Origin of the sequence: Nonomuraea sp. NPDC050478 (assembly GCF_044458265.1) — a bacterium.
GTDB lineage: Bacteria > Actinomycetota > Actinomycetes > Streptosporangiales > Streptosporangiaceae > Nonomuraea > Nonomuraea ferruginea.
The window spans coordinates 1-56,058 of the sequence record NZ_JBITHT010000002.1; the positions used below are offsets into that span (position 1 = coordinate 1).

Annotated in this window: 52 protein-coding genes (1 of these 52 only partly in view); 15 read left to right on the forward strand and 37 right to left on the reverse strand. The window is 73.5% G+C overall.

The window, feature by feature from the left end; all coding sequences use genetic code 11:
* Positions 1-318: 318 nt before the first annotated feature.
* Entirely contained in the window at positions 319-1,311 is a 993-nt protein-coding gene (locus ACIBF7_RS08030) for an Acg family FMN-binding oxidoreductase (RefSeq protein WP_397196714.1), read from the reverse strand.
* Positions 1,312-1,473: 162 nt separating this feature from the next.
* Between ACIBF7_RS08030 and ACIBF7_RS08035 the strand changes: the two genes are divergently transcribed.
* Entirely contained in the window at positions 1,474-1,914 is a 441-nt protein-coding gene (locus ACIBF7_RS08035; RefSeq protein WP_148031781.1) for a helix-turn-helix transcriptional regulator, read from the forward strand.
* A 10-nt stretch (positions 1,915-1,924) separates the two neighbouring features.
* Entirely contained in the window at positions 1,925-2,335 is a 411-nt protein-coding gene (locus ACIBF7_RS08040; protein WP_148031782.1) for a VOC family protein, read from the forward strand.
* 34 nt (positions 2,336-2,369) lie between these two features.
* Here ACIBF7_RS08040 and ACIBF7_RS08045 read toward each other — a convergent pair whose 3' ends face one another.
* Together ACIBF7_RS08045 and ACIBF7_RS08050 are read right to left on the reverse strand one after the other, a co-directional pair.
* On the reverse strand, positions 2,370-3,470 hold the full coding sequence (locus ACIBF7_RS08045; protein WP_219545900.1) for a WXG100 family type VII secretion target: 1,101 nt from the start codon (positions 3,468-3,470) through the stop codon (positions 2,370-2,372).
* A complete protein-coding gene (locus tag ACIBF7_RS08050) occupies positions 3,470-3,766 on the reverse strand; it encodes a hypothetical protein (RefSeq protein ID WP_148031783.1) in 297 nt (98 codons plus the stop codon). Before ACIBF7_RS08050 ends, ACIBF7_RS08045 begins: the two co-directional genes overlap by 1 nt.
* 242 nt (positions 3,767-4,008) lie before the next feature.
* On the opposite strand from ACIBF7_RS08050, the gene ACIBF7_RS08055 reads away from it, so the two are divergent.
* Together ACIBF7_RS08055 and ACIBF7_RS08060 are read left to right on the forward strand one after the other, a co-directional pair.
* Complete coding sequence (locus ACIBF7_RS08055) at positions 4,009-4,572, forward strand: helix-turn-helix domain-containing protein (protein WP_364236354.1); 564 nt, start codon at positions 4,009-4,011, stop codon at positions 4,570-4,572.
* Positions 4,573-4,581: 9 nt separating this feature from the next.
* A complete protein-coding gene (locus tag ACIBF7_RS08060) occupies positions 4,582-5,550 on the forward strand; it encodes a phosphotransferase family protein (RefSeq protein ID WP_397196715.1) in 969 nt (322 codons plus the stop codon).
* 377 nt (positions 5,551-5,927) lie between these two features.
* Here ACIBF7_RS08060 and ACIBF7_RS08065 read toward each other — a convergent pair whose 3' ends face one another.
* The 12 genes from ACIBF7_RS08065 to ACIBF7_RS08120 form a co-directional block, all read right to left on the reverse strand.
* Positions 5,928-7,232, reverse strand: coding sequence for a TIGR04053 family radical SAM/SPASM domain-containing protein (locus tag ACIBF7_RS08065; RefSeq protein ID WP_397196716.1), 1,305 nt, complete (start codon positions 7,230-7,232; stop codon positions 5,928-5,930).
* Positions 7,233-7,249: 17 nt separating this feature from the next.
* Positions 7,250-7,723: a hypothetical protein gene (locus ACIBF7_RS08070; protein ID WP_397196717.1), complete on the reverse strand. Its 474-nt coding sequence runs from the start codon at positions 7,721-7,723 to the stop codon at positions 7,250-7,252.
* A 146-nt stretch (positions 7,724-7,869) separates the two neighbouring features.
* Positions 7,870-9,327 carry a glycoside hydrolase family 43 protein gene (locus ACIBF7_RS08075; protein ID WP_397196718.1) on the reverse strand — a complete coding sequence of 486 codons (1,458 nt, stop codon included), beginning with the start codon at positions 9,325-9,327 and terminating at the stop codon, positions 7,870-7,872.
* 333 nt (positions 9,328-9,660) lie between these two features.
* Positions 9,661-12,264 (reverse strand): CBM35 domain-containing protein, encoded by a 2,604-nt coding sequence (locus tag ACIBF7_RS08080; RefSeq protein WP_397196719.1) that lies wholly within the window; start codon positions 12,262-12,264, stop codon positions 9,661-9,663.
* A 31-nt stretch (positions 12,265-12,295) separates the two neighbouring features.
* A complete protein-coding gene (locus ACIBF7_RS08085; RefSeq protein WP_219545895.1) occupies positions 12,296-13,168 on the reverse strand; it encodes a carbohydrate ABC transporter permease in 873 nt (290 codons plus the stop codon).
* Complete coding sequence (locus ACIBF7_RS08090) at positions 13,165-14,112, reverse strand: carbohydrate ABC transporter permease (protein ID WP_219545894.1); 948 nt, start codon at positions 14,110-14,112, stop codon at positions 13,165-13,167. The genes ACIBF7_RS08085 and ACIBF7_RS08090 overlap by 4 nt, the downstream gene beginning before the upstream one ends.
* Before the next feature lie 63 nt (positions 14,113-14,175).
* Positions 14,176-15,495: an ABC transporter substrate-binding protein gene (locus ACIBF7_RS08095; RefSeq protein ID WP_397196720.1), complete on the reverse strand. Its 1,320-nt coding sequence runs from the start codon at positions 15,493-15,495 to the stop codon at positions 14,176-14,178.
* Positions 15,496-15,554: 59 nt separating this feature from the next.
* On the reverse strand, positions 15,555-17,648 hold the full coding sequence (locus ACIBF7_RS08100; RefSeq protein ID WP_397196721.1) for an alpha-galactosidase: 2,094 nt from the start codon (positions 17,646-17,648) through the stop codon (positions 15,555-15,557).
* 93 nt (positions 17,649-17,741) lie between these two features.
* Positions 17,742-18,797: a LacI family DNA-binding transcriptional regulator gene (locus ACIBF7_RS08105; RefSeq protein WP_397196722.1), complete on the reverse strand. Its 1,056-nt coding sequence runs from the start codon at positions 18,795-18,797 to the stop codon at positions 17,742-17,744.
* 31 nt (positions 18,798-18,828) lie between these two features.
* Positions 18,829-19,620, reverse strand: coding sequence for a VOC family protein (locus tag ACIBF7_RS08110; protein ID WP_397196723.1), 792 nt, complete (start codon positions 19,618-19,620; stop codon positions 18,829-18,831).
* Between the two features lie 60 nt (positions 19,621-19,680).
* Positions 19,681-20,289 (reverse strand): TetR/AcrR family transcriptional regulator, encoded by a 609-nt coding sequence (locus ACIBF7_RS08115; RefSeq protein ID WP_187281177.1) that lies wholly within the window; start codon positions 20,287-20,289, stop codon positions 19,681-19,683.
* A gap of 32 nt (positions 20,290-20,321) precedes the next feature.
* Positions 20,322-20,984, reverse strand: a complete 663-nt coding sequence (locus ACIBF7_RS08120; protein WP_397196724.1) for a TetR family transcriptional regulator — start codon at positions 20,982-20,984, stop codon at positions 20,322-20,324.
* Between the two features lie 74 nt (positions 20,985-21,058).
* Here ACIBF7_RS08120 and ACIBF7_RS08125 point away from each other — a divergent pair, with 74 nt between their 5' ends.
* A complete protein-coding gene (locus ACIBF7_RS08125) occupies positions 21,059-21,535 on the forward strand; it encodes a nitroreductase family deazaflavin-dependent oxidoreductase (protein WP_397196726.1) in 477 nt (158 codons plus the stop codon).
* A 42-nt stretch (positions 21,536-21,577) separates the two neighbouring features.
* On the opposite strand, the gene ACIBF7_RS08130 is transcribed toward ACIBF7_RS08125, so the two are convergent.
* From ACIBF7_RS08130 to ACIBF7_RS08160, 7 genes are all read right to left on the reverse strand, one after another.
* Positions 21,578-22,966, reverse strand: coding sequence for an MFS transporter (locus ACIBF7_RS08130; protein ID WP_271279183.1), 1,389 nt, complete (start codon positions 22,964-22,966; stop codon positions 21,578-21,580).
* Between the two features lie 388 nt (positions 22,967-23,354).
* Complete coding sequence (locus ACIBF7_RS08135) at positions 23,355-23,621, reverse strand: hypothetical protein (protein ID WP_271279182.1); 267 nt, start codon at positions 23,619-23,621, stop codon at positions 23,355-23,357.
* Positions 23,622-23,678: 57 nt separating this feature from the next.
* A complete protein-coding gene (locus ACIBF7_RS08140; protein ID WP_397196727.1) occupies positions 23,679-23,843 on the reverse strand; it encodes a hypothetical protein in 165 nt (54 codons plus the stop codon).
* Between the two features lie 24 nt (positions 23,844-23,867).
* On the reverse strand, positions 23,868-24,890 hold the full coding sequence (locus tag ACIBF7_RS08145) for a FecCD family ABC transporter permease (protein ID WP_397196728.1): 1,023 nt from the start codon (positions 24,888-24,890) through the stop codon (positions 23,868-23,870).
* Positions 24,887-25,873: a FecCD family ABC transporter permease gene (locus ACIBF7_RS08150; protein WP_397196729.1), complete on the reverse strand. Its 987-nt coding sequence runs from the start codon at positions 25,871-25,873 to the stop codon at positions 24,887-24,889. The genes ACIBF7_RS08145 and ACIBF7_RS08150 overlap by 4 nt, the downstream gene beginning before the upstream one ends.
* Entirely contained in the window at positions 25,863-26,672 is an 810-nt protein-coding gene (locus ACIBF7_RS08155; RefSeq protein WP_271279178.1) for a siderophore-interacting protein, read from the reverse strand. Before ACIBF7_RS08155 ends, ACIBF7_RS08150 begins: the two co-directional genes overlap by 11 nt.
* 2 nt (positions 26,673-26,674) lie before the next feature.
* Positions 26,675-27,673 carry an ABC transporter substrate-binding protein gene (locus ACIBF7_RS08160; RefSeq protein WP_397196730.1) on the reverse strand — a complete coding sequence of 333 codons (999 nt, stop codon included), beginning with the start codon at positions 27,671-27,673 and terminating at the stop codon, positions 26,675-26,677.
* 107 nt (positions 27,674-27,780) lie between these two features.
* Between ACIBF7_RS08160 and ACIBF7_RS08165 the strand changes: the two genes are divergently transcribed.
* Entirely contained in the window at positions 27,781-28,593 is an 813-nt protein-coding gene (locus tag ACIBF7_RS08165; protein ID WP_148031798.1) for a helix-turn-helix transcriptional regulator, read from the forward strand.
* Here the strand turns inward: ACIBF7_RS08165 and ACIBF7_RS08170 are convergent, their stop codons facing one another.
* Positions 28,594-29,319 (reverse strand): phytanoyl-CoA dioxygenase family protein, encoded by a 726-nt coding sequence (locus ACIBF7_RS08170; protein WP_397196731.1) that lies wholly within the window; start codon positions 29,317-29,319, stop codon positions 28,594-28,596.
* A gap of 33 nt (positions 29,320-29,352) precedes the next feature.
* Positions 29,353-30,312, reverse strand: coding sequence for a helix-turn-helix domain-containing protein (locus ACIBF7_RS08175; RefSeq protein ID WP_397196732.1), 960 nt, complete (start codon positions 30,310-30,312; stop codon positions 29,353-29,355).
* 72 nt (positions 30,313-30,384) lie between these two features.
* Here ACIBF7_RS08175 and ACIBF7_RS08180 point away from each other — a divergent pair, with 72 nt between their 5' ends.
* Positions 30,385-30,708, forward strand: a complete 324-nt coding sequence (locus ACIBF7_RS08180; protein ID WP_148031801.1) for a cupin domain-containing protein — start codon at positions 30,385-30,387, stop codon at positions 30,706-30,708.
* On the opposite strand, the gene ACIBF7_RS08185 is transcribed toward ACIBF7_RS08180, so the two are convergent.
* The 6 genes from ACIBF7_RS08185 to ACIBF7_RS08210 all read right to left on the reverse strand — a co-directional run bounded on the left by ACIBF7_RS08185 (position 30,695) and on the right by ACIBF7_RS08210 (position 35,711).
* Positions 30,695-31,417 carry a universal stress protein gene (locus ACIBF7_RS08185; protein WP_271279174.1) on the reverse strand — a complete coding sequence of 241 codons (723 nt, stop codon included), beginning with the start codon at positions 31,415-31,417 and terminating at the stop codon, positions 30,695-30,697. The two genes, ACIBF7_RS08180 and ACIBF7_RS08185, sit on opposite strands and share 14 nt — an antisense overlap.
* Before the next feature lie 125 nt (positions 31,418-31,542).
* Complete coding sequence (locus ACIBF7_RS08190; protein WP_397196734.1) at positions 31,543-32,067, reverse strand: hypothetical protein; 525 nt, start codon at positions 32,065-32,067, stop codon at positions 31,543-31,545.
* Positions 32,068-32,266: 199 nt separating this feature from the next.
* Positions 32,267-32,680, reverse strand: coding sequence for an Hsp20/alpha crystallin family protein (locus ACIBF7_RS08195; protein ID WP_148031804.1), 414 nt, complete (start codon positions 32,678-32,680; stop codon positions 32,267-32,269).
* 141 nt (positions 32,681-32,821) lie between these two features.
* A complete protein-coding gene (locus ACIBF7_RS08200; protein ID WP_271279173.1) occupies positions 32,822-33,472 on the reverse strand; it encodes a response regulator transcription factor in 651 nt (216 codons plus the stop codon).
* Positions 33,469-34,734, reverse strand: coding sequence for a sensor histidine kinase (locus ACIBF7_RS08205; RefSeq protein WP_397196735.1), 1,266 nt, complete (start codon positions 34,732-34,734; stop codon positions 33,469-33,471). Before ACIBF7_RS08205 ends, ACIBF7_RS08200 begins: the two co-directional genes overlap by 4 nt.
* An 8-nt stretch (positions 34,735-34,742) precedes the next feature.
* Entirely contained in the window at positions 34,743-35,711 is a 969-nt protein-coding gene (locus ACIBF7_RS08210) for a hypothetical protein (protein WP_397196736.1), read from the reverse strand.
* Between the two features lie 209 nt (positions 35,712-35,920).
* On the opposite strand from ACIBF7_RS08210, the gene ACIBF7_RS08215 reads away from it, so the two are divergent.
* Positions 35,921-39,112 (forward strand): BTAD domain-containing putative transcriptional regulator, encoded by a 3,192-nt coding sequence (locus tag ACIBF7_RS08215; protein WP_397196737.1) that lies wholly within the window; start codon positions 35,921-35,923, stop codon positions 39,110-39,112.
* Position 39,113: 1 nt separating this feature from the next.
* Here ACIBF7_RS08215 and ACIBF7_RS08220 read toward each other — a convergent pair whose 3' ends face one another.
* Complete coding sequence (locus tag ACIBF7_RS08220; RefSeq protein ID WP_148031807.1) at positions 39,114-39,680, reverse strand: dihydrofolate reductase family protein; 567 nt, start codon at positions 39,678-39,680, stop codon at positions 39,114-39,116.
* Positions 39,681-39,821: 141 nt separating this feature from the next.
* On the opposite strand from ACIBF7_RS08220, the gene ACIBF7_RS08225 reads away from it, so the two are divergent.
* The 3 genes from ACIBF7_RS08225 (at position 39,822) to ACIBF7_RS08235 (ending at position 42,381) form a co-directional block, all read left to right on the forward strand.
* Positions 39,822-40,055: a hypothetical protein gene (locus ACIBF7_RS08225; protein ID WP_397196738.1), complete on the forward strand. Its 234-nt coding sequence runs from the start codon at positions 39,822-39,824 to the stop codon at positions 40,053-40,055.
* Between the two features lie 225 nt (positions 40,056-40,280).
* On the forward strand, positions 40,281-41,324 hold the full coding sequence (locus ACIBF7_RS08230) for a zinc-dependent alcohol dehydrogenase family protein (protein ID WP_397196739.1): 1,044 nt from the start codon (positions 40,281-40,283) through the stop codon (positions 41,322-41,324).
* A 172-nt stretch (positions 41,325-41,496) separates the two neighbouring features.
* Complete coding sequence (locus tag ACIBF7_RS08235) at positions 41,497-42,381, forward strand: GerMN domain-containing protein (protein ID WP_148031809.1); 885 nt, start codon at positions 41,497-41,499, stop codon at positions 42,379-42,381.
* Between the two features lie 19 nt (positions 42,382-42,400).
* Here ACIBF7_RS08235 and ACIBF7_RS08240 read toward each other — a convergent pair whose 3' ends face one another.
* From ACIBF7_RS08240 to ACIBF7_RS08255, 4 genes are all read right to left on the reverse strand, one after another.
* A complete protein-coding gene (locus ACIBF7_RS08240; protein WP_397196740.1) occupies positions 42,401-43,978 on the reverse strand; it encodes an ABC transporter permease in 1,578 nt (525 codons plus the stop codon).
* On the reverse strand, positions 43,975-44,877 hold the full coding sequence (locus tag ACIBF7_RS08245; RefSeq protein WP_271279410.1) for an ABC transporter ATP-binding protein: 903 nt from the start codon (positions 44,875-44,877) through the stop codon (positions 43,975-43,977). The genes ACIBF7_RS08240 and ACIBF7_RS08245 overlap by 4 nt, the downstream gene beginning before the upstream one ends.
* Positions 44,865-45,104: a hypothetical protein gene (locus tag ACIBF7_RS08250; RefSeq protein ID WP_397196741.1), complete on the reverse strand. Its 240-nt coding sequence runs from the start codon at positions 45,102-45,104 to the stop codon at positions 44,865-44,867. Before ACIBF7_RS08250 ends, ACIBF7_RS08245 begins: the two co-directional genes overlap by 13 nt.
* 112 nt (positions 45,105-45,216) lie before the next feature.
* Entirely contained in the window at positions 45,217-46,707 is a 1,491-nt protein-coding gene (locus tag ACIBF7_RS08255) for an MFS transporter (protein ID WP_397196742.1), read from the reverse strand.
* A gap of 59 nt (positions 46,708-46,766) precedes the next feature.
* Between ACIBF7_RS08255 and ACIBF7_RS08260 the strand changes: the two genes are divergently transcribed.
* Both ACIBF7_RS08260 and ACIBF7_RS08265 read left to right on the forward strand, forming a co-directional pair.
* The gene (locus tag ACIBF7_RS08260; RefSeq protein ID WP_397196743.1) at positions 46,767-48,914 is read left to right on the forward strand and encodes a BTAD domain-containing putative transcriptional regulator; all 2,148 of its coding nucleotides are present in this window, start codon (positions 46,767-46,769) and stop codon (positions 48,912-48,914) included.
* A gap of 164 nt (positions 48,915-49,078) precedes the next feature.
* Positions 49,079-49,819 carry a DUF2249 domain-containing protein gene (locus tag ACIBF7_RS08265; protein ID WP_148031814.1) on the forward strand — a complete coding sequence of 247 codons (741 nt, stop codon included), beginning with the start codon at positions 49,079-49,081 and terminating at the stop codon, positions 49,817-49,819.
* 51 nt (positions 49,820-49,870) lie between these two features.
* Here ACIBF7_RS08265 and ACIBF7_RS08270 read toward each other — a convergent pair whose 3' ends face one another.
* Positions 49,871-50,044: a hypothetical protein gene (locus tag ACIBF7_RS08270; RefSeq protein WP_397196744.1), complete on the reverse strand. Its 174-nt coding sequence runs from the start codon at positions 50,042-50,044 to the stop codon at positions 49,871-49,873.
* Positions 50,045-50,268: 224 nt separating this feature from the next.
* Positions 50,269-54,330, reverse strand: a complete 4,062-nt coding sequence (locus tag ACIBF7_RS08275; protein WP_397196745.1) for a multicopper oxidase domain-containing protein — start codon at positions 54,328-54,330, stop codon at positions 50,269-50,271.
* Between the two features lie 234 nt (positions 54,331-54,564).
* Between ACIBF7_RS08275 and ACIBF7_RS08280 the strand changes: the two genes are divergently transcribed.
* Complete coding sequence (locus ACIBF7_RS08280; protein ID WP_397196746.1) at positions 54,565-55,359, forward strand: universal stress protein; 795 nt, start codon at positions 54,565-54,567, stop codon at positions 55,357-55,359.
* Positions 55,360-55,401: 42 nt separating this feature from the next.
* A protein-coding gene (locus ACIBF7_RS08285) for a hypothetical protein (RefSeq protein ID WP_148031817.1) crosses the window boundary here: on the forward strand, positions 55,402-56,058 show its 5' portion. Its footprint extends 84 nt past the window's final position; the window shows 657 of its 741 coding nt (coding positions 1-657); its start codon is at positions 55,402-55,404; its stop codon lies off the right edge, out of view.

Sequence of the window (56,058 nt, forward strand, 5' to 3'; positions counted from 1 at the left end):
TTCGAGCGGCTCCTGGATACGCGAGAAAGAGACGCGACGGGGACCAGCGGGTACGGCGGAGGCGTTGCGCGAGGCTGCCAACAGATGTCCTTCCGGAGAACACGGATGGAGTCGAGCTGCGCGCACACCGAAAGCCCCGGCGGAAATCCGGGGCGGCGTGGCAGCGCGAGGGAGCATCATAACGCACTCGGGAAACGAATGTCCACGCGTACTAAAAGCGTCAACCTCGGTGCCGCCCTCAGAATGTCACAGCACGAGGCGGCTCGTCAACTCCGGCGATCGCGCTCCGTCCCACCGGCTCGCGGGCGGCCTCCTGGCTCACCTGCGCGCGGCCTCCACCGGGTCGAGCACCTCGAACGCCGGGCGGCGCGGCACTCTCGGGACCGGCGGCCCGTACCCGAGCCTGATCAGCATCTGCACGTGGCCCAGCGGCCCGGCGCGGTCGCCGGAGTGCTGGGCGGGCCGCAGGTCGAGCGGCTGGCTGAACAGCGACGCCGCCACGCCGCGCGCGGTCGCGGTGAGCAGCACCCGCTGGAGCGCCTGCCCGGCGCGCAGCCAGTCGAGCGGCCCGTCACCCCTGGTGAACAGCGCCGCGAGCTGCGGATCGGCCTCGAAGGCGGCGCTCGGCGCGCCCTCCGCGTGCCGCCCCTCCCCCAGGCGGAAGTCACGCATGGGCAGCGCGCCGTCGCGCGGGCGGGGGCCGACTGCGTGCCGGGGCACGCCGTCGCGGCGGCCGGGAGCCGTCCAGCGGGCGAGCTCGGCGCGGTAGGACTCCTCGGCGGCGAGCGTGGCCTCGGCCGCGCCGATCATGCCGAGCACGCGCCGGGCCGTCCGGCCCTTCAGCAGGACCAGCGTGGCGCCCTCCGCGTGCGCGGCGTGGACCAGCTCCACGAGGACCGCGGTGGGCAGCCGGCGGCCGTCGAAGGGGAAGCGGTTGGTGCGCCGGTGCGGAATCATCTCGTACAGCAGGCGCTCGTCCTGGCCGGGCGGCCCCGCGGGGACTGCGCGCACGCGGGCCAGCAGGTCGGGGCGGTGGGCGGGGTCGGGCAGCGTCACGACCTGGGCGTCGTGCCCGGTCATCCGGACCGCCAGCCGGAGGTTGCACAGCGCGGCCCCGCAGCTGACGCCGAGCCCGCGGCCCAGCGGGTCGGTGACCCGGAGCAGCCTGCCGAGGTCGGCCCACAGCTCCATGGTCGCCTCGTCGGCGCAGCGGAAGCGCCATGGCTGGGTGTTGTGCACCGACGGCGCCGCGGCGGCGGCGTTCACCATCCGGCTCACTCCGCCGGGTGTCGCGAACGGGGGCGCGGTCATCGGGACGTCTCCGGTGCGGGGATGACAGGTGACATGGGCCTACGATCCCGCGCCCGGCCGTAGTCTCGTCAGGGACCAAAGGCCCGGGGATCGCCGCCGATGGCCCGTTCGCGGCCTGGCCCCACGGGCTCGCGGGCTACGGGGTCGTTATACGCTGGCGTCATGACCCCGCAGGATCTCGACAACCTCACCCACCTGCGGCGGGCGCGGGATCTGATCGACCGGGAGTACGCGCGTCCGCTCGACGTGCCGACGATGGCCCGTCACGCGCTCATGTCTCCGGCCCACTTCTCCCGGCAGTTCCGGGCCGCCTACGGCGAGACGCCTTACAGCTACCTCATGACCCGCCGCATCGAGCGGGCGATGGCGCTGCTGCGCGCGGGCGCCAGCGTGACCGACGCGTGCATGGCGGTCGGCTGTACCTCGCTCGGCTCGTTCAGCTCGCGGTTCACCGAGCTGCTGGGTGAGACGCCGAGCGCCTACCGCGCCAGGGAGCACCACGCCGTGTCGGCGATGCCGCCGTGCGTGGCGAAGATCCGCACCCGCCCGGCCAGAAACGCTTCGAGCACGATCCGAGAAGCGCGCCGCGAATCCGCCGCCTAGCGTTGCCGGCATGACCATCGCCTTGCAGTACTGCCACATCAGTGTCAACGACGTCGACGAGTCGCTCGCCTTCTACCGCGACGGGCTCGGCCTCGAGGTGCGCAACGACGTCCCGTCCGGCGAGTTCCGCTGGGTCACCCTCGGCAGCCCTGACCAGCCGGGCGTGGAGATCGTGATCTCCACGCCGCACGCCGGCCGGTCCCAGGAGGACGGCGACGCCCTCCAGGAGCTGCTCGTCAAGGGCGCCCTGCCAATGATCATCTTCCGCACCGACGATCTCGACGCGACCTTCGAAAGGGTCCGGGCGACCGGCGCGGAGGTGCTCCAGGAGCCCATCGACCAGCCCTGGGGCCCGCGCGACTGCGCGTTCCGCGACCCCTCGGGCAACATGCTGCGGATCTCGCAGGAGCCGAAGGCCTGACCGCGCCCGGAGCGGTGGCCGGCCCGAGAGAGGGTCAGGTGAAGCGGCGGTAGCTGACGGGCCGCCCGTCGGCGGCGACGCTCGCCACCATGACCTCGGACCCCGGCCGGGGCGCGTGGATCATCTGGCCGTTGCCGATGTAGACGCCCACGTGGCCGGCCGGGTGGCCGAAGAAGACCATGTCGCCGGGTTGCGGGGTGCTGACCGGCTTGCCGCTCGCCTGGTATCCGGCGGCGGTCGTGTCGCCGATTTTCACGCCCGCCTGGTTGAGTGTGTAGTAGACGAGCCCGCTGCAGTCGAAGGCGCTCGGCCCGTTGGCCCCCCACACGTACGGCTTGCCGAGGTGCATGCGGGCGGCCTCGACGATGCGGTCGCCGGTGGCGGTGCCCGGCGCGAACGACAGCGGTTGCGGCGGCGCGCCGGAGCCGCCCGCGTACGAGGTGGTCCCGGTGCCCGGACCGGTCGCGGAGTACGGAGTGGTCCCGCCGGGCGGTGTGCCGTCGCCCCCGCTCTGGTACGTCGTCCTCATGAAGTCGTCCGGCAGCGTCGACGGCTCCCACACGACGGTGTGGCCCGGCGCCGGCACGAACGTCTGGTCGCCGGGCGCCTTGATGGCGGCGAAGGTCGACTCGTGGTCGTCCAGGTAGCCCTGGATCTTGGTCATGGCGGTGGTGACGGCGGTGTTGGCCTCCGTCTTGTGCGGCGTGGCGGCGTCGATCGCGTTGCCGACCTCGGTGGCGACGGCGTCGCGGTCGTCGCTGTGGCTGTCGGCGTACTCGACCAGGCGGTTGCAGATCGAGGTGATCTCCGACTCGGCCGTCTCCAGCGCCCCGGCCGCCGTGTCGAGGGAGGCGGCGCTGTCCTCCAGCACGTCGTGGAGCGCGGTCCCCGCCTTGTCGTACTTGCCCATGTACCCGTCGAAGGCGTCGGCCGACGCGCCCTCCCAGGCGGTGTCGACGTCGTTGACCGCGGTGGTGACGCGCCCGGTCTGCTCGCTCACCGTGCCCGCGGCGGACCGCCACCTGGTGGCGATGGCGCGGATGTCCTCGGGGTTGCCGCTGACGCTGCGCAGGATCTCGGCGAGCTCCCCGCTGCGCGAGCCGGGCAGTTGCGAGATCTGGGTGGCCAGGTCCATCAGGCCGCCGCGCCGCTGGCGTTGTTGGCGGTGCGGACGTTCTGCTCCACCTTGTCCAGGGCGCGCTCCACGCCTCTGAGCTTCCTGCCGGCGTGGCCGAGCTCGGTGTCGACCGTGTTCTCGACGTCGTCGACGAGGGTCGCCAGGCCGGAGGAGTCGGTCAGCTTGCCGAAGATCGACGAACTCGTGCCCGTGACCGGATAGTCGTCGCCCAGTTCGGAGAGCCGGCTGGCCGCCTTACGCGCGGCCGACGCGCACTCTTCAAGCGCCTGGAAGTGGAGGCCGAGGTCCGCCACCGACTGCTCCCCCCGCACTTTTCGCCATGATGTCCTTGCCGCAGACCATATTGCCTCAACATCAACAACAAGCGCATCTGTCCTGGAAGATCCGCACGGCCGGAACCGCTCAGTCGCGGAACCCGCCTCCGCCGTTGACACTCCAGACCTTCGGCGGCGATGTCGGCGACGCCGCAACGTATCCGTACATCACTGTACGTTTCTGCTTATCGTAGGGTTCCGGGCTCAGGCGGCGCGACGCCGTGCGGAACCGCGGGCGGCTGCTCGCGGCCGCCCGGCGGGTCTTCGCGGAGCACGGGCACGAGGTGGCGCTGGCGGAGATCGCGCGGGCGGCCGACGTCAGCCGCACGACCCTCTACCGCACCTTCGGCTCCAGGGAGGAGCTCGCGGCGACGGTCTACGAGGACAACATCGTCCGGATCGAGGAACGCGCCGCGGAGCTGCGGGGCAGCGACACCGGGGCCTTGGAGGTGTTCGAGTTCGTGCTCGACATGCAGCTCGCCAGCCGCTCGATCGCGCCGATCCTGCCGCGCTCGGCCGGCCGGTTCGACGATCTCGCCGCCCGTACGGCGGACGCCTTCCGGCCGCTCGTCGAGGACGCCGCCCGTGCGGGCACGGTCCGCGAGGGCGTCGGCCTCACCGAGGTGCTGCTCGCGATCCGGATGGCCGAGGTCTTCGCCGCCGAGGAGGACGCCGGCGTCCGCGCCCGCCACCACGCCCGCGGCCGGGTGGTGCTGCGCCACGGCCTGTTCCCCGACGAGGTCGTCGCCCGGGTGCCCGAGCAGCCGGTCGCCCGCCGAGGTTAACCTGGGCCGATGGAAGATCTTCCGGACGGGTTCGGCGAGGCCGACCTGGTGGCGGCGCTGCGGGCGTTCGGCGTGGCGGCCGAACAGGTCGCGTACGCGCCGGTGGGGTTCGGCGACTACCACTGGACGGTGCTGGACACCGGCGGCCGGCGGTGGTTCGCCACGGTGTCGGACCCGGCGCGCAAGGAGCACGGGCTGCCGGGGCTGAGGCGGGCCATGGAGACCGCGGCGGTGCTGCGCGAGCGTGACGGGCTGGAGTTCGTGGTGGCTCCGGTACGGTCCCGCGGCGGCGATCCGGTGATGGCGGCGGGGTCGCGGTACGCGGTGACCGTCTTCCCTTGGGAAGCGGGCATGTCCGGTCATTTCGGGCAGGAGCAGACGCCCGAGGAGCGCGACCGGTTGCTGGCGCTGCTCGCTGACCTGCACGGCCGCGTCCCGCCGGAGACGACGCCCGTCGCCGTCCTGGACGTGCCGGGGCGCGACCGGCTGGTGGAGTCGCTGGCGGACCCGGGCGGTGACGGGCCGTTCTCGGCGGAGGCGGGCGTGCTGCTCAGGAAGCACGCCGGTGCCGTGCTGGAGCGGCTGGCCGAGTTCGACGAGCTGGCCGGACGGGTGCGCGGGCGGGGGGACGGGCTCGTGGTCACGCACGGTGAGCCGCATCCCGGCAACCTGATCAAGCGCGACGACGGCCGGCTGCTGCTGGTGGACTGGGACACCGTGGGGCTGGCGGTGCCCGAGCGCGACCTGGCCGTGGTCTCTCCCGACCCGGCCGCGCTGGACGCCTACGTGCGGGCCACCGGCAGGCAGGTGGACGTGGCGGCGATCGCGCTCTACCGGCTGCGGTGGGCGCTGGCCGACGTGGCGGACTTCGCCGTACTGCTGTGCGGGCCGCACACGCGCACGCCGGACACCGAGACCGCCAGACACGGGCTCGCCTGGACGGTCGAACGCCTCGCCGAGGGACCATGGTCGCCTTGAGCGGCCACGGCCGTCTCGGACCGTGGTCGCCCTGAGCGACCATGGCCGGGTCCGCGACGCGTGCCGCCCAGCTCGGACCGTGCTCGCCCTGAGCCACCACGGCCGGTCCACAACACGTGCCGCTCAGCTCGGACCCTGATCGCCTTAAGCCACCATGGCCGGTCCACGACGCGTACCGCTCGGCCCGGACCGTGGTCGCCCTGAGGCACCATGGCCGGTCCACAACACGTGCCGCCCGGCCCGGACCGTGATCGCCCTGAGCGGCCACGGCCGGTCCCCAGCGCGTGTCGCCCGGCTGCGGAGCGCCGGGGACGGGTGGGCGCTCGGCTCTGCCGAGGCCGCCTTCCGTGAGGGCCCTACCTCTCTCGGGCCTCTTCCTACGGGAGGTAGGGCGTGAGCTCCCGCTGGTAGGGGAAGCTGCCCGGCTGGTAGCCGCACCAGGGCTCCTCGGCGAACACGTCGCCCGTGCAGGCGTACGCGCGAGAGCGTGAACCGCCGCAGACGGCCCGGAACTCGCAGGCGCCGCAGCGTCCGGAGAGCCGCCCGGGATCGCGCAGCGCGCGGAACAGCGGAGCGTTCCGGTAGATCTCGGTCAGCGGCCGCTCGCGCACGTCGCCGCAGGCCACGGGGAGGAAACCGGACGGGTGCACGCTCCCGGTGTGGGAGACGAACACCAGGCCGCGACCGGCGTTGACGTCGATCGGCGGGCGGCGGGTCCGGCGCTCCCTGATCAGCCCGGCGCGCCGGGCGCGCCGCCGCAGATCCCGGTAGAGCGGGCCGAGCCCGAGCTCGGCGGCATGGTCGGCGCCGTGTTCCGCCAGGATGAGCCGCTGTACGGCGACGCGCCGGAAGTGGTGTGCCTCGGTGGTCTTGACCGGGACGACGGTGCCGAGGTCGTGGACGAAGTGCAGCACGTCCTCGGCCTCCTGCGGGCTCAGCGCCGCGAGAGCCCTGCCCCGGCCGGTGGGCACGAGGAAGAAGACGCTCCACAGCATGGCGCCGTGGTCGCGTACCAGCCGGGCGATGTCCGGCAGCTGGGACAGGTTGCGGCGGGTCACCGTGGTGTTGATCTGCACCTTGAGCCCAGCTTGGCGCGCCGCCCGCCAGGCGGCCAGGGTGCGGGAGAACACGCCGTCGTAGCCGCGGAACTCGTCGTGGCGGGCGGCCGTGGCCGCGTCCACGCTGAGCGAGATCGCGGCCGCGCCGGCTTCGTGCAGCCTGCTGAGGTTGGCGGGGGTGAGCGCGGGCGTGGCCGAGGGCGAGACGGAGGGGGCCAGGCCGAGCTCGCGGCCGTACCGTACGAGGTCGAACAGGTCGGGACGTTCGAAGGGGTCGCCTCCGGTGATCACGAACAGCGGTGCGGGACGGCCGAAGGCCGCGACCTGGCGCATCAGCTCCCGCGCCTCGTGCGTGCTCAGCTCGCCAGGATGGCGGTCGGGCCGGGCTTCGGCGCGGCAGTGCAGGCAGGCCAGCGGGCAGGCGCGGGTGGCCTCCCAGATGACGATGAACGGCGCGGCGCCGACATCACGACGCGCACGGCGCAACGGCCGCGCCATCAGGGCGGGGCCTCTGGCCGCGGCCGGGTCCGTGGTCACGGCGGGGTCCGCAGACACGGCGGGCTCTGTGGTCACGGCGGGCTCTGTGGCCGCGGTGAGGTCGGTGGAGGTGGGGTCGGTGGTCAAGGAGGTTGCTCCAGGGTTCAGGGGGCGAGGGCGATGCTCGCGGTGAGCAGGGCGGCGCCGGTGGCGGTCAGCAGCGCGCCCAGGCCGATGACCAGGGTGGTGACCTGCCATGCCTGGTAGGCGTTGAGCAGCGAGGCGCGCAGCATCTGCCCGGTGAAGGCCGTCTGGCGCAGCGCCGCGAGCTCGTCGTCACCACCGGGCGCGGCCATCAGCTCGGCGCTCACCTGTGCGTAGGTCCGGCCGCCGGTGGCCGCCAGCACGTTGTCGCCGATCACGTCGGCGAACGCGCGGGCCTGGGGGCCGGTGACGACCGCCCGGCCGGCGAGCACGGCGGGCGGTCCCGTGCGGGGGAAGCTGATGCCCTGGCCGCGCAGTTCCCGGCGGATCTCCGCGCGCCCCCTGACCCCCTGGACGGCCATGACGGGTCCCGACAGCACCATCGCCGCGCCCACCGCGCCCAGCAGGGTCACCGCTGCCTGCAGCATGCTCACGTATCGCTCCTGACGTCGTCACGCTGGTGGGTCCGGCGTCGGCCGGACACCGCCCAGGTTTCCGGCGCGGGCCCGTGCACGGCAGGGACGAAAGTCCCGCGGCGGCGTCCGATGGACCATCTTTCCGAACGCCTGCCCGATGGCCGTCAGCCGCCCACGACGCGGAAGGTGGCGTCGCCGCGACCCTGCGCGTCGGTGATCGGGTCGATCCTGAGCAGGTAGTTCGAATGCCGGAGGTACCGGTCGGGATAGTTGTACGACTGGAACGACGTCCACGACGAGGCGGCGAGCCCAGGGACCTGGCGGAAGGTGGCGTCCGCGGCGAAGACGGCGGTGCCGTCGTCGGGCGCCAGCACCAGGTCGTACCCGTAGTGCCGCAGGTAGTAGCCGGGGAAGTTCACCGACGCGAAGGACACGTACCCGGAGCCGTTCGCCAGGCCCGGCACCAGCCGGAACTGCGCGTCCTGGGCCGGGCTGACGTTAGCGTCGAGGCGCACGTCGAAGTCCGCGTGCCGGACGTACCGGTCCTGGAAGTTGTACGACTGGATGCGGTTGACCGGCAGGGTCGCGCCCCAGCGGCCGAGCACCCGGCTCTCCTCGGCGGCGGTCAGGCTGAGCACGGAGCCGTGCCGCTTGCGGCCGGCGCCCATGGCGTAGTCGGAGCGCGTGCGGAAGTTCCGCGTGCTGGCCAGGTTGGTCGAGGTGATGGGCATGTAGCCGCGGCCGGTGGCGAACTGGTCCAGCCAGAGCGCCCATTCGTCGCGGTCGTTGAACTTCATCCACATCGGGCCTTCCACGACATTGCCGCCGCCGGTGCCGTTGGAGATGCCGAGGTGTGACAAGTTCCCGAGGCTGGTCCAGGAGCCGAGGATCGAGTTGGCGGCCTCGATCGAGATGTGCCCGTCGGCCGACGCCCGGTAGTAGAGGTACCCGCCGACGGCGCCGGGCACCTCGACGATCTGCGTGTCGATGATCCCCTGGGCGCCGCCGCGCTCGATGAACGGCTGCGGCGCGGTGAAGCTGAGGAAGTCGCTCGTGCGTACGTACCAGATGCGGTGCTTGGTCACGCCGTCGCGCGGCGAGTTGGTCGCCCAGTAGATGACGTAGTCGCCGGTGGCCGGGTTGTAGATGGCCTCGGGCGCCCAGGCGTTGCCCGCGCCGGGGATGGCGCCGGCGACGTTGATCAGCCGTGGGGCCGACCAGTTCACCAGGTCGGCCGACTCCCACACGACGAGCGAGGTGCTCCCCCGGTTCGCGGCGTCGCTCCAGGACGTGCCGGCGGCGATGCGCAGGTCGGTGGCGACGATCCAGTAGCGGTCACCGGCGGGCGACCTGACCAGGGCGGGGTCGCGGACCCCGCGCGTGCCGACCGTGGAGCGCAGGACGAGCGCGCCGTTGTTCAGGTCGGTCCAGTGCAGCCCGTCGTCGCTGTGGGCGAGGTAGATCTGCTCCCCGTTGGCCGACTCCCCGGTGAAGTGCGCCATCAGATATCCGGTGAAAGGTTCCAGCGCGGCGGCCTCCTTCTGGTCGGCCACGGACAACGACGCGAACAGCAGGCAGGCGGCGGCGAGCACCGCGCCCAACCGGGAAAGGGCTCTCGACATGCGCGTCTCCTTCACCAGACGGGATGTTATCGCTAACATTTCGGAACGGAGCACTCCCCCGGCATTCCGCCAGTGTGATCGTCCGTACCGGGGCGGTCAATACCCGAGACGGGCCCCCCCCCCCGGGGGGGGGGGGGGCGGGGGCGGGGGGGGGGGGCGGGGGGGGGGGGGCCGGGCGCGGCCCCCCCCCCCCCCCCCCAACAACGAGGGGGGCGACACGGCACTTTGGGCCCGCCCCCCCCCCCCGGCTGCCCGCCTGGGTGTGCGCCCGCCCGGGGGGGGCCAACCCCCGCGCGGGCCCGCCGCCCGGGGGGGGGGGGGGGCCGGCGGCGGTCAGCGTGCCTGGTTGTCGACGTCGAGGACGAGGCGCGCGAGCTCCACCCGATCGACGTTGGGGCCGTACGCGTCCGCGTTGCCCAGGACGATCGCGCCCCGCTCGGTGGTGAGGGTGAGGGGCGTCGCCTGCGGCCAGAAGTTGTCCCAGGCGTAGTTGTGCCGGAACACGCCCCGGGTCGTCGTGCCGCCGGTCTCGGTGATGTCGAGGAACCGGTTGATGACGTCGGTGTTGTAGGGGTGGCCGGTGTTGGTGTCGGCGTTGGCGTAGTGGACCAGCAGAACGTACGCGCCGGGGCCGAAGCCGGCCGGGCGCTCCAGCGTGAGCGTGTTGCCCGCGCCGTTGCCGAGGTAGCCGACGTACGCGCCCTCGGAGGCGTTCGAGCCGCTCGACGCGGGGACGGTGGTCACGTTCGCCGTGCCCGCGAGCGCGGCCCGCTCGGCCTCGACGCGGTGGACGGCGGTGTCGGCCCCCGCGGCCCGGACGGTCGCGACCCCGCGCAGCTCCAGACCCGCCGGGCCGCCCACGTCGACCGTGGAGACGCCGGCCGGCAGGTACACCCGCGCCCGGGAGGCGGCCTCACCGGGGCGCGTCGCCCGCAGGCCGGAGATCTCGCGCCCGTCGAGCCTGACCCGGAGGTCGCCGGCGCCGCGCGCCCGGTAGGAGAGCGTCAGGTCGTAGTAGCCGTCGTGGCCGGCGGCGACGAAGAACCTGGCGCGCGCGTCGCCGCCGAGGGCGACGGCGGGACCCTGGCCCTCGCGGGTGATCCGGGCGCCGCCGGACAGCCGCGCCTCGTCGGCGGGGTACGCCGCCCGCTCTTCCCCGGTGATCTCGGTGAGGTCGAACCTGTCGAGAGTGATGTCGCTGCCGGGCAGTCTGGTCGTGCCGTCGGCGCTGGTGCGCAGGGACAGTTGGTGGGTGCCGGCGGTCAGCTGGATCTCCACGTCGGTGCGGCCCCGGTAGGTCCAGCCGAGGTTCGCGGAGTACTGCACGAGCTGGCGGAAGGCGCCGTCCACGAACAGGGCGTGCCTGCCCGGGGCCTTGTTCGCGCCCTGGTAGACACCGAGCCGGTAGCGGCCGTCGCGGGGGACGGTGACGGGGAACGTCACGGCGGAGCCGGTCTGGTTCATGGCGCCGACGTCCCGCTTGCCGGAGGTCGCGTACTTCTGCGGGTCCGCCGTGGTGTCCTGGTCGAAGGCCCGGGCCGCGGTGAGGGTGGCCGACTCCGCCTCGGCCGACGCCGTCCACGGCGCGTCCGGACTCGGGGCGGCGCCGCTGGAGGGGACGATCGTGACCCGGTAGGCGGCCATGACGTCGCCGCCGGGCAGGTCCACCTGGAGGCTGCCCGACGGCACGGCCGCGCGCCTGGCCGCGATCACGGGCGGCTTGAGAGCGTCGCCCTCGTACCCGGTCCAGGTCGTCCTGGACACGACGACGTCGACCTGGGTGCCGAAGACGTCCCGGCCGAGCCCGGAGACGTCGAGCCGGACCGGCTCGGAGCCGCCGCCGACGAGGATGGTGCCGCGCCGCGCCGAGGCGTCGACGGCGGCCACGGCCTGGACCGTGTCGGCCGCGTTCAGCCGCGGCGGGGTCGCCCTCACCGTCTCCCCGGTCAGGTCCGCGTACCACTTGAGCAGCCACCAGCCGCCGTTGGCCTGCCTGGTGCGGACGGCGTGGTCGTCGAGGTTGCCGGCGTAGGTCCAGTAGGCCATGTCGGCGTCGACCTTGGTGTCCTCGAACAGGGAGATCCACTGGATCATCTGGCCGGGGACGGACATGTCACGCCGGTTGCCGTACTCGTCGATGTTGACGGGCAGCGGGCCGAAGCCGAGCTCGCGTTCCAGCTGCCGGTAGTGCGCGTGGTGGGCGCGGTAGTCGGCGAGCCGGTCGCGCTGCAGTTCGTGCCAGGCCATGATGTCCGGCAGGCAGTTCCCCTCGGGGTCCCCCGCGCAGGTGGCGCCCTTGGCCCAGGTGAGGAAGTCGCGGAGGCGGCCGGGGTTGTAGCCCGCCTCGTTGGGGCCGACGATCCGGGCGGTGGGGTCGATCGACCGGATGCGCTCGAACACGGCCTTCCAGTCGCTGAAGAACTTCTGCTTCAGGGTGTTCCAGTTCTGGTACCAGATCAGGTCGGGCTCGTTGAACGGCACCCAGACGAACTTGTCCTTGTCGCGCGGCCGCTCCCGGACGACCTTGCGGACCATCGCGTCGACCTTGGCGAGGTAGTCGTCGATGCCGCGGTTCTCGTACGGCCACTGGCTGTAGACGTCCTGCATGTAGATGACGACCTCCTCACCGCCGGCGGCGAAGAAGGAGTCGGCCACGACGAGCGCGTCGCCGTTGGGGTGCTGGTCGCCGTCCGGCGCCTTCTGGGCGACGGTGCGCGGCCGGGCGCCCGCGAGCAGCGCATCCCCCGGCACGCCCGGGTCCGCCAGGCCGTAGAGCATGCCGGTCGCCCCGCCGTGGACAGGCCCGGTGCGCTGCGCGAAGTCCACCGTGACCACGTCGGGGGCGGCCGACGCGCCGGCCGGGGCGGCGGTCAGGGCGGCGAGCGTCACGATGGCCGCCGCCGTGCAGGCATGCCGGAGTAACGGATGGAGGTGCATGGCTGTCCTCTCCTGAAGGGGGGTGATGCGCTTACTTGACGGCTCCGCCGGTGATCCCGGAGATGATCCTGCGCTGCGCGACGGCGAAGACGGCCAGCAGCGGGAGGCTCATCAGGATGATGTAGGCGAAGATCAGGTGCCAGTTGTTGAGATACAGGCCGGCGTTGGCGACCTGGAACAGGTTGAGCGGCAGCGTGTCGAGGCGGCCGCCGACGACGAAGAAGGCGTAGAAGACGTCGTTCCACACGTACAGGCAGATGAGGATGGTCGCCGTGGCCAGGACCGGGCGCAGCAGGGGCAGGATGACCGAGACGAACACGCGTACGGGTCCCGCGCCGTCCATCCGGGCCGCCTCCTCCAGCGACAGCGGCACGGTCCTGATGAAGCCGGTCACGAAGAAGATGACGGTCGACAGGTAGATGCCGGCGTAGACGCCGATCATGCCGGCGGCGCTGCCGGCCAGGCCGAGCTGGCGCAGCAGGAGCACGATGGTGACGACGGCGGGCGGCAGCACGATGCCGCTGATGGCGAGCGCGTACAGCACCGCGTTGAGCCGGCCGGTGCGGCGGGCCAGGATCCACGACGCCATCGAGCCGAGCGTGAGCACCAGCGCGACGGACGGGACGACGACGAGCAGGCTGCCGAGGAAGGCCGCCGGCACCTCGCCCTGCTGCCAGACCTGGGCGAGGTTCTCCCCCAGCCGCCAGCGCGCGGGCGGGGAGAGGTCCGGCGACAGGGCCTCGCCCTGGGACTTGCCGGCGGTCACGACGATCAGCCACAGCGGCACGCCCATGACGGGCACGACGAGCGCGACGACGGCGATGGGGCGCAGCCGCGCGGCGAGCCCCCGGGAACGGGACGGCGGGACGCGGCGGCGGACGGCCCCGAAGGCCGGAACTGTCACGTGATGTCCTCCCTCTTGCGCAGGACGCGGATGACCGGGAAGGCCAGCAGGGCCACCATCAGGAAGAGCACCAGGCTCATGGCGGTGGCCTGGGCGAACAGGCCCTGGCCGAAGGTGCGGTAGATGAAGATGTTGAGGATCTCGGTGCTGCGCGCGGGCCCGCCGCCGGTGAGCGCCTGGACGATGTCGAAGCCGTTCATGGAGCCGAGCAGCGCGGTGGCGACGTTGAAGGTGACGGCCGGCGCCAGCAGCGGGAAGCGGACCGACCAGAAGGCCTGCCAGGGCGAGGCGCCGTCGATGCGGGCGGCCTCGGTGACGTCCTCCGGGATGGTCTTGAGCCCGGCCAGGTAGATGAGCATCGACAGGCCCATCCACTTCCAGGCGTGGATGGCGGCGGCCAGGACGAGCGTCCAGGTGGTGCTGCCCAGCCAGGCGACGGTCACGGGCTGCCCGGTCACGGCCGAGAGCAGGTCGTTGAGGCTGCCGTCCGGCTTGAGCAGGGCCTGGAAGACGTACCCGACGGCCAGCGCGGACATCAGCACGGGGATGAGGAAGATCAGCCGGGCGGTCCGGTTGAGCCAGGTGTCCTTCTCCAGCAGGACGGCCAGGCCGAAGCCGAACAGGTTCTGGAACAGCGCCACCAGCGCGGCGTAGACCACCGTGACGCGCAGCGAGGCGACCAGGGTGCCGTCCGACAGCAGGAAGCCGAAGTTGTCGAAGCCGGCGGGACGGATGTCGCTCTTGAAGCTGGACCAGTCGGTGAAGGCGTAGACGAAGTTGAACAGCGTGGGCAGGAAGAAGAACACGAACAGCAGGGCGAACGCCGGCGCGAGGAACCACATCGGGTGCGTGCGGCCGCGCCCGGCCCCGGCGGGCCCCTGCCGTCTGCCGGGCGCGCCGCGTGCTGCGGGCGGGCGGGTGAGCGTCTCCTGACCGGTCGGCACGAGCGGCTCCTTGATGAGGTGGAGCGGCGGGAGCCCGAGGCCTCCCGCCGGGACGGGCGTGGGTCAGAAGCCGGTGGCCCCGGCCGCCTTGGCGAGCTGGGCGAACTGCTTCTGGGTGGCGGCGGCCACCTCCTCGGGGGTCAGGCTGCCGACGACCATGTCCGCCAGATTGAGGTACAGGTCGGGGTTGGCCACCGCGAGTGCCTGCATGGAGCCGGCCGACCCGCCCAGCGAGGCGTGCACGTCCAGCAGCGCCTGCGGCACGCCGTCCGGGCTGGGCAGGTCCGTACGCAGCGAGACGGTCTTGCGGTCGGCCGCGAACCCGGCGTAGCCGGGCCCCATCCAGTACGCGAGCAGCTGCCGGGCGGCGGCCTCGCGGGCGGCGTCACCGGTGCGGAAGGCGACCAGGGCGTTGGACTGGTCGGGGATGAAGGTGCCGACGTTGCCCGACGGCGAGATCGGGAAGAAGCCGATCTTCTCGTCCAGCTCCGCGGTGCCGGCCTTGGCCTGCAGCTGGCCGAAGAACGAGTTCACCTGCATCACCATCGCGGCCTCGCCGGACAGCAGCGCCTCGCCCTGGTCCTCGAACGTCGCCGTCTTGATGTCGGCGTTGAAGAGCCCTTCGTCGATCAGGGCCCGGTACTTCTTGATCGCGTCCAGGATGGTCTTGTCCTCGAAGGTCTCCTTGCCGGTGTTGACCCGGTCCCAGAGGCCGTCCTTGGCGGCGTCGGCGAGCTGGACCTGCACCCACCACTGGGTGGCCCACTTGTCGCCGGCCATCTCGAAGAACGGAGTGACGCCCTTGCCCTTGAGCGTGCGGGCCACCTCGACCATCTCGTCGAAGTTCTTCGGCGTCCCGGTGATGCCGTTGGCGGCGAAGACCTCCTTGTTGTAGTAGACGCCCTCGACGGCGGGGCTGGTGATGAGCGCGGCGTACCGGGTCTCGTCCAGCAGACCCGTGATGTCGCGCAGCTCGGGCGAGAGCGTGGAGAGCCAGGGGGCGCCGTCGAGCGGCTGGAGGTTGGCGCGGGCGTTGAGCGCGGTGAGCATGGACGCGGTGGGCTGCCAGAAGGCCAGGTCCGGCTTGTCGCCGGTGGCCACCTTGGTCTGCACGCCCTGCTCGTAGGGGTCGGGGATGGTGACGACCTCGACCTTGGCGCCGGTGGCCTGGGTGAAGGCGTCGATGACGGCCTTGGGCGCGGTGTTGCTGTTCTGCGCGGCCCAGATGGTGAGCGTGGTCCCGTCCAGGCGTGCGGCGGGCGAGGGCCAGGCCGCCGGTGAAGCGCCTTCGGCGGGCGCGGCGGGGCCGGCGGCGGGATCGCTGCAGGCCGTGACGGCCAGGACGAGGGCCGCGGCGGTGGCGAGGCGCTGTACGAGCTTCACGGTTTGTCTTCCTTTATCCGCGTTCGGCAACGATAGTGCCGAACGTCCCGTTCGGGGGGTCAGCGGGGACGGAGGTGCAGGATGCGGGCGGAGGGAGCGGCGCCGGCGGTGACGGTCAGCTCGCCGGCGCGCGCGTTCCACGCGTGGGTCCAGCCGTCCGCCGCGGCGGGGTAGGCGATCTCCACGTGCAGAGCTCGCCCGGTCAGGTGAGGCAGCGGGAGCACCGTGGCGCCCGTGGCGCCGGGTCTGCGCCAGACGCCCAGGTGCGTGGCGTCGCCGGCGCGCAGGCCGAGGGCGAGCCAGGGGTCGTCCCAGCCCGGCAGGCCCAGCGGCCAGCACGGCATGGCGCGGGGCAGGTCGGCCCTGAGGCTCTGGTGGAGCCGGAGGCCCTCCCGGACGAGGGCGAGCTGGCCCGGGGTCATCCGGTGCAGGTTGCCCGACAGGTAGAGGCGGCCCAGGATGCCGGTGCACAGGGTGAAGACGATCTCCTCGTCCGCCATCCAGGGCTGGGGGTAGGCCCAGTTGGCGGCCTGCTCGGGCAGCACCGACAGCGGCGCGGCGACCGCGATCGGCGGGTAGCGCAGGAAGTCCCGCTGGTCACTGGTGGACTGCAGGTTGAGGCGGGCCAGCATCGCGTAGTCCATGCGCATCGCGCCCGAGCCGCAGTTCTCCAGCACGAGGCGCGGATGGCGGTCCAGCACGCTTTCCAGCCAGGCCAGGTGGGCCCGGTTGTGGGCGAGCAGCCCGGCGCCGGCGCTGGTGGCGCCGAGGTCGGTGCCCGCACCCGGGTTGATGTTGTAGTCCAGCTTGAAGTAGCCGACGCCCAGCTCCTCCACCAGCCGGTCCACCACCTGGTCCAGGTGCGCGACGGCGGCCGGGTGGCGCAGGTCCAGGTGGTAGCGGCCGTGCTCGGCGACGCGGGCGCCGCCGCGCTGCAGGAACGCCTCGGCGGGCAGCTTGCCGGCCATCGGGCTGCGCACGCCGATGACCTCCGGCTCCAGCCACAGCCCCGGGGTCATGCCGTGGCCGGTGATGCGGGCCAGCACCTCCTCCAGGCCCCGGGGGAACCGCGTCCGGGAGGGCTCCCACTCCCCCACGCTGTCCCACCAGTCGCCCCCGTCGTCGTACCAGCCGGCGTCCACGCAGAACACCTCGGCCCCGGCGGAGGCGGCGGCGTCGACGAGGGGCAGCAGCTTGTCCGTCGTCGGGTCGCCCATCACCGTGTTCATGTAGTCGTTGAACACCACGGGCAGCGCGATCCGGTCGGGATGGGGGCGCACCAGGGCGCGGCGGTGCGCGGTCATGGCCGCCACCGCGCCCTCCACGCCGCCGGCCGAGACGGCGACCGAGACCGGCACGGTGGTGAACGACTCGCCGGGCGCGAGCAGCTCGCTCCACTGGTGGTCGGCGTCGGCCGGCCCGGACAGCGCCACGTACGCGCCGTCCAGCCGGTCGCCGATCTCCCAGCGCCAGGGGCCGTTGTGCTCGATCTGCCACAGCCAGGTCTGTCCGCTCCCCCGGTCGGTCAGCCCGCCCATGGGCACGTGCCGGCCGCTGGACCAGGTGCCGGTGCTGGTCAGCGCGAACGCGCCCCGGCCGTGCTGGCCGTGCCCCGCCAGGCCGAGATCGGCGATGCGCGCGCCGAGCGGTTCCCTGGTCCACCGGCTCTCCCCCAGCCATTCGCTGCTCGCGTACAGCACGTCGAGGTCGGCCACCGGCCGGCCCAGGAAACCCGCGGCGAAGGACGTGACGGCCAGCAGCAGCACCGGCTCCCGGCCCAGGTTGGTCACCCGTACCGACGCCTGCACGGCCGGCACCCCCTCCCGGGAGCGGAGCGTCACCTCGGCGGCGAGCCCGGACGCCTCGTCGCGCATCCGCAGCCGCAGCTCGTGCCGGCCGCCCTCCGCCGACTGCGCCGCGCCCGCGTAGCGCAGCCGGCAGCCCACCGCCGTCTCCGACAGCCGCTGCGAGGCCCTGGCCCGGCCCTCGCCCGGGACCAGCACCTCGACCAGAGGTTGCGACACCCGCGCGGCCAGGGCGGGCGGCCCCGCCGACAGCTCACGCAGCACCACCGGGCGATCCGGATGGATCTCCACCACGGCGGCGAGGCCGGCATGGCCCCAGCGCAGGTGTTCGGCAACGTCGGCAGTCATCAGGACCTCGCTCTTCACTGGATGATGTGACCGGTCACATTGGCGAGTGTGATCGGTCACACGCCGCGAAGGGAAGACCTGTTTACGGGATCGTTACGTGGCGGTCCGGCGACTGGGCGGCGGCGCGGTGGACTCGCGCACCACCAGGCTCGGCGGCACGAGGGCCGGCCGGGGCTGCTCCTGACGGCCCAGCTCCGCGACGGCCGCGCGGAAGCAGGCCCGTCCCAGTCCTACGAAGTCCATGCGGACCGTGGTCAGCGCGGGGGTCGAGTAGGCGGAGCCGGGGATGTCGTCGAAGCCGACGATGCTCACGTCGCCGGGCACGTCCTTGCCCGCGTCGTACAGCGCCCGGCGCACGCCCTGGGCGATGTCGTCGTTGCCGCACAGGATGGCCGTCACGTCCGGGTCCGCCGCCAGCCGCCGCCCGGCGGCGTAGGCGGAGGCGATGTCCCATCCGCAGCCGAGCACCTCGGGGATGTCGGCCCCGGCCTGACCCAGCGCGTCGCGCCAGCCCGCCAGCCGGCCGCCCGAGCCGCCCTCCGACGGGATGGCGACGTGGTGGACGGTGCGGTGGCCCAGCGCCAGGAGGTGCCGGGTGGCATCGGCCGCGGCGCGGCGCTCGTCCAGCGCGATCGCGACCCGTCCCCGCTCGGGCGCGGCGGGCTCGGCGGCGGCGACGGCGGGGACGTGGTCCGGCAGCGCCTCCAGCACCGCGACGCCGATCGGGTCGAACGCGATCACCACCACGCCGCCCGCGCTGGGGTCGGCGACGTAGTCGGCCGCCTGCTTCACCTCGGCGGGCTCGGCCGACTCCACCACCCTGACGCCCACGGCCATGCCCTCCGCCCGGGCGGCCTCCTCGATGCCCTGCAGCGTGGCGGCGTAGCCGTACAGGACGGTGTTGGACGTCACCACGGTGATGCCGGGGGCGCGGCCCAGGCTGAGCGCGCGGGCGGCCCGGCTGGGCCGGAACCCGAGCTGCTCGATGGCCGTCAGCACGGCGGCGCGGGTCTCGGGCCGCACCCGCGGCGACTCGTTCAGCACCCGGGAGACGGTCTGGTAGGACACTCCGGCGGCGGCGGCGACGTCGCGGATGCTGGGCACGGCGACCTCTCGGGAGCGGGACGCGCGTCGGGGTGTCGGAGTCACGGTCACATCGTAATTCCGGGCCCGATCGCGCTCAGCCGGCCACCCGCTGCGAGGCCAGGTCGGCGACCCTGATGCCGAGCTCCGGCACGATCGGCTCCCGCTCGGCGGCGCGCAGGACGTCGGCGAGCTCCCAGGAGACCGCGCCGTCGCCGCGGAAGGCGAGGGCCCGCAGGCCGGGCTCCTCCCCGGTGGCGAGCACCAGGTCGGCCCCGCTCGGCCAGGTGAAGCGGGAGATCCCGGGCTCCAGCGGGGTCTCGGCGCCGCCGAGGACGTCGCGGAGCACCCGGCGCACCGGGTCCCACCGCGACACCTGCCCGGCGACCGCGGGCAGGGCCGCCCAGGCGACCTCGGGTTCGGGCCACGGGGGCGTCAGGCTCAGGCCGGGCATGTCGCCGGCCAGCTCCTCCGGCATCTCCTCGGCCTGGGCCATCTGGACGAGGAAGCCGAGACCGGTGTCCTTGGGGTGCAGGAACGCCTCCTGCCATCCCTCGAAGTCCAGGTTGACGAGGATCGGCTCGAACCCGGCCGCGCCCGCCGCGCCGAGGCTGGCCCGGATGTCGCGCACCTTGAAGGTGATGTGGTGCGGGCGGGCCCGCGCGCCGGTGCCGTCGAGGAAGCGGCGGACGAACGACGCCGGGTCGGAGCCGGGCTGCAGCAGCTCCACCCGCATGCCGTTGGCGTACTCGATCTGCGCGGGGTTGAAGGCCCCGGCCTGCTCGAAACCGTGGCGCCAGCGGCCGCCGAAACGGCCGGCCAGGACCGGGCCGCCCTGGGTCCACCTCCGCACGGCCAGAGCGACATGATCCAGCGAGTAAGCCGTCATGAGACCCCTAATTTCGGACGAAAACCGTCTATTAGACGCTAAAGCGGGCGCCGGGCGGTGTCAAGATCCCGGAGCGCGGTAGTGGACGGCGGAGAGCACGAAGTCCACGGTCTCCTCGGCGTACGCGTCCTTGCGCGCGGCCAGGGAGGCCGTCTGGCTGATCGGCGTCGAGAGGAAACGGTTGGTCAGGACGCCGGCGACCGCGTCCAGCACGAGCGCGGGAGACGTGCCCGGCGGCAGTTCGCCGCGCTCGATGGCGCCGATCACGATGGCGCGGCCGATCCTGATGCGCTCGCGCTGGAACGTCTCCAGCGCCTGCCCGAACAGCTCGGGATAGACCCTGGCCTCGATCTGGGCCCTCAGGTAGACCAGCCCCTGGGGTTCGAGGTAGCTGTCGAGGATCTCGCCGGCCATCCGGATCAGGTCGTTCCGCAGCGAACCGGAGACCTTCTCCTCCGGATGGCGCGGAAGCCCCGTGGCCAGGGCGTCGACGATCAGCTTCTCCTTGCTCCCCCACCTGCCGTAGAGCGTCGCCTTGCCCACATGGGCCCGGCGGGCCAGCACGTCGAAGCTGAACCCCGCCCAGCCGACCTCCCCGTAGAGTTCGAGGGCCGCGGCGTGGACGCGGGTCTCGAGGTCGGGGTCCGGTGGACGGCCTCGTGCGCTCACGCTCCCAGTGTGCCAGATTCAGTGATCATCGCTCAGCGATCGGCGGCCTGCGCCATGGCCTCCACGGCGGACAGCAGCAGGTCGACGCCGAAGGAGTAGTAGGCGTCGAGGTCGGGAGGCCCGGTGAGGGTCGCCGCGAAGGCGGCCAGGTGAGGGTAGCGGCGGGGAGGCAGGCGTTCGAGGTCGAGGCGCTGCCGCCGGCTGAGCTCCGCGGCCTCCTCCTCGTCGCCGCCGGCGCCGCCGGGCTGGCAGGACACCATGGCCGTGGCGCCCATGAGCAGGTAGGTGGCCACCTGGTCGGCCTGCGGGAGGGTGAACCCGGCTTCGGTGAGCAACCCGATCACGGTGTCGGTGGCGCGGTGGTAGGCCTCGGCCGTGCCCTTGTCGATCACCGGCAGCAGGGCGGCGAGATAGGGGTGCGCGCGGGTCTGCTCGACCAGCGCGGTGACCACCGCGCGCAGCCGCTGCTGCCAGGGCCGGCCCGGGTCCACGTCGGCGACGAGCGCCGCGAGCAGGTGGTCGGCGAGCGCGGAGAGCAGCTCGTCCTTGTTCTTGACATGCCAGTAGAGAGCCGTCGGGGTGACGCCGAGGTCGGCGGCGAGGCGGCGGATGGTGACCGCCTGGAGCCCGTCGGTGGCGGCGATCTTCATCGCCCGCTCGACGACGGCCTGGCGGGTCAGCTTCTCCAGAGTCACCCGGCAACTCTACCTGTGCAATGTTCATGTACGGTGTTCATGAACGCTGTGCATGAACACTGGACAGGAGAGTCATGAAGGCCACACGACTGCATCGCCTCGACCGCTGGCTCTATCGGGGCGGGCGCCCCAACCGCCTGGCCCGGGCGATCAACCGGATCTGGGCCACCGTGTTCGCGGCGGGGATCCTGGGGACCGGCCGGATGGTGACCCTCCGGGTGAAAGGCCGGCGCACCGGCCGTGACGTCTCCTTCCCCCTGGTCGTCGCGGATCTCGGGGGTGAGCGCTACCTGGTGGCGATGCTCGGCCAGGACACCAACTGGGTGCGCAACGTCCGCGCGGCCGGAGGCCGGGCGGTCCTGCGCTACGGCCGCACCGAGGCCGTGCGCCTGGAGGAGGTGGAGCCCGGGTCGCGCGCGCCCATTCTGCGCCGCTACCTGGCCGTCTCGCCCGGAGGCCGCACCCACATCCCCGTGGATCAGGAGGCGCCGCTGGAGGAGTTCGAGCGGATCGCCGCGCGGTACCCGGTCTTCCGCGTCACGCCGGCATAGCGGAAGCCCGGCAGCCCGCTCGGACTGCCGGGCTTCCGGCTGTCACGCGGCGTTGCGCGCGGCGAGCGCGGCGCGGGCCGCCTCCACCTTCAACGCGTCCCGCTCGGGGTTGGCCAGCAGCGCGAAGAGCGCGCCGCCGGCGATGGCGATGCCGCCCGCCATCATGAACACGTCGAGATATCCGTCGGCCCCGGCCCCCGAGGCCTTGGCGGCGTCGAGCACCACGCCTGCCAGCCACGGCCCGACCACCGAGAGCAGGCCGCTCAGGGCGAGACCGATCGTCAGGACACTGGTGCGCTGCGCGGCCGGCACGATCTGGGCGAGCGTCGGGTTGGCGACGGCGTAGATGCTGGTGACCAGTCCGTAGCCGAGCATGAGCAGCGCCATGGGCCCGGCGACGCCGGAGACCAGCGGCAGGGCCAGCAGCGACAGGCCGCCGGCCGCCACCAGCGCGCCGCCGATGAGCACGCGGACCACCCGGGCCGGCACGCCCCTGCTGAGCGCCTTGTCCCCCAGCGGCCCGTACAGGAACAGGAACACCACCGACATGATGCTCGGCACCCCGAACAGCGACCCGGCCATGACGGCGGAGAAGCCCAGCCCCTCCTGGAAGTACGACGGGAGCCAGGTGAGCACGATGACCACGAGGATCCCGGCCGCGGTGAAGACGGCGAGGTAGCCGATGAAGGTGCCGGTCAGCAGGATGGACAGCAGCGGCGCGCGCCTGCCCACCGTGGGGTCGGCGGGGCCCTCCGCGACGGCCTCCGCCTTGGCGGGCGTCACGTCGTCGGCGTACGGGCCGACCTTGCCGACGAACGCCCAGGCGACGCACCAGACGAAGCCCATGATCGCCACGGTCAGGAAGCCGGCTTCCCAGCTGAACGCGGCGATGATGACGACGATGACCGGGGCGAAGATCAGCTTGCCGAAGGACGCCCCGGTGGTCAGGATGGCCGCCGGGAGGCCGCGCCGCTCGTTGGGCCACCAGGAGTAGGCGATCGAGTGCATCAGCGAGTTCGCCGGGGCGTCGGCCGCGCCGAGGATGAGCCTGGTCACCAGCAGCAGCCCGGCCGAGGCGGCGAAGAAGATGGGCAGCTGGAGCAGCGACCACACCAGCACGAGGGTGAAGAGGGTGTTCTTGAGCGGCAGCCGGTCCGCCACGAAGGCGAACAGCAGTGCCGCGATCGGGCTGAGCAGGCTCGCCGCGCTGCTGATGGCCCCGAACTCGGCGGCCGTCAGGCCGAGGTCCGCCATCGCGGGCTGCGCGACCAGCCCCAGGATGGCGCGGTCGAGATAGCTGATCAGGGTGCAGCCGAGCAGCATGAGCGTGATGACCCACGCCACGACCGGCCGGTGCTTCGGCGGATCCGCCACCGTGGCGGTGTCGGGGTTGCCTGGTTCGCTCTGCGGTGGAACACGCTCACTGACCATGCGGGGCTCCTTGCGGTGACGTCGCCGGCCGCACGCCGAAGGGCAGGAAGGCATGCGGGCGGGATGTGTGGCGGAGGGCTGGGGGGCTCCCGGGCGTCAGCCGGGAGGCGAGGCGGAAGACGCGCCCGGCTCGTGGCGGTTTCCAGGCGTGGCGGAAGGTCTTGTGGACCGTGCCAAAGGCATGCGTGACGAGGGCGCCGGCACCCCGCCCGCAGGCGTCTTCCGGTAGCTGGAGCGATGAGCTATGGAGCTGGTTTCGTGGCGGTACGCTGGGAATTTAATTTGGACGAAATGCGTCTGCAAAGAGACGCTAAGTCCCGCCCCGCGGAGTGTCAAGAGTGCCGTGGCCAGAGCCCCGCCTAATTTCGGACGATCATCGTCCGCGTACTCAGGGGGTCCAGCCCAGGAACGTCCCTCCCGCGGACATGGCGGTCCACCAGAAGGCCAGCGAGACCACCGGCACCAGCAATCCCCACGGGGAGCTGGCCCGTACCGCCTGGACCGCGGCCACCAGCAGGGCCAGCCACACCGCGAACAGCACGATGATCGCCCAGAGGGGGGCCATGAGACCGCTGGAGACGTAGAAGGGCACCAGCGTGCCCAGGTGGCCGGCCAGCCCCAGCCAGCTCGCCACGCGTCGCGCGACCGTACTCATGCGGGAAAGATCCCAGGTCCACATCACGAGCCGATGTCGGTGACCAGGGCACGACGGTCACGGCCGCCCGGCCACGCGGGTTCCGCGCCCCGGGCAGCCGGTGAACCCGGCCTCGGCCAGGTGGCGGAGCAGCGCGTGGACGGTGCCGGTCCAGGGACGGGCGGGGCGCCTGACGGTCCGGCCGGCCGCGGGGAGCGGCCCGGAGGATGACGCGGCGTGCACCAGTTCTCCGCCGCGCCACCGGTTTCACGTCCGCCCGGCCCTTCTGACGAGCAGCCAGATGAGGTACCCGCCGCCGATCACCGTCGTGACCACCCCGACCGGCAGCGAGATGGGGGCGAACACGGCCTGCGCCACGAGGTCCGCGGCCAGCAGCAGCACCGCGCCGGTCAGCGCGGCGGGCATCAGCGCCACCCCCGCCGTCCCGGCGAGCAGCCGGCCGATCTGCGGCGCGGCGAGCGCGATGAACACGATCGGCCCGGCGACCGCCGTCACCGTGGCCGTGCAGCCGACGCCGGCCAGCACGAGCAGCAGCCGGAGCAGGTTCAGCCGCACCCCTGACGCGACCGCGAGATCGTCGCCCAGCGCGGCCTGGCGCATCCCGGACGACAGCGTCACCAGCAGCAGCGTCAGCGCGCCGATGACCAGGAACGGCAGGACGAGCTCGGCCCAGTCGACCCCGTTCAGCGAGCCCGCGCTCCACCCGGTCGCGGCCATGGCCACCTCCAGCTCGGCCCGCAGCACGATCCAGGAGTTCAGCGCGGTCAGCATGGCGTTCATGGCGATGCCGATGACGATCAGCCGCATGCCGCTGAGCCCGGAGCGCAGCGACAGGAAGTAGACGGCCGCCGCCGCGGCCAGGCCGCCCGCGACGGAGCTGACGGAGAGCTGCGCGGAGGTGCCGCTCAGCACGGTGATGGCGAACAGCGCGCCAGTGTAGGAGCCGGCGTCGAGCCCGATGATGTCCGGGCTGCCGAGGGCGTTCCTGGTGAGGTTCTGGAAGATCGCCCCGGCCAGCCCGAGCGCGGCTCCGAAGACCAGCGCGGCGGCGACCCTGGGCAGCCGCCAGTCGCGGACCACCACGACGGAGTCGCCGTGGCCGGCCAGCGCCGCGAGCACCTCACCGGGATGCGACCACGAGGCGCCGAAGCACAGCGCCGTGAACGCCAGCGCCAGCGCCGCCGCCACGAGCGCGAGCGACGCCACCAGCGGCCGCCGCGCCACCCTGATCGAGTACGTGCCCGCACGCAGCACGACATGACCGGTCATGACCGCACCGCCCCGCGCCGTCGTACCGCCCAGATGAGCACCGGCGCGCCGAGGAACGCGGTGACCACGGCCACCGGCACCTCCCCCGTCGGGAGCAGCACGCGGGCGGCGATGTCGGAGACCAGCAGCAGGACCGGCCCCAGCACCATCGTGTAGGCCATCAGCCACGGGATCGACGCGCCCGCCGCCCGGCGGGCCAGGTGCGGCACCATCAGCCCGAGGAACGCGATCGGCCCGGCGGCGGCCGTGGCCGCGCCGGCGAGCAGGGTGACCAGCACGAGCACGCCGAACCGGGTGCGCGCGAGGTGCCCGCCGAGCGCCCTGGCCACGTCGTCGCCGAGGACCATCGCGTTCAGCGGCCTGGTGATCGCCACGGAGCAGGCGAGCGCCACCGCGATCGTCCAGAGCGCGAGCGTCAGCGGCTGCTGCTCGTGCCCGGCCAGCCCTCCGACGGACCAGAACCGGAACGTGTCGAACACGTCGGGCAGCATCAGCCGCATGCCGAGCGAGACGCCCGCGAGGACGGAGCTGAGCGCCACACCGGTCAGAACCAGCCGCAGCGGCGAGGTCGAGCCGACGGCGTAGACGGCGACCGAGGCCAGCACGGCGCCCGCGAAGGCCAGCCCGAGCTGCCCGGCCGGGCTCCCGGCCAGGCCCAGCACGGCGCCGACGGTGATCGCGAACCCCGCGCCGGCGGTCACCCCGAGGATGCCCGGCTCGGCCAGCGGGTTGCGGGTCAGCGTCTGGACCAGCGTGCCCGCGGTGCCCAGGGCGGCGCCCACGAAGATGCCGAGCACCGTGCGCGGGACCCGGATCCCGCGCACGATCTGGTGCTCGCCGGTCCCGGCGTAGGCGGTGAAGGCGCGCCAGACCTCGGCGGGCGCGATGGCCTGGGCGCCGACGGACACGCTCGCGCCCGCCACGACGAGCAGGAGCACGAGGGCGGCCACGAGGATGGCCGCCCGTCGCCGATCAGTCTTCAAGCCCCGCGACTCCACGCTTCCAGTAGCCGGTGAACAGCGAGTCGAGCCGGCCCGCGCTCCACTGGCGCAGCGGCCTGATGTCGCCCGCCTCGCCGGCCGCGTACAGGAAGACCGGCACGGGCGGCAGCGTGAGGGACTGGACCGTGCCGGCGAGCGAGGAGTGCCCGTTCTCGCGGACGAGCCAGATCACCTCCACGCCGTCGCGCTCGGCGAGCGGGTAGGCGTGCTCGGCGGGGTCGTCGGTCTCGATCACGAGGTGCGCGGACACGCCGGGCGGCGACTCCTCCAGCCACCGCGCCGCCGCGGGCAGCGCGGTCGCGTCGACCGCGAACACGTAGTGGCCGTACGTGTGCGGGAACGCCTTGGCTCCGGGCGGTCCGGCGATGGACACCTCGTCGCCCACCTGGACGGTGGCCGCCCACGTGGCCGCCACGCCGCCGTCGTGCAGCACGATGTCGAGGTCGATCTCGCGGGAGTCGGCGTCGTACCGCCGGATGGTGTACGTGCGCGTGGTGGGCGAGGGGTCGGGCCAGTCGAGCATCTGCTCGTCATTCGGCACGGGGAGGCGCAGGGTGCCGTCAGCGTCCGGGAAGACGATCTTCACGTGGTCGTCGGCCTGGTAGCTGTGGAACCCCTCCAGCTCCGGGCCCCTGAGCGTGAGCCGCAGCATGCGCGGGGTGATCAGCTCGCGGGCGGCGACCGGGGCCGTGCGGATGCCGATCGGGTAGCCGACGCGGGCGACGCCGTTGCCGTTGACGTGGTGCTCGGCGACCCGTTCCCTGGGGTTGTGGCGCTCCATCCTCATGAGGCGAGCAGCGGCGCGAGCGCCTCGTCGACGGCGTCCAGGGTCTTCATCGCCGACTCGTAGGTGGCGGCCTCGGTGTAGCGGATCGGGAAGACCTTGCCGGCCTTGACCGCGGGCAGGCCCTTCCACAGCTCGGAGTCGAGCACGTACTTCACGGCCTCGCTCGGCGTGCCGTCGTCCTGGACCGAGTAGGTGATGGCGTCGGCCTCGCCGAGGCTCTGGGGCAGCTCCTCGATCGAGGGGTACTCCGAGACGTCGCCGGAACCGCCGGTCTTCTCCTTGACCTCGCCGTAGTAGGTGACGCCGACGTCCTCGATGATGTTCGGGCCCCACGACCCGGAGAACTCCCGATGGAACGTGCCGTCGGAGATGTCCCCGTACGCGCCAACATGGCCGAACTTCAGGCCCGACACCGCGTCCTTGTACTTGGCCGTGAATTCGGCGGCCTTCTTCTCGTACGCGGTCTTGGCGGCGTCGAAGTTCGCCGAGCGGCCCGCGGCGTCGGACTGGCGGCGCGAGAGCTCACGCCACGCCGACGGCACCGTCGGGCCGATCACGGCCACCGGGGCGATCGACTTCAGGCGTTCGACGTCCACGTCGGCGAGAACCGGCTTGGGAACGCCGATGACGATCAGGTCGGGCTTGACCTTGGCGATGGCCTCGTAGTTGGTCTCGGCGGCGGACTCCCCCGCGACCTTCTCCAGGCCGTTGTACGTCGCCAGGTCCTCCTCGGACATCAGCGGCAGGCCGCGCTTCCACGTGGAGATGCCGACCAGGGCGGCGTCGGCCTCGATCAGCACGGGCACCGCGTACCCGGTCGCGACGACCCGCTTGGGGTCGGCGGGGATGGTGATCTCGCCGTCGTCGACGGTGAAGGTCCGGGTCGCGGCGGCCTCGGCGGGCTGCTCACCGGACTCGGCCGTACCGCAGCCGGTCGCCAGGGCGAGCGCGAGGGCCACGGCGCCGGCGGTGCGCCAGGGCAGGGCAGAACGCATCAGAAACATTCCTCGGAACAGGGTGAAAGGCCAGGCCACGAGTTGGCCGAGGCATGGTTAGGCTACCCTTACCTAAGTTGCTTGTGATGTCGACGGGAGGTCAGCCGATGTCGCTGAGACGTCAGACCGTGTCCCTGGCGGGGCCGACGGGCGCCGATCCGCTCCGGTGCGAGGAGTACGGCTACGGTCTCGGCCGGCCCACCGGCGTCCTGGTGCTCAAGTACCGGTCGGCGACCGTGCTGGAGTTCGGCGAGAGCCGCGAGGACTTCCTCCACCAGCTCTACTGGTCGCCCGACGGCATGCTGTCGGCCAGGCACGGAGCGCAGGCGCAGTTCGTGGGCCCGCGTGAGGCGTTCTGGGCGCACCGCGCGGTCACCCACGAGGTGCGCGCGGCCGACCGGCAGACGGTCTACCGGATCTGCCTGCGCGAGGTCCCCGCGGCGCTCGGCGGGCTGCGGGCCGGAGCGGTCTCCGTCGCCCCCGAGGCGGCCAGGCTGATCGAGGCCATCGCGCGTCCCGGTCACGACGAGGCCGCCGCCCTGGAGGCGCGTGCCCGCATCATGGCCGGGGTCGCCCCGGCGGGCGCGGAGCCCGCCGGGCACCCCGGCTCGGGCACCGGCTTCGCGCTGGCGGTCGTGCGCGAGCTGTCGCACAACCCCGGCGAGAGCGTCCGCCTCGACGAGTGGGCCGAGCGGCTGCACGTCAGCGTCAAGACGTTGCAGCGCGACTTCGAGCGCGAGTTCGGCATGCCCTACTCGCGGGTGCGCACCAAGCTGCGGCTGCGCACCTCGCGCGCGCTGCTGGAGACCCGGCCGGTGTCGGAGGTCGCCCGCCGGGTCGGCTACTCCAGCCCTTCGGCGTTCATCACGGCCTTCGTGAAGGAGTACGGCTGCACGCCCGGACGCTACTCGGCCAGGTAGTCAGGAGAGCAGGGCGCGGGCCAGGGCGTTGCCCTCTCCCGGCGCGACCGGCTGCTTCAGGAACACCGGCCCCTGGGACATGAAACGCGGCCGGGTGCCGCGGTGCTCGTCGGCGGCGTGCACGGTCAGCGGGTGCAGGAGGTACATGTCGCCGGGCAGGCCGGTCGCGTGGGCCACCGGGCGGTCCTTGGAGGCGGCGTCGAGCAGCGGCCCGGCCTCGAACGGGTCGAGCACCCGCTCGCCCAGCGCCTCGGCGGCGTCGCGGTGCGAGCCCACCCGGACGCGGGTCGGCGCGTCGTCGTCGCCCACCTCCGACAGCAGCACGAGCAGCAGCATCGTCTCCGGCCGGCCCGACACGGCCCACGAGCCGTCGGGCCTGGCCACCGAGGCGTCGATGTGCCAGCCCCGGTCGTCGACCGGCGCCTTGCCGGGGAAGCGGATCGGCATGTTGCCGAGGGCGGCGCGCGGCACCCATCCACCGGGCCCGGCGATCTCGTCGAGCGCCTCGCGCAGCCGCGGGCTGCGCGCCAGCTCGCCGAAGGCGCCATGGCCGGTCATGTCGGCGGTCCACACCACCGGCTCCCGCCAGGCGGCGGGGTCGTCGGGCGAGAGCCCGATCTGCTGCCACACCTGCGCACTGGCCGCGTCCGCGACCTCACGGGGCACGGCCGCCTCCAGCTTGGCGAATCCTTCGGTCACGAACCGGTCGACGTCCACGACAGTCATGCGAGCCACACTAACGACGCCGTCCACCGGTTTTCAGCGATCTCCGCACGGCGCGAAGGATCGGCGGTAGGCGGCGGGAGTCGTACGCACCAGGGTGTGGAAGCGTCTGCGGAGGTTGGCGGCCGACGACAGGCCGACCCTGGCCGCGATCGTCTCCACGGGGAGGTCCGTCTCCTCCAGGAGGGTCCGGGCCGCCGCGACGCGCTGCTGGAGCAGCCAGCGGCCGGGGGTGACGCCGAGCTGCCCGGCGAACCGGCGGGCGAGCGTCCGGGGGGAGATGCCGGCCTGGGCGGCGAGGTCGCCGACGCCGAGCGGCTCGTGCAGCCGTTCGAGCGCCCAGTCGAGGACGAGGGCGAGCGACTCCGGCGGGTGGCCGTCGCGGTCCTGGGCGGCGTACTGGAGCTGGCCGCCCTCACGGTGCGGCGGCATGACCATGTGCCGGGCGATCCTGGCGGCGTGCGCGGCGCCGTGGTCGGCGCGGGCCAGGTGCAGGCACAGGTCGATGCCCGCGGCGGTGCCCGCGCTGGTGGCGACGTCGCCCAGGTCGATGTAGAGCGTGTCGGGCTCGACCTGGACATCGGGGAAGCGCGCGGCGAGGTCGGCGGCCATCCGCCAGTGGGTGGTGGCCCTGCGGTGGTCGAGCAGCCCCGCCTGGGCCAGGAGGAACGCGCCGGAGCAGATCGCGACGATGCGGGCGCCGCGCCGGTGCGCCCGCCGCAGCGCGTCGATCACGGCGGGCGGCGCGGGGCGCTCGCGGTCCTGCCAGCCGGGGACGACCACCGTGTCCGCGGTCTCCAGCGCGGCCAGCCCCAGGCGTACGACCATGTCGTAGCCCGCCAGGGTCGGGACCGCGCCCGGCCGCTCCCCGCACACGGCGAACGCGTAGCGGGCGGGCAGCCCGGGGCGGCTCATGCCGAAGACCTCGGCGGCGCAGGCCAGCTCGAACGTTGACTGCGGCGGCAGCACCAGGGCGGCCACCCGGTGAACACTCATGGCAGAAAAGTACCCGAAGGCGTCATTCCAGACACTGGGCCACGGGGGCCCGCCGTCGCGACGATGGGTCCCATGACGCGAGAGCCCGATGATGTTCAGGTCCTGCACGTGGACGAGGTCGAACCGGTCGAGGTGGTCCCCGGGATCATCCGGCGGCGCCTGCCCGCCACGGAGTGGGCGCGCGGGTGGATGTACGACTTCGCCCCGGGGACGGAGTGGCCGGAGGACGACGTCCACGACGGGGAGGAGCGCTATTACGTGATCTCCGGAGAGTTCGTCGACCGGGGGCGGCGGCTCGGGCCGGGCAGCTACGTGGTGTTCGCGCCCGGCAGCACGCACCGTCCGCGCACCGAGACCGGCGCCCGCATGCTCGGCATCAGCATCATGACCCGCTGACCGGCTTCCGGCCGCCCACCACCGCCACGGGGCACGGGACGCGCCCCTGGAACACGCCCGCCACACCGGCGCGCGTGGCGTGCTCACGGCCGGCGACCACGAGAGAGGCGGACGCCCCGGCGGCGAGCGGCTCGGTGCGCACGCCCGGGTGGCGCGCCGCCTGCTCGGCGAGGTCCGCCGAGGCGGCGAGCGGCAACTGGCGCAGGGCGGCCTCCTCGAACGCGAACTCCAGGACGGCCGCGTCCGGCACCGGGTCGGCGACGACGATCGGCCCGGGGTTCGTCGTCACGGGCAACGGTCCCGGCCCCCGTACGACGACCACGGGGCAAGCGGCGTGGACGGCGACGTACTCGGCCACCGAGCCCACGACGGCCCTGGACAACGTGTTGAGCCCGCGCGATCCGACCACGACGAGCGCGGCGTGCTCGGAGAGCTCGACGAGGCGTTCGGCGGCGGATCCCTCGTGGAGGTCCGTCTCGACGCGTACGCCTGAGCTGGTCTGGCGGGCGCAGTCGGCGCCGTGCCACAGCACGTGCTCGGCCGCCTTGCGCAGGTGGGCCTTGGCCTCCTCCGCCGCCTGGCCGTAGGGCCACTGCCAGGCGTGGGCGACGGTCAGCGGCAGTTTTCTGAGCTCGGCCTCGTCCAGGGCCCAGTCGAGCGCCTGCACGGAGAAGTCCGAGCCGTCGTAGCCGAGCAGGATCTGGTTCATGTAACCATCGTCCCCCCGGTGACGGCACCTCAACGAGAGGCTTTCGTCCTCCTGACCAGGGTCTTCCAGCCGGGCATGCCGGCGCCCACCTCCGGCTGCCGGAGGTGGGCGCGGGATCGGTCGCGCTACTTCAGCCAGGCGGTGCGCCGCACGATCGGCAGGTTGCCCAGCCCCCAGGTGCGTCCGGCTTCGGCGAGCGCGAGACCGACGAGGACGATCGAGTAGATGATGTGATCGTCCATGAACGGGTTGTTGGCCAGGGGCAGCTCCGCCGCCCACATGAGCACCAGCATCGCGGTGCCGGCGCCCGCCGCGATCCGCGTGCCGACCCCGAGGACCAGCGCCAGGCCGACGCCGAGCAGACCGGCCATGAAGAGCCAGTCCACCCACGCCTGACCGGCCAGGCCCGAGAAGAGGCCGCCGAGCGCGTTCTCGCCCGTGCCCTTGAGGAACCCGGTCGTCGGGCTGCCGCCCGAGATCCAGGCCCGGTCGGCCGGAGTGGCGAACCCCCACCCGAAGGTCTTGTCCAGGAACGCCCACAGGAAGACCCAGCCGATCGAGATCCGGGCGACCGCCCAGACGTAGTCGACCGGGGGTCGCGCCTGCGCGGCGCCGGTTTCCCTGACGGGCCTGCTGACGGTGGCGTCCATGATGGCCCCCCTTCCGAAGGGTGATCGCCGTTTCCGTGTCACCCACAGCACACCGCATGCGCGGTCTCAGGAGCAGTGCCGTACGACTCCCGGCACGAGGACCTTCGTCCCGTCACCGCTCCCCCGGCGGACCGCTGCCGCGAGGCGGCGCGCGAAGGGCGCGGGCGGGGGAGATCCCCGTCCGCGCCCGGTCGTGGCGTCAGTGCTCGACGGCGATCCGCCGGCCCTCGGCCTTCTTCTCCTCCTCCAGCCCCACGCTGATCTCCAGGACCCCGTCCTTGTAGACGGCCTTGACGTCGTCGGTCCTGGCCGTGGCGGGCAGCGTCACCGTCCGCGAGAGCGCCCCGTAGGCGAACTCGGAGCGGTGCGGCTCGGTGGCCCGGTGGGTCTTCTCAGCGCGGATGTGCAGCATGCCGCCGTCCACGGTGACCTCGATGTCCTCCTCGGGGTCGACCCCGGGGAGTTCGGCCCGCAGCACGTACCGATCATCGGCGATGTAGTCCTCGACCCGGACGAGCTGACCGAACGGGCGGAACCCGAACATCGGGTTCTCCACCCACTCCAGCAGCTCCGGGAACGGGAACCTGACATCTCTCCGCTCGGGCAGGTTCATGGCGGCCTCCTTCCGTGTCCCACGTCTCCAGGCCACACCCGGCACGACCGCGTAACCAGAGAAGGAGGTCCCGCGACGGCGGGACCATCGTCACCATTTACTCAGGGTCGGGAACGGTGCCTCCCCAGCGTCACCCGCCGGTCAGCCCTCACCCGGGGTGACGACACCGGATTCGTAGGCCAGCACCACCGCCTGGACGCGGTCGCGCAGCCCGAACTTCGTCAGGATGCGCCCGACGTGCGTCTTGACCGTGGCCTCCGACAGGAACAGCTCGGCCCCGATCTCGGCGTTGGAGGCGCCCCTGGCCAGGCCGCGGAAGACCTCGCGCTCACGCTGCGTGAGCGCCCCGAGCACGGCCTCCGGGTCGGTGCCCGGCTTCGTCACGAGCTGCCGGACGAGACGCCGCGTCGTGGAGGGCGCGATGATCGAGTCGCCCCGGTGCACGTGCCGGATCGCGGCGATGATCTCCTCCCCCGGCGCGTCCTTCAGCATGAACCCGCTCGCGCCGGCCCGCAGCGCGGCCAGGGCGTGCTCGTCGAGGTCGAACGTCGTCAGCGCCAGCACCTTGGGCGGGTCGTCCAGCCGCTGGATCTCCCGGGTCGCGGCGACGCCGTCCATCCGGGGCATGCGGATGTCCATCACCACCACGTCGACGCGCCGCGACTCCAGCCCTTTCAGTGCTTCCAGGGCCTCCAGCCCGTCTCCGGCCTCGGCGGCGACCTCCATGTCGGGCTGGGACCTGACGACCATGGTCAGGCCGTTGCGCAGCAGCTCCTGGTCGTCGACGATCATGATCCTGATGATGGCAGACTCCTCGGCTCGTAGGGCACGGCGGCCGACAGTTCGAAGCCGGCCCCGGGGCGCCCGCCGGCCTCCAGGGTGCCTCCCACCATGCTGAGGCGTTCGCGCATCCCGGCCAGCCCGACGCCCGCCTCCGCTTCCGCGGGCCCGGCGCCGTCGTCCTTGATGGTGATGTGCAGGCCGTCCGGACGCCACGCGAGCGTCAGGTCGGCCGCGGCCACCGGCCCCGCGTGCTTGATGACGTTGGTCAGCCCTTCCTGGATGACGCGGTAGGCGGTCAGGTCGACGGCGGGGCGCAGCGGCCGGGCGTCTCCGACCTCTTGCACCGCGACGCGGACGCCTGTCGTGCGTACGTGGTCGAGCAGGTCGGAGAGGTCGCCGAGGCCCGGCTGCGGAGCGGTGCCGCCGTCGGCGCGGAGCACACCCAGCAGGCCGCGCATGTCGCGCAGGGCGTCGCGCCCGACGCCGGCGATGGTGGCGAACACGGCCGCGCCGGGCGAGCCCGGGCCGGACAGCCTGCCGCCCTCGGCCTGGCTGACCATGACGGCCAGCGAGTGCGACACCACGTCGTGCATCTCGCGGCTGATCCGGTCGCGCTCCGCCCGCGCCGCCTCGGCCCGCTCGCGCGCGCGGTCGGTCTCGGCGCGTTCGGCCTTCGCCCTGAGCTCGGCCAGGAACAACGCCCGGACCCGGCTGAGGCGGCCCAGCGACCACAGGCACGCCGTCACGGCGACCAGGCCGGCCGACAGCCCGATCCGCCAGGCGACCAGGTCGTAGCCGCCCGACGAGCCTCCCCACGAGGCCGGGTCCCAGAACCGCGCCAGGACCAGGACCACCCCGGTCAGGGCGACGGCCAGGCAGGCCAGCCCGGGCAGCAGGTCCAGCCTGCTGGACACCGTGTAGAGCAGCAGACCGAACACCAGCGAGCTGGGCAGCAGCACCGCCGGGTAATAGGCGCCGGACGGGTCGTGCAGGGGCGGCAGCAGCACCAGCAGCAGCATCGCCGCGGCGGCCAGGCCGTACGCCGTCAGCGGGCGCAGGCGGCGCGCGACCACGCAGCCGTGCAGCACCAGCAGCCCGGCCCCCGCGAACAGGCGCAGGGAGAGCGGGCTGCCGGACGCTCTGAGCAGGCCGAACGAGACCAGGCCGAGGGGCACGGCGAGCAGGACGGCGAGCACGGCGTCGCCGCTCACCTGGTGCCGTCGGAGAAACGAGTCCACCGCGGCCTCGGCCGGAGACGGGGACTCTTTCACACCCGCCATTATGGTCGGCGGCCGTGCGCGGCGTTCCGGCGGCTGAGGTACGCCAGGGCGGCCACCGCCAGGGCCGCGCCCCACAGCGGCCACAGCATCTCCGGCAGCCAGGCGCCCAGCTCGTCGCCCGCCCCGGCCGGGCCGAGCCTCTCCCCGCCGAGTTTCTTGCGTACGTACATCAGCCCGGCGGACGTGATGGGCAGGGAGACGGCCAGCGCCGCGCAGGCGGGGAGGCGCGCCGGGACGGGCCGCCCGCGCAGGAACGGCACCCAGCGCGGCCAGACCTCCCCCCACGGCCGGACCAGGCCGAGGGTGAGGACCGCGCCGAGGAGCCCGACGGCCGCGAGGCCGGCGCCGATCGGCGTGATCTCGTCGATGTACGCCAGGAACTCGTCGCTGATGCCGACGGGGATCCCCAGCAGCCAGCCGAAGCGGGTGACGGCGTAGAAGACGGGGACGGCGACCGCGACGGCGACCGCGTACAGGCCGGCCCTGAGCGCGCCGGCGGCGCTGCCGGGCCGGTCGGCGAGCAGCGCCCGCGTCCCCAGGACCATGAGGCTGACGCCGGCCGCCGTCAGGATCAGCAGGTTGAGGCTCGGCCAGGTCAGCATGGACATGATCAGCGAGAACTCGGCCTGGCCGGCGAGCACGGCGACGAGCATCACCGGCAGGTACCCGGCCGTCATCATGATGCGCACGTCCGGCAGGAGCACCGCCAGGCCGGCTCCGGCAACGACGGCCACGACGGCGGCGGCCCGGGTGAGTCGGCCCCTGGCGGCGAGCACGGCGACGCCGCCGGCCACCAGCGCCGACACCGCCAGCACGCTCCCGCCGACCGCGGGCGCGAGCGGGTCGAGCAGGGTGTTGCCCGGCCCGGGACGCCCGGCGTCGAAGGGGTACCCGGGCCCGCCGAGCGCCCAGAGAAGGCCGAGGGCCAGATAGCTCACCGACCAGACAGCGATGATCAGGACAGACATCGCCGGACGGCGCCTTCGCGGTTGAGAGGTGTTCACCCGGCTCAATCTGCCGCCGCGGCGGCCTCCCGCACATCGTCGCCAGGTCGCGACGGGGTCATCCGGAGGTCTCGCCTTACGGCCGCTACCCGCGCACCACCCGCTGACCGGCGCGCGTGCCCCGCCGGCGGCTGGTACCTTGCGCGGCGGGGTTTCCACGGCGGAAGGACGTCATGCGATTCGGGGTGCTGGGGCCGCTGGCCGTGTGGACCGATCACGGCGAGCCCGTCTCGATCCGGGGGCGCATGGTGCGGGCCCTGCTGGCCGACCTGCTGGTGCACGAGGGACGTCCGGTGTCGGCGGACCGGCTGGTCGAGGACCTGTGGGGCGGGGCGGCGCCGGCCGACCCCACGGCCGCACTCCACGTCCGGGTCTCCCAGCTGCGCCGGGCCCTGGCCGGCGCGGAGCCCGACGGCCGGAACCTGGTGGTGTCGCAGGCTCCCGGGTACGCGTTGCGCGCCGGGCCGGAGGCGGTGGACGCGGCGCGGTTCGCGGCCCTGACCGGGCGGGCGCGGGCTTCCGGCGATCCACGGGTGCGGGCGGGCCTGCTGGCCGAGGCGCTGGAGCTGTGGCGCGGCCCCGCGCTGGCCGACTTCGCCGACGAGGAGTTCGCCCGGGTGGCCGTGGCCAGGTGGGAGGAGCAGCGGTTGGCCACGCTGGAGTCCTGGGCGGAAGCCCGGCTGGAGCTGGGTGAGCACGGCGACCTGGTCGGCGGGCTGGGCGAGCAGGTCGCCGGGCATCCCTACCGGGAGCGGCTGCGGGCGGCCCACATGCGCGCCCTCTACCGGGCCGGCCGCGCGGGCGAGGCGCTCGACAGCTTCCAGGAGCTGCGGCGCGCGCTCGCCGGCGAGCTGGGCCTGGAGCCGGGCCCCGAGCTGGTGGCGTTGCAGCGGGCCATCCTCACCGGTGACCCGGCGGAGGACGCCCCCGTACCGGCACCGCGGTCGACCCGGCCGACCACCAATCTCCCCGCGCCGGTGTCCGAGCTGGTCGGCCGCGACCTGGCAGTGCGGCGGGTGCGGGAGTCGCTGACCGCCGGCCGGCTGGTCACGCTCACCGGCCCCGGCGGGGTGGGCAAGACCAGCGTGGCGCTCGCCGTCGCGCGCGCCCTGGTCGAGACGTTCCCGGAAGGCGTGTGGCTGGTTGACCTGACCGCCTGGGACGGGCGGGGTGACCCGGCGGAGCTGGTCCTGTCGGTCCTGTCCATCCCCGACGCGCCCGGCGATCCGGGCCCGGCGGGCGAACGGCTGGCGGCCGCCCTGCGCGGGCGGCGGACGCTGCTGGTCCTCGACAACTGCGAGCATGTCATCGAGCCCGTGGCCGAGCTGGTGGGGGCGTTGCTGCCGGCCGTGCCGGAGCTGCGGGTGCTGGCCACCAGCCGGGAGTCGCTGCGGCTGCGCGGCGAGGTCCGCCGGGATCTGCCGCCGCTGGACGTGCCCGACAGCGACGACCCCGCCCGGCTGGCGGACTCGCCCGCCGTGCGCCTGTTCCTGGCGCGGGCCGGGCTGGCTCCGGAGCCGGACACCGTCGCGGGGGTGGCCGAGGTGTGCCGGCGGCTGGACGGCATCCCGCTGGCGCTGGAGCTGGCCGCCACCCGGGCTCCGGCGCTCGGCGTGCGGGAGCTGGCGGCGCGCCTGCGCGTGTCAGGGGACCGGTTCGGGCTGCTCGGCTCCGGGCCGCGCGACGCGCCGGCCAGGCAGCGCACGCTCGCGGCGGTGATCGACTGGAGCTGGAGGCTGCTGACCGAGCCCGAGCAGGCCGTGCTGCGCCGGCTGGCCGTCCACCCGGGCGGGTGCACGCTGGCCGCGGCCGAGGCGGTGTGCCGCGGCGGCGTGGTCTCCGGCGGCGAGGTGCTGGATCTGGTGGCGGGGCTGGTGGACCGCTCGCTGGTGACGCGCGGGGAAGGGCCCCGGTTCCGGCTGCTGGAGTCGGTCTCCGCCTACTGCCTGGACCAGCTGGGCCGCAGCGGCGAGGAGGCGGAGCTGCGGCGCCGGCACGCCGGCCACTACCTGGCGCTGGCCGAAGAAGCCGGACCCCGGCTGCGCGGGCCGGGCCAGCGGGAGTGGCTGCGCCGGCTGGACGCCGAGGCCGCGAACATGCGGGCAGCCCTGGAGACCTTCCGGCACGAGGGCGCGGCCGAGCCGGCGCTGCGGCTCACCACCGCTCTGGTCTGGTACTGGTTCCTGCGGGGCCGGTTCGCGGAGGCGCGCCGGGCCCTGGAGGCGGCGCTGGCCGTGGCGGGCGACGCTCCCCCGGAGCTCCGGGCCCGGGCCGGGACCTGGCACCTGGGTCTCTCGATCCGCCTGGGACAGGCCGGGCCGGAGCGGGTGACGGAGACGCTGCGCGGGTTCCCCGAGACCGACCAGGCCGGACGGGCGCACGCCGCCTGGTTCCTGGCCGCGTCCATCATCGACTTCGGGGACGAGAAGACCACCGGCGAGCTGCTGGAGCCGGCGCTGGACACGTTCCGGGCGACCGGCGACCGGTGGGGCGAGGCAGCGGTGCTGAGCACCCGCGCGATGCTCGCGCACCTGCACGGCGACCAGGGCGCGCTGGAGCACGACGCCCGGCGCGGCGCGGCCCTGTTCGGCGACCTGGGTGACGACTGGGGGGTGCTCCAGGCCCGCGACTGGCTGATCGGCCTGGCCGACCTGACGGGCGACTGGGCGGAGGCGGCCCGGCTGGCCGAGGACGACCTGCGGATGGCCGAGGACCTGGGGCTGTGGTCCGACGTGGCCGGTCGGCAGGCCTGGCTGGCCTGGGTCCACGTCCAGACCGGGGACCCACTGCGTGCTCTCCGCCACGCCGAGCAGGCCAAGCGGCTGGCCGCGGAGCTGGGTCAGCGCTCGGGTGAGGTGTTCGCCACCATCGGCCTGGCCTTCGCCGCCCGCCGGGCGGGCCGGCTCGACCTCGCCGAGGAGCACCTGCGCGGGCTGCTGGCCGAGGCCCGCGACCGGCAGGCCGGAGACGGCGACCCGCCGTACCTGTCGATGGTGCTGGTCGAGATGGGGCTGCTGGCCGGCGAGCGGGGCGAGCACGCCGCCGCGCTCCCCTGGCTCCGGCAGGGCTTCGACGCGTATCGCGACCAGGGCTCGGCCCGCGGCATGGCCTGGGCGATCGCGGGCATGGCCGCCGCGGCGGCGGCCGACGGGCGGCCCGGCGTGGCCGCGCGGTCGCTCGGCGCCGCCGCGGCCGCGTGGCGGGAATCCGGGCAGCCGCTGTCCGACTCCGAGCGCGACGAGCTGGCGAGGATCACCGGCGGGGTCGAGGCCGCGGAGCCCGGCTTCGCCGCCCTGTTCGCCGCCGGTGACGGGCTCTCGCTGGAGCGGGCGCGCCGGCTGCTCGACGACGCCCCGGGCACGTGACCTACTTGGGGACGTAGACGTGGACGACGATCCCCGAGCCGAACCGGTTCACCTCGGCCAGCTTGAGGTGGGTCGTGTCGAACCCCGCGCCCTCGAACAGGTGCTTGCCTGCCCCGACGACGACCGGGAAGTACCAGAAGTGGAACTCGTCGACCAGGCCGTGCTCCACCAGCGTGCGGTCCAGCTCTCCGGTGCCCCACTTGATGATGTTCTGTCCGGGCTGCTCCTTCAGCTTCGCGACCTCCTCGGCCACGTCGCCCCTGATGAGGGTGGCGTTCCAGGTGGTCTCGGTCAGGGTGCGCGAGGCCACGTACTTCGGCATCTTGTTCATCGCCTCGGCCTGCGGGCCGTCCTGCGCCGACCACGCCTCGGCGAATCCCTCGTAGGTCACCCGGCCCAGCAGCATGGCGTCCGCCGAGGCGGACAGGTTCGTGACGTAACCGTGGTGCTCGTCGTCCCAGTACGGGTGGCCCCAGTGCTGGGGCTCGGCCCGTGACGCGGTGGAGGGGCGGGTGTCGTCGATGATGCCGTCCAGCGACACGAACGTCGACTCGATGAGCTTGCGCATGGTCTCACTCCTTGGTCAGCGTGCGCGGCCCGGTGTGCCGCTCACCTGCTGATTCCAGGCTGCCGCCGGCCCCTTACCGTTTCCTTACCGGTACCGCCGGACAACATCGGTGGACCGGCCGCGAACGTCAAGATTCGAGCCGTGCGCGTACGACCGGGCGGAACCGGCGTCGAACTGGTCTCCCGGCAGGCCGGCGGCTCGGAACGGCGGCTCGCCGCGCACCGTGTCGTCGCGGCCACCGGCACCACGCCATCGCCGCCGGACTCCGCCTGGACCTGGACCCGATCCTGGGCACCACCCGCCTGCCGGCCCCGCTCATCGACCCCGACGACCACTCCTGCGGCACCGTACGCCCGCACGGCGTGGACGAGCTGACCCATCCGGAGCCCGGCTCCTACGCCATCGGCATGAAGAGCTACGGTCGCGCCCCCGCCTTCCTGCTCGCCACCGGTTACGAACAGGCCCGCTCGGTGGTGGCCGCGCTGGACTTCCGGCGCGCTGACCCGTTCTCCCGGCGAAGGGTATCGCCCGGCGGGACCTTCGCCCCTACTCCCGCCCGCCCGCGGCCGGGAGCGTGGCAGGAAGGACAAGGAGGCTCCTATGAAGGCGATGACCTATCACGAGCCGGGCCGGCGCACCTGGGAAGAGGTCCCCGACCCGCAGCTCACCTCCCCGACGGACGCGATCGTACGGGTGGACGCCGTCACGATCTGCGGCACCGACCTGCACATACTCAAGGGCGACGTGCCCGCGGTCGAGCCGGGCAGAGTCCTCGGCCACGAAGCCGTCGGCACCGTCGTGGCGGCCGGCAGCGCGGTCACCGGCGTCGAGCAGGGCGACCGGGTCCTGGTCTCCTGCATCACGGCGTGCGGCCGCTGCCGCTACTGCCGCACCGGCATGTACGGACAGTGCCTGGGCGGCGGCGGCTGGATCCTCGGCCACCGCATCGACGGCACCCAGGCCGAGTACGTCCGCGTGCCGTACGCCGACACCTCCACCCACCTGCTGCCCGAGGCCGTGACCGACGAGGCGGCGCTCATGCTCGCCGACATCCTGCCCACCTCCTACGAGGTCGGCGTGCTCAACGGCCGGGTCCGGCCCGGCGACACCGTGGTCGTGGTCGGCGCCGGACCGATCGGCCTGGCCGCCATCACGACCGCGCGGCTGTTCACACCCGGCCACATCATCGCCGTCGACCCCGCCGCGACCCGGCTGGAGGCGGCCAAGAGACTCGGCGCGGACCTTCTCGTGGGCTCCGGGGACGACCCCGAGGCCGCGGTCGCCGAGCTGACCGGCGGCCTGGGCGCCGACGTCGCCATCGAGGCGGTCGGCATCCCGGAGACCTTCGAGCTCTGCACCCGCCTCGTCCGCCCCGGCGCGCACCTCGCCAACGTCGGCGTCCACGGCGCGCCGGTCACCCTGCACCTCGAAGACCTGTGGATCCGCAACCTGACCATCACCACCGGCCTCGTCGACACCTACTCCACCCCGGCCCTGCTCGACATGGTCGCCGCCGGCCGGCTCGACCCGACCGTGTTCGTCACCCACCGCTACGCCCTGCACGACATGGAGGCCGCATACCAGACGTTCTCCGACCCGGCGGGCAGCGGGGCGCTGAAGATCGTCCTGTCCCGCGACGCCTGAGGCGTGCGCAGTCCCGTACGAGGTCCGCGGCGCGGACCTCGTACGGGAGTTCCGGCACCATGACGGGCGCGCGCCGAAAGGCCTGGGGAGCGGGGACGTTCGCCGGTGTCGCGGGACGGCCGGAGGGTCCACCCTGGGATCAGGAGCACTCACAGGGAAGAAGATGATCGACATGCTCCCGATTCGTTCCCTCATCGCCACCACGATGGTGGCCACCACCACGGGCCTGCTCGCCGTACCGGCGCAGGCCGTCCAGCAGGCCACGCCCACGCTCGTCGGGATCCGGGCCGCGCACCACAACGGCCTGGACCGGCTGGTCTTCGAGTTCCGCGGGCGGGTGCCCGACCAGCGGGACGTCCGCTACGTGTCCAAGCTGATCGCCGACGGCTCCGGCCGGCGGGTGAACGCGGTGGGCAGCGCGCTGCTGCGGATCCGCTTCGCCGGGGCCGACGGCCACGACCGTAACGGCAAGGTCACCTACGGCCCGGCCAGCCGGACGTACGCGCTGCCCGGCCTCATCCAGGTCGTCAACACCGGCGACTTCGAGGCCGCCTTAACCTTCGGCGCGGGGCTGGCCTGGCGCGCGCCCTACCGGGTCTACACGCTCACCCGGCCGAGCCGGGTCGTCATCGACATCGCCACGCCCCATCGGACGGTGCCGGTACGTGCCCACTTCCTCGACACCGCCAGGTACGAGACCGGACGGGAGCCGCACACCACCGGCGTACGGCGGCCGGTGATTCCACCCGCCACCGCCCACGGCGCGCTGCAGCGGCTGTTCGCCGGTCCCACCCAGGCGGAGAAGGCGCACGGGCTGCGCTTCGTCAGCTCCAGGGCCACCGGCTTCAGCAGGCTCACCGTGAAGAACGGAGTCGCCAGGGTCTACCTGACCGGCCGTCTCACCAGCGGAGGGTCGACGTTCACGGTCGCCGACCAGATCAGGCCGACGCTCAAGCAGTTCCCCTCCGTCAAGTGGGTGAAGATCTACGACGCCGGTGGCCACACGCAGCGGCCCTACGGCCCGTCCGACTCCGTCCCGGAGTCGCTGGAGCCGTGAGGCGGGCCCCCTGCGGCGATCATGGCGGCTGGAGCCGTCCGCCCGTCCTGCGCCGGGCTTCCACGACGGCGAGGGCCGCCATCCCGCCCAGGGTCCAGAACGTCACCATGGCGAGGTCCGTCCACGGCCACGGCCGTCCCGCCAGCGCGGCGAGCACCGTGTGCGACACGTGCTTGAGCGGGAAGACGTCCCCGGCGATGCGCAGCGCGCCGGGGAGTTCGCCCCCGATGACGAAGACGTCGGACACGAAGGCCAGGGGGAGGAACGTGCCGAGGGTGATGGCGTTGACGGTCTGCTGCCTGCTCGCGAACGCCACCACGAGGGCTCCGAGCACGGTGAAGCACGCCGTGCCGAGGACGATCGCGGCGAGCATGCCGGCGAGCGCGCCGGGCCCGATCCTGACGCCGTGGCCGAGCGCGGCCACCAGCGCCAGCAGGACGGTGGTGGCCGTGGTGACCAGCAGTGCGGTGGCGAGGTGGCCGGTGTGGTAGGCCCAGCGCGGCAGCGGGGTGCCGGCCAGCCGTTTGAGCACGCCGCGCTCGCGATCGCCGGCGATCGCGTCGGGAATGTTCACATACGAGGCCACGCCCACCGTGTAGGTGATCATCGCGGCGAGCATGAACACCGGCAGCCGCACCCCCGAGACCCGGGCGCCGGCGAAGATCAGTGAGATCAGCGCGAGCAGCAGGACCGGCAGGATCACCGTGAAGAACGCCGTGGACAGGTCCCTGCGCAACCGGACCAGCGCGTGCGTGACCTGATCGGTCACCAGCCGCCATCGCGCGGGGCGCCCCTGCCGCAGGGGACGCCGGTTCCGCGCCGCCCTCGCGGTCTGGGCCTGGGCCTGGGGCCGTTCCCAGCGGAAGCGCCAGACGGCCGCCACGGCGCCGCCGGCACCCCATGCCGCCAGCACCGCCAGGTGGCCGGCCTGGAAGCCCGCTCCGGTGAGCAACGGGTTCATGGCGTCGCGGACGGCGTGCGCGAAGTGCCGCAAGGGGAAGACCCAGCCCACGACGTCCAGCCAGGCGGGCAGCCGGGCGCCGACGAGGATGACGTCGGAGATGAACGCCAGCGCCAGCAACAGGCCGGTGCCGAGTAACTGCACCGCCGCCGCGTTGCGCAGCAGCGCCACCATCGCGAAGCCGAGCGCGGTGAAGCAGGCCGCCCCGAGCAGCAGGGTGAGCAGCAGAGCGGGCAGCGTGCGCCAGACCATCTGAGTGCCGTAGAAGAGTCCGCCGACGGTGAGCAGCACGGCCACCGTCGTGGCCGCGACCGCCAGCGACGCCCCTGTCAGCCCCGAGAGCACCGCCGAGGCCGGCACCGGCGTGCCGTGCAGCCGCTTGAGCCAGCCGCGGTCACGCAGATCCGCCAGGCGGATGGCGAGCGCGCCGAAGCAACCCTGGGCGACGCCGAACACGGCCATGACGGGGATCACGAACTGCATGACGCGCACGTCCGTACCGGGCTGGACGACCTGGTTCCCCACCGCCGCCCCGACGATCACCGTCATCAGCAGGGGCATCGCGACGGTGAAGAACGCCGCCATCGGGGTGCGGACGAAGGAGAGGGTCTCGTGCCGGACCAGCCGCCCGATCATGATGGCGCCTCGCCGACTAAGTCGAGATAGACGTCCTCCAGCGACGGCCGGGACAGGGTCAGCGAGGTCAGTTCGGTGCCGCGCTCCAGCGACCAGCCGGTCAGCGCGTGCAGGTCGTGGGCGGGCCGCGCGGTCTCGACCGACACCGCCGCGCCACGCACCTCGACGCGGCCGGTGAGCGGTGGCAGGTCGGCTGCGGCTGTGCCCTCGGGCAGGAGGAAGGACAGCACGCTGGCCCGCTCGGCCGCGATGAGGGTGTCCGGCGCGCCGCAGGCGGCCAACCGGCCCGCGCGCAGCACCGCGACCCTGTCGGCGAGGTGCTGGGCCTCGTCCATGTAGTGGGTGGTGAGCAGGATCGTCGTGCCGAGCGAACGCAGGCCGTCGATCAGTTCCCACGCGTGATGGCGGGCCGACGGGTCGAAGCCGGTGGTCGGCTCGTCCAGGAACAGCACGTCCGGGCGCCCGACCAGGCCGAGCGCCAGGTCCAGCCGGCGCCGCTGCCCACCGGACAGCGTCCGCACGCGGGCGTCGCGCTTGTCCTGAAGCCCGACCTGCTCGACAACCTCGTCAGGATCGCGTGGGCGCGGGTAGAAGCCTGCGTACAGCCGCACCAGCTCGAAGACGGAGAACTCCTCCTCGAAGCCGGCCTCCTGCAGGACGATCCCGATGTGCTCGCGGTAGGCCCGGCCGCCGGTGGCCGGATCGAAGCCCAGCACCGACACGTGACCGGCGTCGCGCCCGCGGTGCCCTTCCAGGATCTCCACCGTGGTGGTCTTGCCCGCGCCGTTCGGTCCGAGCAGCGCGAACACCTCTCCCCGTTCGACGGTGAAGCTCACCCCGTCGACGGCCTTCACCGTCCCGTACTGTTTGCGCAGTCCCTCGACCATCACCGCTGACATGCCGGCTCCTCCATCCGCTGGGCCATCTCCACGAGCCGGTCGGCACAGCCCCATGCGTTGTCGTAGCAGCCCAAGACCTTGACCAGGTCGCCGCCGGACCGGGTGAGACCGGAGTCGACCACGCAGGGGGCGGCATCGCCGATGATGTCGCGGGAGACGAGCGGGTCGGTGCTGTAGCGCAGGATGGCGCGGCCGATCCTGCCGAACCCGTTGATTCCGATTCTCATGCCCTCATCGTCCGGCGATCCCGGCTCGTGGGTCAGAGGCCACGGTCCCACGATGGGACGGACCTTCGCCCCTCGTCCCGGCGGGCCGTCATCCCGCTTCCGGCGGCGGTGCTTACCGGTCCCCGCCGATCGGGCGGAGATGCCTCAGCAAGGTCATGGCGGTCACGGCCAGGCCGAGCACGAGCACCCCGCTCAGGGCCGTGACGACGAGCAGCCCCTGGGTGAAGGCGGCCTGCGCCTCCGCCACCAGGTCCGCGGCCTGCCCCTGCGGCAGCGCGGCGGCGGCGGTCAGCGCCTCGCCCAGCGAGCCGCCCGCGTGCGGCGAGGTGACCGTGCCACCGTAGACGGCGGTGCCGACGCTGCCGAGCAGCGCGATGCCGAGCGCGATGCCCAGCTCACCGCCGCACTCGGCCATCGCCGACGCGGACCCGGACCGCTCCGGCGGCGCCGCTCCGACGATGAGGCCGAGCCCCAGCGCGCCCACGGGCGCCATGCCGAGGAAGGCGATCGTGACACCCGCGATCAGTGTGCCGAGGCCGTCGCCCGCCACGACGACGGCGAACCCGGCGGCGGACATCACCAGCCCGGCCCCGACGACGAGGCCCGGCCGGAACACGCCCGCGACGAGCGGCGCCGCGAGCGAGCCCGCGACCAGGCCGAGAGCGGGTACGGCCATCCACAGGCCCGCGGCCAGCGGCGAGAGGCCCTCGACGAGCTGCAGGTGCTGGCTCACGAACAGGTAGACGCCGCCCTGCAGCACCATGGCCAGCGCCAGGATCAGCAGGGCCGCGCTGAACGAGCGGTCGCCGAACAGGCGCAGGTCCACCAGCGGCTCCGCCAGCCGGCGCTGCCGCCGGACGAACGCCCAGCCGAACGCCAGCCCGACGCCGAGGGCCGCGTACGCCACCGGCTGCCCCGGGTCGTCGGCCAGCTCCTTCAGTCCGTGGACGAGCGGCAGGATCGCGGCCAGCGACATCGCCACGCTCGCCAGGTCGAGCCTGCCGGAGCCCTCGGCCCTGGTCTCCGGCAGCAGGACCAGACCGCCCACCAGGACGGCCACCATGATCGGCACCCCCATCAGGAACACCGAACCCCACCAGAAGTGCTCCAGGAGCACCCCGCCGATCACCGGCCCGGCCGCCGCGCCGCCCATGAAGCAGGCGGTGAACACGCCGATGGCCAGGGCGCGCCGCCTGGCGTCGGCGAACAGCCCGGCCACCAGCGCCAGCGCGGACGGCCCGATCGTGGCGCCCGCGATCCCCAGCAGCACGCGGGCGCCGATCAGCATCACGGTCGTGGTGGAGTACGCGGCCACGAGCGAGGCGGCGGCGAACGCGGCCGCACCGATCAGCAGCAGCCTGCGGCGGCCGATCCGGTCACCGATCGAGCCCATGGTGATGATGAATCCGGCGATCATGAACCCGTACACGTCGGTGATCCACAGCAGCTCGGTGGCGCTGGGGTTCAGGTCGGCGGCCAGGTGAGGCAGCGCGAGCATCAGCACCGTGTTGTCCACGGCGAGCAGGAGCGTGGCCAGGGCGAGCACGAGCAGCCCCAGCCACGCCCGCGCCCCGGTCCTGGGGGAAGTCGTGGTGGTCGTCATGCGATCAGCCTGGAGGGCGGACGTTCGGGTCCTGTTCGGAACTGCTTAGGGTGAGATCCATGCGCTTCGCCGTACTCGGGCCGCTCGAGGTGATCGCCGACGACGGGCGTGCCGTGCGCGTGCCCGAGCTCAAGGTACGGGCGCTCCTGGCCTGCCTGCTCGCCGGAGACGGGCAGGTCGTGGCCGCCGACCGGCTGATCGGGAACCTGTGGGGGCCGGAGCCGCCGGGCAACCCGCTGGGCGCGCTGCGCGCCAAGGCGTCGCAGCTGCGCAGGGCGCTGGACGAGGCGGAGCCGGGTGCCAGGGAGCTGATCGTCACGCGGTCGCCCGGCTACCTTGTCGACGGCGACACCGACGCCCGCCGCTTCCGCGAGGCCGCCGGCCGGGCCGGGGCCTCCAGGGACCCCCGGGAGAGAGCCGCCCTGCTGGCCGAGGCGCTGTCATGGTGGCGCGGCCCGGCCTTCGCCGGCTTCCCCGGCGAACCGCTCGTGCGGGGGGCCGCGGCCCGGCTGGAGGAGCAGCGGCTGACGGCTCTGGAGGACTACGCCGACGTACGGCTGGCTCTCGGGCAGGACTCGTCCCAGATCGGCGAGCTGGCCGAACTCGCCGCTCAGCACCCCACGAGGGAACGCTTCCACGGCCTGCTCATGCGCGCCCTCTACCGTTCGGGACGGCAGGCCGAGGCGCTGGAGGTCTACCGGTCCCTGCGTGAGCGCGTCCGCGACGAGTTGGGCCTCGACCCCGGCCCCGAGCTCGCCGCTCTCCACCAGGCGATCCTGGAGCAGAGCCCCGGCCTGCGCCGCCCGGCGGTCGTCCCGGCGCCCGCCCCCACCCGGCTGCCCGAACCGCTCACCGAGCTCGTGGGCCGCGACGAGGCCCTCGACGAACTGGCCGCGCTGCCACCCACGACCCGGCTCGTGACGCTCACCGGCACGGCCGGCGTCGGCAAGAGCCGCCTCGCCCTGGCAGCCGCCCACCGGCTCGCCGGCGACTTCCCCGGCGGCGCGCACCTGGTGGAGCTGTCATCGGTCACCGCGGGCCCGGACGTGGCCGAAACCATCGCGACGACACTTGGGGTACGCGACGACGGCGGCGCGGGGGCGGCACCCGGCATGACCGGCGACGGCGAAGCCGACGGGACAACGCGCGGAGTGATCAGCGGCGGCGCGGGCGCGACCGTGCCGGGGGTGCCCGGCGGAATGGGGGAGTCGATCGCCGCGGTCTTCGGCGATCGACGGGCTCTGCTGGTGCTCGACAACTGCGAGCATGTGGTGGAGGCGGTGGCCGAGCTTGTGGAGCGGCTGCTGCGCGGTGGGTCCGGGCTGTGTGTGATCGCCACCAGCCGGGAGCCTCTGGGGGTGACCGGCGAGGTGGTGCGGGAGGTGCCGCCGCTGGACGTATGGGCGGCGATGCGGCTGTTCGCCGCCCGGGCCGCCGACGCGCAGCCGGGTTTCGCGCTGACGGCCGCGGACGCCGACGCCGCCGAGGTGATCTGCCGCCGCCTCGACGGCATCCCGCTGGCGCTGGAGCTGGCCGCCGCCCGGACGCGTTCGCTGGGCGTGGCGGCCCTGGCGGCGCGGCTGGACGACCGCTTCCGGCTGCTGTCGGCGGGACGCCGGACCGGCCCCGCCCACCAGCGGACCCTCAGGGCGGCACTCGACTGGAGCTGGGAGCTGCTCACCGAGCCCGAACGCGTGGTGCTGCGCCGCCTGGCCGTCCAGGTGGGCGGCTGCACGCTGGAGGCCGCCGAACGGGTCTGCGCCGTGCCTCTGCCGATCGAGGGAGCGCCGCCCGCCCGCGGGTCGGACCTCGCGCCGGACGACGTCGCCGACCTGCTGGCCCGGCTGGTGGACCGGTCGCTGATCGTACGGTCGGGCGACAGGTACCGGTTGCTGGAGTCCGTGGCCGCGTACGGGCTGGAGCGCCTGCGCGAGGCAGGCGAGCACGACCGCGTCCTGAGCTGGTACGCCACCTACTACACCCAGCTCGCCGAGTGCGCGGAGTCGTACCGGAGCGGGCCCGCGCGGCACCGCTGGATCCGGCGGCTGGACGCCGAGGCCGCCAACCTGCGCGGCGCGCTGGATGCCGCCATGAGCCTGGGCGACACGCGGCTGACCGAGCGGTTCACCGCCTCGCTCGGCTGGTACTGGGTGCAGGCCGGCCGGTTGACCGAGGAGCCGGGAATGCGTGACCTGCAGGCCACGTGAGCCGTCGCCCGCCAGAGGCGAAGGGCCCGGAAACCGGGGTCCTAGTGCCCGCCCGGCCGGTGACTTGTAGCCGGTGACACCGGCCGGAACCGCGGCCTAGCGTTTCAGCATGCCGAGTACGCGCGGCCGCGCCCCGTTGCTCACCCGACAGAAAGGCTGAACCCATGACCGCATCCACGGACCGCGGCACTCAGGACGGTGTGCTGGCGACGATCCGCGCCCACCACGACCAGCTCGGCCGGACCATGTCCGACCACGCGCTCACCATCAGCCGCTCGATCGACCGTCTGGCGTCGCCCGCGGCCCGGCGCGGGGTGCTGGTCGACTTCTGCAACCAGGAGGTGCTCCCGCACGCCATGGCGGAGGAGGAGACGGTGTACCGCGTCGCCGCCGACCTGCCCAGGACCAGGCTGCTGGTGCGGGCGATGCACGACGAGCACCTGACGCTGCGCGAGCTGGTCGGCGACCTCGCCTCGGCCGGCTCCCCGGGAGAGATCTCCGCCGCCGCCACGGCGCTGAACGCCGTCTTCCAGAGCCACGTGGAGAAGGAGAACGAGATCCTGCTGCCCGCGCTGGCGGACGCGGGAGTCGACCTCGCCGCCCTGCTCAAGGGCATGCAGGAGGTCCTCGGCGGCGAGCCGGACACCGTCGAGGCCGTCGAGGAGGAGCGGGCCCCGGCCGAGTCGCCGGAGCTCGACGTGCGCCGGCTGGTCCCGGCGCAGCGCCACGAGCAGATCTTCGCCACGTTCGGCGAACTGACCGCGCGTACGGCGTTCGTGCTGGTCAACGACCATGACCCGAAACCTCTCTACTACCAGTTCGCCGCCGAGCACCCGGGCGAGTTCACCTGGGAGTACCTCGAGTCGGGCCCGACTGTCTGGAAGGTCCGCATCGGCCGCCCCTGACCATAAGGCCCGGCCACCTCGGCCAGAGCGCCACGAGGGCCGCCCCGGTGGTCAAGAGCCGGTCGCGGCCGGCTCGATCCGGACCGTGACCCGTTCGCCCGCCTCGGCGAGCCTGTCCAAGCCGGTCGCGTCCGTCAGCCGCGGCAACTTCACGGCGAACTGCCGCGACGGCAGCATGTAAATCAAGTTCACAGCCTGGTAGCCGAGCCACAGCACGACCGGCATCCCCCGGAGTGACGCTCGCCGGATTCGACCGCGGCCTGAGCGAACACCCGGCCATCCTAAGTGCGCGAATTCCTCACCTCTTTCGCCCGTTTCACCTTCCTCGACGGCGCCGGCGGCAGCTTCGACCTGGTCGGCGAACTGTCCACCCTCGGCGACGACTTCCGCCGCCGCTGGGGCGCCCACGACGTGGGCAGCAGTGGGGTGCGGGGCGGGCGTGGCCCTGGTCAGCGGGCGCTCACCTTGAACAGGCCGTGCGCGCCGGCCTCCGCCTGCCGCATCGTGTGGTCCACGACCGGGTACGTGCCCGCCTCCGGGAAGACCAGCTCGGCGAAGCCGCCCTGGGCGGGGGCCAGATCCAGCACCTGCGCGCCGCCCGCGTCGTCCTTCCGCAGCCGGTACGCGCCTTCCTTGTAGATCGTGTCGAACGGCGCCCCCACGACGTGCAGTGCCGTGCCCGAGCTGGGACCGGCAGCGACGGCCCAGATCCGCACCCGCTCCCCGGCCTTCGCCGCGAGCGGCGCGTGGTCGTACCCGGCGGCGGTGCCGTTGAACATCCAGCCGTCGGGACGTCCCTCGCGGATCTTGGCCACCTGGGCGTCGCTGCCCGGCTCGCCGAGGTGGAGCTCGCCCTGCACCAGGAGGTACTCGCGGTCCACCTCCGGCAGCTCCGGCGGATCGATGACCACCGCGCCGTACATGCCGTTGGCGATGTGCTGCGTCATCGGCATGGTCGAGCAGTGGTACAGCCAGGCTCCGGCGTGCCCGGCGCGGAAGCGGTAGGTGAGGCGTTCGCCCGGCTCGATGGTGCGCATGACCTCGTCCGGCGCGTTCGCCCCGGCGTGGAAGTCGATGCCGTGGCCCATCGTGCCGCCGTTCACGAACGTGACCGTGAAGGTGTCGCCGACCTTGCCGCGCAGCACCGGGCCAGGGACCTTGCCGTTGAACGTCCACACGCGCTGCCGCACGCCGGGCGCGACCTCCTGGACGGCCTGGTCGTCCACGCGGATCTCGACCTGGTGCTCCACGCCTCCCGGCGCGGGCTTGAGCGTCGCGTCGTGCGGGGTCCATTCCGGTGACATGGGCGCGGACAGGTCGAGGCGGGCGGGGGCCGCGGTGTCGCCGCCGGTGTCGCCGCCGGTGGCGTGGCCGCCGTGCGCGGTGCCGGCGGGGACGACGCGCATGGTCATGCCCGCGGCGCGGTGCCCGGCCACGGTGCACCAGCCGTCGACCGCCTCCGCCAGGGGCGGCAGCGTGAGCGTGGCGCTCTCGCCGCGGCCCAGCAGCGGGGTGCGCTCGCCGGTGGCCAACCGCAGGTCGTGCCGCTGGGCGTCGGTGTTGGTGACGCGCAGCGTCAGCACGGTGCCGGGCGCGGCCTCGATCACCGAGGGCCTGATGCTCATCCCGGCCAGGGTCACCTCGACCGTCCGCGCCCCCGTAGCGGTGACCCTTTCCGCCGTCCCTTCACCACCGGTCGTCGACACCACGACCGCCGCCGCCGTCAGCAGAATCCCCGCCACCACCCCGGCCAACCCGGGCCAAGCCCGCAGCCACCCACCACCAGTCCCATCACCATCACCGTCACCGCCGCTGGCGCCTGCGGCGGCGCCTGGGGCGGCGCCTGGGGCGGCGTCGGCGGCCGTCGCGCCACCGATGGAGGCGCCGCGAGACGCGTCGCCAGCAGAGGCGCTGCGGGACGCGCCGTCGGCGGAAGCGCCTCCTGCGATCGCGCCGCCGCCGGGTCCGGGGCGGGTCGTCGCGCCGCCGCCGGGTCCCATGAGGGGCGTCGCGCCGCTGGGTCCAATGAGGGCCGTCGCGCCGCTGGGTCCAATGGGGCTCATCACGCCACCGCCGGGTCCGATGAGGGGCATCGCACCGCCGCCGGTGGGGCCGTGGCCTGGCGTCGTGACGGTTGTCTTCTCGGCTGCGGGGCGCGTACGCCCGAGCGCTCGGGAACGGGTCAGGGCGATCGTGGCCAGGGTCACGAACGCGGCGGTCGCGGCGAGCACGAGTGCCCAGCCGAGCAGGCGCAGGGGCGCGGGCACCGGCAGCGCCAGCAGCGGCACCCCGAGGTTGAAGGCCGCCAGCCGCACCGCCCAGCCGCGCTCCAGCAGCGCCGCGTTCTCCTTGAAACGGGCCGGGCCGCCGCCCAGCACCGCAGGGAGCAGGTGCAGCAGCGAGCCGAGCAGCACCTGGGCGACGAACCCGGCGAGCACCAGCGGCAGCAGCGGATCCAGCCCGGCGGTGACCTCGGCGGCCGGGCGAGTGGCCACGATCGCCAGGTTCGCGACCAGCGCGATCCCGAACCAGACGACGCCCGCTCCCATCGTCCAGGCCGCCCCGGTGTGCGGGCGCCGCCGGCGCACCGCCTCGGCCAGCGGTGCCAGCGCCGCCACGGTGCCGGCCGCGTAGGCGGCCAGCCCGGCGAGCGCGGCCCACCGCCAGCCGGTGAGCAGCCCGGCCACGGTCACCGCCAGACCTGGGGCGGCCAGCCACAGCCCGATCCTGGATGCCCGGCGGGTCCGGCCTGGCATGCGGGTGCGCAGCACGGTCGGCCACAGCGTGAACAGCGTGCCGAGCACGGTCAGCCCCACCCAGCCGAGCAGGTTCACCTCGGCGTGCGCGGCCTGCATGCGCTCGTGGGCATCGGCGTGCGGGACGTGCGCGGCCAGCAGCCCGCCGAGCACGCCACCGGCCGCCAGCGCGCCGGCCGCGCTCACGTACCAGCCGATGACGTGCCCGAACCTGCCGGGCAGGGCCCGGCGCAGCAGCGCGACCAGCACGTACGCGTGCCACAGCACCACGACCACCACCACGCCCGCGCCGGCCGCGGCGAGCTGCCAGGGACCGGCGGCGACCCCGTACAGGATCGCGATCGTGGCGGCGTTGAGCAGCGCGAGCCGGGCGAGGCTCGCCGTCTGCGCGGGGGTCCTGGTGCGCAGCAGCGCGACGGTGAAGTGCTCGCTCCAGATGAGGATCGCGGTGGAGACCCCGCCGAGCAGGAACACGTGGATCAGCAGCCAGCGCGGCGCCGGCAGCACGTCGCCGGCCAGCGCCACCGCGACGGCGAGGGCCAGCCAGCCGACCACGATCGCGTTCGCCCGCAGGTGCCACGACGCGCGCGGGCGCTGCGGCGGCGTGCTCGGGGCACCCGGCCCTTTACGGATCTCGACGGGGTTCACCGCCGGCACCTCCTTATCGTGACCGGACCGCGAGCGCGACGCCGCGACCGCGCATCCGGCGAACAAGAGCAGGGAGAACACGGCCAGGACGCCGCCGAGTGTGCGCACCGCGTCCAGGGCGGCCAGGTCACCGGCGACCCGGGCGGCCACGGCCACGTGCAGCAGCGTCAGCGGCGCGTACAGAACAGGCCGGTACGGGAGCCGCACCCGCAGCACCGCCGGCAGGATCACCGGGGCGTGGCCGAAGACCATCGACATCACGAAGCCGAGGAACAGCGCGTGCAGGGCCGCGTCGTACAGGTAGCGGCCGGACGACAGGCCGGTGGCGGCCCACAGGACTCCGGCCACGCCGAGCCAGGCGTAGCCGGCCAGCAGGCACACGGCCGCGTACCGGGGCAGGCCGGAGCCGCGGACGGTGTGGCGGGCCACGTCGCGCCAGGCCAGCCAGACGGCGACCAGGACCATCCCGGCCCCGGCCGTCCGCGCGCCCATGGCCGGGCCGGCGAGCGAGACGAGGGCGCCGCCGCCGACCAGCGCGGCCGCCGCCACCAGGCCGCCCCACGCCCCGGGCCGCAGGAAGACGACGTGCGCCAGCTCCAGCCGTTCGGCGGCGATGGTCAGCACGTGGAAGGCGGCGAACCAGACCACCAGCTCCGGGATCGGCCGTCCGGCCAGCCACAGCAGGCCGCCGCCGAACCAGGCCAGCGCGCCGGCCAGCTGCATGAGCGTCTCGCGGCTCACCCGCCGGCCCAGCAGCGCGACGTAGACGGCCACCAGCCAGCCCGCGGCGGCGGTCAGCGCCGCCTTGCCGGCCTGTTCGGCGCCGGCGGCCAGGGCGACCGCCCCGAACGCGGACAGCGCGGGGGCCGCGTATCCCCAGAGCCGCCGGAGCGCCACCGCGCGTTCCAGCGAGATGAGCGTGCCCAGGAAGCCCAGCGCCATCAGCGGCCCGTGCTGCTCGGTGAACGCCGCGGGGGCCGGCAGCCAGGCGACCAGCAGGGCCACTCCGCCGAACAGGCCCGCGACCAGCGCCACCGCGGCCCCGCCCAGCAGGGGGAGCCGCCCGGCGGCCAGGCGGGGGCCGGGGTGCGCACGAGTCGTCGGCACGGGCGGTTGCTCCACTTCCGGGAGGGACGTGACCAACGTAGGGCGAGCTCAGGCCGCCGGTCGGGGGCCGAAGGTCATCTCGGGAAGGACCAAAGTCCTTTTCCACCCGATCGGCAGACGGGGTCAAGGAAGCCGCGTACGGAGCGTGACCCGGGGTATGGGGCGCCCCACCGCCCTCGACAAGCGACCACGCCGCAAGATCATCTGCTCCACCACGCCAAGGAGGACATTTCCGTGGAACGCGTCATCGCCGGATTCGACGGCTCGCCGGGCTCCGTCAGGGCGCTCGGGTGGGCGCTCGGCCAGGCTCGCCTGCACCGCGCCGAGCTCCAGCCCTGGACGATCCTGCCGGACCGGACATCGGCGACGGACGAGAAGACCGAGGAAGACCTGCGCCGGGCGGCCGGCGACATCATCCGGGGCTACGCCGAACCGCGCTTCGGCCACGGCGGTGCCTCGGCCGGCCTCATCGCCGCCTGCTCCCCCGGCGACCTGCTCGTCGTCGGTTCGCGGGGCCACAACCGGCTCGCCGGGCTGCTGCTCGGCTCGGTCAGCAAGGCCTGCCTGTACCGGGCGCCGTGCCCGGTGACCGTCGTCCCGGACCTGCCGCGCCTGTCGGACTCGCACAGCCACGTGATCGCCGCGGTCGACGGATCGGAGCACGCCCGGCACGCCCTGCGGGTGGCGGCGGAGGAAGCCGCGCTGCGCGGCGTCGACCTGCACGCCGTGCACGCCGTGCACTGGGACTCCGTCGGGGTCGAACTGGTCAAGCCCGACACCGACCGGCTGATGGAGTGGGGCGAGCGCACGCTGGACCGCGAACTGGCCGAGACGGGGGTCAAGGCCCGGCCCCTCGTCGTCCAGGGCCACCCCACCGACGTGCTGACGAGGCTCGGCGCCGAGGCGGACCTGCTCGTCCTGGGTTCCCACGGCCGCAGCCGGCTGGAAGGCGTCCTGCTCGGGTCCACCAGCGAGTACTGCGCCCAGCACGCGCCCTGCCCGGTCATGATCACCCGTGACGTGACGTGACGGCTGGCCATTCCACGGGCGCGGGCCGTACGATTCCGCGTCATGATCATTCGTTTGTCGGCGGCGGTGGCCGCCGGTGTGGTGCTTCTGTCAGGTGCGGCCCACGCCGACCCGGTCAAGGGCGCCCCTGAACTGACCCACAACGCGCTCTACAAGGCGGCCAAGCTGCCCAAGGTCTCCTGCGGGGCGGCCAAGGGCACGACCGCCGCCTCGACCAGGACGTACATCACCAAGCTCGTCGGCTGTCTCAACAAGGCGTGGAAGCCGGCCATCAAGGACTTCCAGCCGGTCAAGGTGGAGTTCAGGGCCAAGGACGACCTCCAGTCCTGCTCCAGCGGCATGGACCTGCGCGAGTCCTTCTCCGAGGTCTGCGGCACCGTCATCAAGGTGCGGCTGGCCGACGACTGGATCAGGGCGAAGAAGGACGACAAGATCCTCTCCTCGCTCACCCGGACGTGGAGCGGCGTCGTCCTCGGCCAGACCGGCATCGGCCGGGCCTGGTGGGCGCTGCGGAACGACGGCTCGGAGAAGGTGATGAACGAGCAGAACCGCCGGTACGGCCTGCAGTCCGACTGCCTCCAGGGCGTGTCGGTCAAGAGCCTGGGCCGCACCGTCAAGGACTGGCCGGCCTTCCTCAAGTCCGCTCAGCCCAAGGCGTATGCCAGGTTCGCCAAGAACGACGGCAAGCCCGCCAACCGC

Excerpts from the sequence above, each read along its gene's own strand:
- ACIBF7_RS08180 (WP_148031801.1), top strand. The coding sequence starts at position 30,385 with ATGACGCGAGAGCCCGATGATGTTCAGGTCCTGCACGTGGACGAGGTC.
- ACIBF7_RS08260 (WP_397196743.1), top strand. The coding sequence starts at position 46,767 with ATGCGCTTCGCCGTACTCGGGCCGCTCGAGGTGATCGCCGACGACGGG.
- ACIBF7_RS08160 (WP_397196730.1), bottom strand. The coding sequence starts at position 27,673 with ATGCGTTCTGCCCTGCCCTGGCGCACCGCCGGCGCCGTGGCCCTCGCG.
- ACIBF7_RS08110 (WP_397196723.1), bottom strand. The coding sequence starts at position 19,620 with ATGACGGCTTACTCGCTGGATCATGTCGCTCTGGCCGTGCGGAGGTGG.
- ACIBF7_RS08270 (WP_397196744.1), bottom strand. The coding sequence starts at position 50,044 with ATGCCGGTCGTGCTGTGGCTCGGCTACCAGGCTGTGAACTTGATTTAC.
- ACIBF7_RS08030 (WP_397196714.1), bottom strand. The coding sequence starts at position 1,311 with ATGACCGCGCCCCCGTTCGCGACACCCGGCGGAGTGAGCCGGATGGTG.
- ACIBF7_RS08170 (WP_397196731.1), bottom strand. The coding sequence starts at position 29,319 with ATGACTGTCGTGGACGTCGACCGGTTCGTGACCGAAGGATTCGCCAAG.
- ACIBF7_RS08060 (WP_397196715.1), top strand. The coding sequence starts at position 4,582 with ATGGAAGATCTTCCGGACGGGTTCGGCGAGGCCGACCTGGTGGCGGCG.
- ACIBF7_RS08035 (WP_148031781.1), top strand. The coding sequence starts at position 1,474 with ATGACCCCGCAGGATCTCGACAACCTCACCCACCTGCGGCGGGCGCGG.
- ACIBF7_RS08240 (WP_397196740.1), bottom strand. The coding sequence starts at position 43,978 with ATGATCGGGCGGCTGGTCCGGCACGAGACCCTCTCCTTCGTCCGCACC.
- ACIBF7_RS08080 (WP_397196719.1), bottom strand. The coding sequence starts at position 12,264 with ATGCACCTCCATCCGTTACTCCGGCATGCCTGCACGGCGGCGGCCATC.
- ACIBF7_RS08040 (WP_148031782.1), top strand. The coding sequence starts at position 1,925 with ATGACCATCGCCTTGCAGTACTGCCACATCAGTGTCAACGACGTCGAC.
- ACIBF7_RS08215 (WP_397196737.1), top strand. The coding sequence starts at position 35,921 with ATGCGATTCGGGGTGCTGGGGCCGCTGGCCGTGTGGACCGATCACGGC.
- ACIBF7_RS08265 (WP_148031814.1), top strand. The coding sequence starts at position 49,079 with ATGACCGCATCCACGGACCGCGGCACTCAGGACGGTGTGCTGGCGACG.
- ACIBF7_RS08075 (WP_397196718.1), bottom strand. The coding sequence starts at position 9,327 with ATGTCGAGAGCCCTTTCCCGGTTGGGCGCGGTGCTCGCCGCCGCCTGC.
- ACIBF7_RS08130 (WP_271279183.1), bottom strand. The coding sequence starts at position 22,966 with ATGGTCAGTGAGCGTGTTCCACCGCAGAGCGAACCAGGCAACCCCGAC.
- ACIBF7_RS08200 (WP_271279173.1), bottom strand. The coding sequence starts at position 33,472 with ATGATCGTCGACGACCAGGAGCTGCTGCGCAACGGCCTGACCATGGTC.
- ACIBF7_RS08165 (WP_148031798.1), top strand. The coding sequence starts at position 27,781 with ATGTCGCTGAGACGTCAGACCGTGTCCCTGGCGGGGCCGACGGGCGCC.
- ACIBF7_RS08195 (WP_148031804.1), bottom strand. The coding sequence starts at position 32,680 with ATGAACCTGCCCGAGCGGAGAGATGTCAGGTTCCCGTTCCCGGAGCTG.
- ACIBF7_RS08100 (WP_397196721.1), bottom strand. The coding sequence starts at position 17,648 with ATGACTGCCGACGTTGCCGAACACCTGCGCTGGGGCCATGCCGGCCTC.
- ACIBF7_RS08125 (WP_397196726.1), top strand. The coding sequence starts at position 21,059 with ATGAAGGCCACACGACTGCATCGCCTCGACCGCTGGCTCTATCGGGGC.
- ACIBF7_RS08245 (WP_271279410.1), bottom strand. The coding sequence starts at position 44,877 with ATGTCAGCGGTGATGGTCGAGGGACTGCGCAAACAGTACGGGACGGTG.
- ACIBF7_RS08190 (WP_397196734.1), bottom strand. The coding sequence starts at position 32,067 with ATGGACGCCACCGTCAGCAGGCCCGTCAGGGAAACCGGCGCCGCGCAG.
- ACIBF7_RS08230 (WP_397196739.1), top strand. The coding sequence starts at position 40,281 with ATGAAGGCGATGACCTATCACGAGCCGGGCCGGCGCACCTGGGAAGAG.
- ACIBF7_RS08220 (WP_148031807.1), bottom strand. The coding sequence starts at position 39,680 with ATGCGCAAGCTCATCGAGTCGACGTTCGTGTCGCTGGACGGCATCATC.
- ACIBF7_RS08155 (WP_271279178.1), bottom strand. The coding sequence starts at position 26,672 with ATGGAGCGCCACAACCCCAGGGAACGGGTCGCCGAGCACCACGTCAAC.
- ACIBF7_RS08135 (WP_271279182.1), bottom strand. The coding sequence starts at position 23,621 with ATGAGTACGGTCGCGCGACGCGTGGCGAGCTGGCTGGGGCTGGCCGGC.
- ACIBF7_RS08255 (WP_397196742.1), bottom strand. The coding sequence starts at position 46,707 with ATGACGACCACCACGACTTCCCCCAGGACCGGGGCGCGGGCGTGGCTG.
- ACIBF7_RS08235 (WP_148031809.1), top strand. The coding sequence starts at position 41,497 with ATGCTCCCGATTCGTTCCCTCATCGCCACCACGATGGTGGCCACCACC.
- ACIBF7_RS08185 (WP_271279174.1), bottom strand. The coding sequence starts at position 31,417 with ATGAACCAGATCCTGCTCGGCTACGACGGCTCGGACTTCTCCGTGCAG.
- ACIBF7_RS08210 (WP_397196736.1), bottom strand. The coding sequence starts at position 35,711 with ATGTCTGTCCTGATCATCGCTGTCTGGTCGGTGAGCTATCTGGCCCTC.
- ACIBF7_RS08250 (WP_397196741.1), bottom strand. The coding sequence starts at position 45,104 with ATGAGAATCGGAATCAACGGGTTCGGCAGGATCGGCCGCGCCATCCTG.
- ACIBF7_RS08045 (WP_219545900.1), bottom strand. The coding sequence starts at position 3,470 with ATGGACCTGGCCACCCAGATCTCGCAACTGCCCGGCTCGCGCAGCGGG.
- ACIBF7_RS08145 (WP_397196728.1), bottom strand. The coding sequence starts at position 24,890 with ATGACCGGTCATGTCGTGCTGCGTGCGGGCACGTACTCGATCAGGGTG.
- ACIBF7_RS08175 (WP_397196732.1), bottom strand. The coding sequence starts at position 30,312 with ATGAGTGTTCACCGGGTGGCCGCCCTGGTGCTGCCGCCGCAGTCAACG.